Source organism: Mesorhizobium sp. M1D.F.Ca.ET.043.01.1.1 (assembly GCF_003952385.1).
In the GTDB taxonomy this organism is placed as follows: domain Bacteria; phylum Pseudomonadota; class Alphaproteobacteria; order Rhizobiales; family Rhizobiaceae; genus Mesorhizobium.
In genome coordinates, this window is record NZ_CP034444.1 from 5,451,527 (window position 1) to 5,507,189 (window position 55,663).

At 64.3% G+C, this 55,663-nt stretch carries 55 protein-coding genes (2 of these 55 cut by a window edge); 33 read left to right on the plus strand and 22 right to left on the minus strand.

What is annotated here, in order from left to right:
* The 5 genes from EJ067_RS26435 to EJ067_RS26460 all read left to right on the plus strand — a co-directional run.
* Positions 1-1,069, plus strand: the 3' portion of a protein-coding gene (locus EJ067_RS26435) for an ABC transporter substrate-binding protein (RefSeq protein WP_245468046.1). The gene continues 194 nt to the left of window position 1, outside the view; only the last 1,069 of its 1,263 coding nucleotides appear in the window; its start codon lies off the left edge, out of view; it ends in the stop codon at positions 1,067-1,069.
* Positions 1,070-1,191: 122 nt separating this feature from the next.
* Complete coding sequence (locus EJ067_RS26440; RefSeq protein WP_126089751.1) at positions 1,192-2,106, plus strand: sugar ABC transporter permease; 915 nt, start codon at positions 1,192-1,194, stop codon at positions 2,104-2,106.
* Between the two features lies 1 nt (position 2,107).
* Positions 2,108-2,932: a carbohydrate ABC transporter permease gene (locus EJ067_RS26445; RefSeq protein ID WP_126088114.1), complete on the plus strand. Its 825-nt coding sequence runs from the start codon at positions 2,108-2,110 to the stop codon at positions 2,930-2,932.
* Positions 2,933-3,011: 79 nt separating this feature from the next.
* Positions 3,012-3,572 (plus strand): DUF4142 domain-containing protein, encoded by a 561-nt coding sequence (locus EJ067_RS26450; RefSeq protein ID WP_126088115.1) that lies wholly within the window; start codon positions 3,012-3,014, stop codon positions 3,570-3,572.
* A 251-nt stretch (positions 3,573-3,823) separates the two neighbouring features.
* Positions 3,824-4,288 (plus strand): cupin domain-containing protein, encoded by a 465-nt coding sequence (locus EJ067_RS26460; protein WP_126089752.1) that lies wholly within the window; start codon positions 3,824-3,826, stop codon positions 4,286-4,288.
* Between the two features lie 44 nt (positions 4,289-4,332).
* On the opposite strand, the gene carB is transcribed toward EJ067_RS26460, so the two are convergent.
* The 4 genes from carB to EJ067_RS26480 form a co-directional block, all read right to left on the minus strand.
* Positions 4,333-7,836, minus strand: a complete 3,504-nt coding sequence (gene carB, locus EJ067_RS26465; protein ID WP_126088116.1) for a carbamoyl-phosphate synthase large subunit — start codon at positions 7,834-7,836, stop codon at positions 4,333-4,335.
* 236 nt (positions 7,837-8,072) lie between these two features.
* A complete protein-coding gene (locus tag EJ067_RS26470; protein ID WP_126088117.1) occupies positions 8,073-8,876 on the minus strand; it encodes an SH3 domain-containing protein in 804 nt (267 codons plus the stop codon).
* A gap of 2 nt (positions 8,877-8,878) precedes the next feature.
* On the minus strand, positions 8,879-9,637 hold the full coding sequence (locus tag EJ067_RS26475; RefSeq protein ID WP_126088118.1) for a metallophosphoesterase family protein: 759 nt from the start codon (positions 9,635-9,637) through the stop codon (positions 8,879-8,881).
* Positions 9,637-9,993 carry a helix-turn-helix transcriptional regulator gene (locus EJ067_RS26480; protein ID WP_126088119.1) on the minus strand — a complete coding sequence of 119 codons (357 nt, stop codon included), beginning with the start codon at positions 9,991-9,993 and terminating at the stop codon, positions 9,637-9,639. Before EJ067_RS26480 ends, EJ067_RS26475 begins: the two co-directional genes overlap by 1 nt.
* A gap of 195 nt (positions 9,994-10,188) precedes the next feature.
* Here EJ067_RS26480 and EJ067_RS26485 point away from each other — a divergent pair, with 195 nt between their 5' ends.
* Positions 10,189-11,367 carry an MFS transporter gene (locus tag EJ067_RS26485; RefSeq protein ID WP_126088120.1) on the plus strand — a complete coding sequence of 393 codons (1,179 nt, stop codon included), beginning with the start codon at positions 10,189-10,191 and terminating at the stop codon, positions 11,365-11,367.
* A 32-nt stretch (positions 11,368-11,399) separates the two neighbouring features.
* Here the strand turns inward: EJ067_RS26485 and EJ067_RS26490 are convergent, their stop codons facing one another.
* Positions 11,400-11,864, minus strand: coding sequence for a MarR family winged helix-turn-helix transcriptional regulator (locus tag EJ067_RS26490; protein WP_126088121.1), 465 nt, complete (start codon positions 11,862-11,864; stop codon positions 11,400-11,402).
* 192 nt (positions 11,865-12,056) lie between these two features.
* Between EJ067_RS26490 and EJ067_RS26495 the strand changes: the two genes are divergently transcribed.
* Positions 12,057-12,851: an SDR family oxidoreductase gene (locus EJ067_RS26495; RefSeq protein ID WP_126088122.1), complete on the plus strand. Its 795-nt coding sequence runs from the start codon at positions 12,057-12,059 to the stop codon at positions 12,849-12,851.
* 13 nt (positions 12,852-12,864) lie between these two features.
* Here EJ067_RS26495 and EJ067_RS26500 read toward each other — a convergent pair whose 3' ends face one another.
* Complete coding sequence (locus EJ067_RS26500) at positions 12,865-13,464, minus strand: LysE family translocator (RefSeq protein ID WP_126088123.1); 600 nt, start codon at positions 13,462-13,464, stop codon at positions 12,865-12,867.
* 99 nt (positions 13,465-13,563) lie between these two features.
* Between EJ067_RS26500 and EJ067_RS26505 the strand changes: the two genes are divergently transcribed.
* A complete protein-coding gene (locus tag EJ067_RS26505; protein WP_126088124.1) occupies positions 13,564-14,430 on the plus strand; it encodes a LysR substrate-binding domain-containing protein in 867 nt (288 codons plus the stop codon).
* A 56-nt stretch (positions 14,431-14,486) separates the two neighbouring features.
* Here the strand turns inward: EJ067_RS26505 and EJ067_RS26510 are convergent, their stop codons facing one another.
* From EJ067_RS26510 to EJ067_RS26520, 3 genes are all read right to left on the minus strand, one after another.
* Complete coding sequence (locus EJ067_RS26510; RefSeq protein ID WP_126088125.1) at positions 14,487-15,137, minus strand: dihydrofolate reductase family protein; 651 nt, start codon at positions 15,135-15,137, stop codon at positions 14,487-14,489.
* 87 nt (positions 15,138-15,224) lie between these two features.
* Positions 15,225-16,064, minus strand: coding sequence for a methyltransferase domain-containing protein (locus EJ067_RS26515; RefSeq protein WP_126088126.1), 840 nt, complete (start codon positions 16,062-16,064; stop codon positions 15,225-15,227).
* A gap of 45 nt (positions 16,065-16,109) precedes the next feature.
* Complete coding sequence (locus EJ067_RS26520) at positions 16,110-17,471, minus strand: Nramp family divalent metal transporter (protein ID WP_126088127.1); 1,362 nt, start codon at positions 17,469-17,471, stop codon at positions 16,110-16,112.
* A 214-nt stretch (positions 17,472-17,685) separates the two neighbouring features.
* Here EJ067_RS26520 and mntR point away from each other — a divergent pair, with 214 nt between their 5' ends.
* From mntR to EJ067_RS26540, 4 genes are all read left to right on the plus strand, one after another.
* Entirely contained in the window at positions 17,686-18,138 is a 453-nt protein-coding gene (gene mntR, locus EJ067_RS26525; RefSeq protein WP_168247650.1) for a manganese-binding transcriptional regulator MntR, read from the plus strand.
* Between the two features lie 100 nt (positions 18,139-18,238).
* The gene (locus EJ067_RS26530; RefSeq protein ID WP_126088129.1) at positions 18,239-18,427 is read left to right on the plus strand and encodes a hypothetical protein; all 189 of its coding nucleotides are present in this window, start codon (positions 18,239-18,241) and stop codon (positions 18,425-18,427) included.
* Between the two features lie 172 nt (positions 18,428-18,599).
* Positions 18,600-19,499, plus strand: coding sequence for a neutral zinc metallopeptidase (locus EJ067_RS26535; RefSeq protein WP_126088130.1), 900 nt, complete (start codon positions 18,600-18,602; stop codon positions 19,497-19,499).
* A gap of 157 nt (positions 19,500-19,656) precedes the next feature.
* Positions 19,657-20,925 carry a TCR/Tet family MFS transporter gene (locus EJ067_RS26540; RefSeq protein ID WP_126088131.1) on the plus strand — a complete coding sequence of 423 codons (1,269 nt, stop codon included), beginning with the start codon at positions 19,657-19,659 and terminating at the stop codon, positions 20,923-20,925.
* Between the two features lie 15 nt (positions 20,926-20,940).
* Here the strand turns inward: EJ067_RS26540 and carA are convergent, their stop codons facing one another.
* Entirely contained in the window at positions 20,941-22,146 is a 1,206-nt protein-coding gene (gene carA / locus EJ067_RS26545; RefSeq protein ID WP_126088132.1) for a glutamine-hydrolyzing carbamoyl-phosphate synthase small subunit, read from the minus strand.
* A gap of 262 nt (positions 22,147-22,408) precedes the next feature.
* Between carA and EJ067_RS26550 the strand changes: the two genes are divergently transcribed.
* The 7 genes from EJ067_RS26550 to EJ067_RS34745 all read left to right on the plus strand — a co-directional run bounded on the left by EJ067_RS26550 (position 22,409) and on the right by EJ067_RS34745 (position 29,791).
* A complete protein-coding gene (locus tag EJ067_RS26550; protein ID WP_126088133.1) occupies positions 22,409-22,858 on the plus strand; it encodes a GatB/YqeY domain-containing protein in 450 nt (149 codons plus the stop codon).
* Between the two features lie 594 nt (positions 22,859-23,452).
* Positions 23,453-24,208, plus strand: coding sequence for a response regulator (locus EJ067_RS26555; RefSeq protein ID WP_126088134.1), 756 nt, complete (start codon positions 23,453-23,455; stop codon positions 24,206-24,208).
* Entirely contained in the window at positions 24,205-25,596 is a 1,392-nt protein-coding gene (locus EJ067_RS26560; RefSeq protein ID WP_126088135.1) for a HAMP domain-containing sensor histidine kinase, read from the plus strand. Before EJ067_RS26555 ends, EJ067_RS26560 begins: the two co-directional genes overlap by 4 nt.
* Before the next feature lie 382 nt (positions 25,597-25,978).
* Positions 25,979-27,151 carry a patatin-like phospholipase family protein gene (locus tag EJ067_RS26565; protein ID WP_245468047.1) on the plus strand — a complete coding sequence of 391 codons (1,173 nt, stop codon included), beginning with the start codon at positions 25,979-25,981 and terminating at the stop codon, positions 27,149-27,151.
* 189 nt (positions 27,152-27,340) lie between these two features.
* A complete protein-coding gene (locus tag EJ067_RS26570; protein WP_245468048.1) occupies positions 27,341-28,063 on the plus strand; it encodes a DUF3313 domain-containing protein in 723 nt (240 codons plus the stop codon).
* 45 nt (positions 28,064-28,108) lie between these two features.
* Entirely contained in the window at positions 28,109-29,149 is a 1,041-nt protein-coding gene (gene lpxD, locus EJ067_RS26575; RefSeq protein WP_245468049.1) for a UDP-3-O-(3-hydroxymyristoyl)glucosamine N-acyltransferase, read from the plus strand.
* Between the two features lie 501 nt (positions 29,150-29,650).
* Complete coding sequence (locus EJ067_RS34745; RefSeq protein WP_189510113.1) at positions 29,651-29,791, plus strand: hypothetical protein; 141 nt, start codon at positions 29,651-29,653, stop codon at positions 29,789-29,791.
* Positions 29,792-29,817: 26 nt separating this feature from the next.
* Here the strand turns inward: EJ067_RS34745 and EJ067_RS26585 are convergent, their stop codons facing one another.
* Entirely contained in the window at positions 29,818-30,822 is a 1,005-nt protein-coding gene (locus tag EJ067_RS26585) for a hypothetical protein (protein WP_126088139.1), read from the minus strand.
* A 109-nt stretch (positions 30,823-30,931) separates the two neighbouring features.
* On the opposite strand from EJ067_RS26585, the gene EJ067_RS26590 reads away from it, so the two are divergent.
* Positions 30,932-31,489, plus strand: a complete 558-nt coding sequence (locus EJ067_RS26590) for a GNAT family N-acetyltransferase (protein ID WP_126088140.1) — start codon at positions 30,932-30,934, stop codon at positions 31,487-31,489.
* 22 nt (positions 31,490-31,511) lie between these two features.
* Here the strand turns inward: EJ067_RS26590 and EJ067_RS26595 are convergent, their stop codons facing one another.
* Entirely contained in the window at positions 31,512-31,898 is a 387-nt protein-coding gene (locus EJ067_RS26595; RefSeq protein ID WP_126088141.1) for a DUF983 domain-containing protein, read from the minus strand.
* Between the two features lie 109 nt (positions 31,899-32,007).
* Between EJ067_RS26595 and EJ067_RS26600 the strand changes: the two genes are divergently transcribed.
* Positions 32,008-33,384, plus strand: coding sequence for a PLP-dependent aminotransferase family protein (locus EJ067_RS26600; protein ID WP_189510117.1), 1,377 nt, complete (start codon positions 32,008-32,010; stop codon positions 33,382-33,384).
* Between the two features lie 32 nt (positions 33,385-33,416).
* On the opposite strand, the gene EJ067_RS26605 is transcribed toward EJ067_RS26600, so the two are convergent.
* The 3 genes from EJ067_RS26605 to EJ067_RS26620 form a co-directional block, all read right to left on the minus strand.
* Positions 33,417-34,598, minus strand: coding sequence for an MFS transporter (locus tag EJ067_RS26605; RefSeq protein WP_126088143.1), 1,182 nt, complete (start codon positions 34,596-34,598; stop codon positions 33,417-33,419).
* 118 nt (positions 34,599-34,716) lie between these two features.
* Positions 34,717-34,932, minus strand: coding sequence for a DUF2061 domain-containing protein (locus tag EJ067_RS26610; RefSeq protein ID WP_126088144.1), 216 nt, complete (start codon positions 34,930-34,932; stop codon positions 34,717-34,719).
* A 194-nt stretch (positions 34,933-35,126) separates the two neighbouring features.
* A complete protein-coding gene (locus EJ067_RS26620; RefSeq protein ID WP_126088146.1) occupies positions 35,127-36,791 on the minus strand; it encodes a Na/Pi cotransporter family protein in 1,665 nt (554 codons plus the stop codon).
* A gap of 362 nt (positions 36,792-37,153) precedes the next feature.
* On the opposite strand from EJ067_RS26620, the gene EJ067_RS26625 reads away from it, so the two are divergent.
* The 5 genes from EJ067_RS26625 to EJ067_RS26645 all read left to right on the plus strand — a co-directional run bounded on the left by EJ067_RS26625 (position 37,154) and on the right by EJ067_RS26645 (position 42,955).
* A complete protein-coding gene (locus tag EJ067_RS26625) occupies positions 37,154-37,516 on the plus strand; it encodes an RcnB family protein (protein WP_126088147.1) in 363 nt (120 codons plus the stop codon).
* A gap of 139 nt (positions 37,517-37,655) precedes the next feature.
* Positions 37,656-39,611 (plus strand): DNA primase, encoded by a 1,956-nt coding sequence (gene dnaG / locus EJ067_RS26630; protein WP_126088148.1) that lies wholly within the window; start codon positions 37,656-37,658, stop codon positions 39,609-39,611.
* Positions 39,612-39,980: 369 nt separating this feature from the next.
* Positions 39,981-42,011 carry an RNA polymerase sigma factor RpoD gene (gene rpoD / locus EJ067_RS26635; protein ID WP_126088149.1) on the plus strand — a complete coding sequence of 677 codons (2,031 nt, stop codon included), beginning with the start codon at positions 39,981-39,983 and terminating at the stop codon, positions 42,009-42,011.
* 209 nt (positions 42,012-42,220) lie between these two features.
* Positions 42,221-42,514: a GYD domain-containing protein gene (locus EJ067_RS26640; protein ID WP_126088150.1), complete on the plus strand. Its 294-nt coding sequence runs from the start codon at positions 42,221-42,223 to the stop codon at positions 42,512-42,514.
* Between the two features lie 60 nt (positions 42,515-42,574).
* Positions 42,575-42,955: a DCC1-like thiol-disulfide oxidoreductase family protein gene (locus EJ067_RS26645; protein ID WP_126088151.1), complete on the plus strand. Its 381-nt coding sequence runs from the start codon at positions 42,575-42,577 to the stop codon at positions 42,953-42,955.
* Positions 42,956-43,010: 55 nt separating this feature from the next.
* Here the strand turns inward: EJ067_RS26645 and EJ067_RS26650 are convergent, their stop codons facing one another.
* Complete coding sequence (locus tag EJ067_RS26650; protein WP_126088152.1) at positions 43,011-43,268, minus strand: DUF2798 domain-containing protein; 258 nt, start codon at positions 43,266-43,268, stop codon at positions 43,011-43,013.
* Positions 43,269-43,536: 268 nt separating this feature from the next.
* Here EJ067_RS26650 and EJ067_RS26655 point away from each other — a divergent pair, with 268 nt between their 5' ends.
* Positions 43,537-44,193, plus strand: a complete 657-nt coding sequence (locus EJ067_RS26655) for a PadR family transcriptional regulator (protein ID WP_126088153.1) — start codon at positions 43,537-43,539, stop codon at positions 44,191-44,193.
* Positions 44,194-44,302: 109 nt separating this feature from the next.
* Positions 44,303-44,596: an HlyU family transcriptional regulator gene (locus EJ067_RS26660; RefSeq protein ID WP_126088154.1), complete on the plus strand. Its 294-nt coding sequence runs from the start codon at positions 44,303-44,305 to the stop codon at positions 44,594-44,596.
* Between the two features lie 6 nt (positions 44,597-44,602).
* Here the strand turns inward: EJ067_RS26660 and EJ067_RS26665 are convergent, their stop codons facing one another.
* The 4 genes from EJ067_RS26665 to EJ067_RS26680 form a co-directional block, all read right to left on the minus strand.
* Positions 44,603-47,176 (minus strand): polynucleotide kinase-phosphatase, encoded by a 2,574-nt coding sequence (locus tag EJ067_RS26665; protein WP_126088155.1) that lies wholly within the window; start codon positions 47,174-47,176, stop codon positions 44,603-44,605.
* Entirely contained in the window at positions 47,173-48,603 is a 1,431-nt protein-coding gene (locus EJ067_RS26670) for a 3' terminal RNA ribose 2'-O-methyltransferase Hen1 (protein WP_245468050.1), read from the minus strand. The genes EJ067_RS26665 and EJ067_RS26670 overlap by 4 nt, the downstream gene beginning before the upstream one ends.
* Positions 48,604-48,711: 108 nt before the next feature.
* The gene (locus tag EJ067_RS26675) at positions 48,712-49,644 is read right to left on the minus strand and encodes a 3-keto-5-aminohexanoate cleavage protein (RefSeq protein WP_126088156.1); all 933 of its coding nucleotides are present in this window, start codon (positions 49,642-49,644) and stop codon (positions 48,712-48,714) included.
* Between the two features lie 124 nt (positions 49,645-49,768).
* Positions 49,769-50,407, minus strand: a complete 639-nt coding sequence (locus tag EJ067_RS26680) for an FMN-dependent NADH-azoreductase (protein ID WP_126088157.1) — start codon at positions 50,405-50,407, stop codon at positions 49,769-49,771.
* Between the two features lie 111 nt (positions 50,408-50,518).
* On the opposite strand from EJ067_RS26680, the gene EJ067_RS26685 reads away from it, so the two are divergent.
* Positions 50,519-51,466: a LysR family transcriptional regulator gene (locus EJ067_RS26685; protein ID WP_126088158.1), complete on the plus strand. Its 948-nt coding sequence runs from the start codon at positions 50,519-50,521 to the stop codon at positions 51,464-51,466.
* On the opposite strand, the gene EJ067_RS26690 is transcribed toward EJ067_RS26685, so the two are convergent.
* Positions 51,408-52,034, minus strand: coding sequence for a TetR/AcrR family transcriptional regulator (locus EJ067_RS26690; protein WP_126088159.1), 627 nt, complete (start codon positions 52,032-52,034; stop codon positions 51,408-51,410). The two genes, EJ067_RS26685 and EJ067_RS26690, sit on opposite strands and share 59 nt — an antisense overlap.
* Positions 52,035-52,100: 66 nt before the next feature.
* On the opposite strand from EJ067_RS26690, the gene EJ067_RS26695 reads away from it, so the two are divergent.
* A complete protein-coding gene (locus tag EJ067_RS26695; protein WP_126088160.1) occupies positions 52,101-52,526 on the plus strand; it encodes a VOC family protein in 426 nt (141 codons plus the stop codon).
* A gap of 122 nt (positions 52,527-52,648) precedes the next feature.
* On the opposite strand, the gene EJ067_RS26700 is transcribed toward EJ067_RS26695, so the two are convergent.
* The gene (locus EJ067_RS26700) at positions 52,649-53,596 is read right to left on the minus strand and encodes a trypsin-like peptidase domain-containing protein (RefSeq protein WP_126088161.1); all 948 of its coding nucleotides are present in this window, start codon (positions 53,594-53,596) and stop codon (positions 52,649-52,651) included.
* Between the two features lie 168 nt (positions 53,597-53,764).
* Here EJ067_RS26700 and EJ067_RS26705 point away from each other — a divergent pair, with 168 nt between their 5' ends.
* The 3 genes from EJ067_RS26705 to EJ067_RS26715 form a co-directional block, all read left to right on the plus strand.
* Positions 53,765-54,637, plus strand: a complete 873-nt coding sequence (locus EJ067_RS26705; RefSeq protein WP_126088162.1) for a S1C family serine protease — start codon at positions 53,765-53,767, stop codon at positions 54,635-54,637.
* An 8-nt stretch (positions 54,638-54,645) separates the two neighbouring features.
* The gene (locus tag EJ067_RS26710; RefSeq protein WP_126088163.1) at positions 54,646-55,287 is read left to right on the plus strand and encodes a LuxR C-terminal-related transcriptional regulator; all 642 of its coding nucleotides are present in this window, start codon (positions 54,646-54,648) and stop codon (positions 55,285-55,287) included.
* 118 nt (positions 55,288-55,405) lie between these two features.
* Positions 55,406-55,663 carry the start of an NAD(P)-dependent oxidoreductase gene (locus tag EJ067_RS26715; RefSeq protein ID WP_126088164.1) on the plus strand. It continues 609 nt past the right edge of the window, so the window shows 258 of its 867 coding nt (coding positions 1-258); it begins with the start codon at positions 55,406-55,408; its stop codon lies beyond the right edge, outside the window.

Genomic DNA, 55,663 nt, shown 5'->3' on the forward strand with positions numbered 1-55,663 from the left:
CGACCAGTTCGGCCAGTACAAATTGTGGCTCGCCGCCGGAAACACCGACATCGACGTCTATCAGACCGACGTGATCTGGGCGCCGCAGCTCGCCAGCCAGCTCGTCGACCTGACCGCGGCGACCAAGGACATCGTGGCCAAGCACTTCCCCTCGATCATCCAGTCGCAGACGGTCGACGGCAAGCTGGTGGCGATGCCGATCTTCACCGACGCGCCGGCGCTCTATTACCGCAAGGACCTGCTCGACAAGTACGGCGCCAAGGTGCCGACCACCTGGAAGGAACTGGCCGATACCGCCAAGGTGGTCATGGACAAGGAACGGGCCGCCGGCAACAAGGACATGTGGGGCCTCGTTTTCCAGGGCAACGCCTATGAAGGGCTGACCTGCGACGCGCTGGAATGGGTGATGTCGAATGGCGGCGGCCAGATCATCGAGCCGGACGGTACCATCTCTATCAACAATCCGAAGGCAGCGGCGGCGCTCGACATGGTCAAGGGCTGGATCGGCACCATCGCGCCGCCGGGCGTGCTCGCCTATCAGGAGGAGGAATCGCGCGGCGTCTGGCAGACCGGCAATGCGGTCTTCATGCGCAACTGGCCCTATGCCTATGCGCTGGGCAACGGCGCCGACGCGCCGATCAAGGGCAAGTTCGACGTCGCGCCGCTGCCGGCGGGCGAAGGCGCGCGCCCTGTCGCAACGCTCGGCGGCTGGAACCTCGCGGTCTCCAAATATTCCAAGAATCCGGACGCGGCGATCGACATGGTCAAGTTCATCGCTTCGCCCGAGATGCAGAAGTATAGGACGCTGAGAACCTCCAACCTGCCGACCATCCAGGCGCTCTATGACGATGCCGACATCGCCAGGGAGCAGCCGATCATCCCGCGCTGGAAAGAAGTCTTCCTCAACGCGGCGCCGCGGCCCTCGGCGGCGGTGAAGATCAAGTACAACGAGGCGTCGAGCCAGTTCTGGACCGCCGTGCACAAGACCTTGTCCGGCGAAGGCAGCGCCGCCGACAACCTCGCCGATCTCGAAGTGACACTGACCAAGCTGAAGGGCAGCGGCTGGTGAGCGCGGAGCCTGCGGGGGCAGGCTCCGGCGTTCGTGCCAGCAGGGCAGGCTCCGGCGGGTCCGTGCTGACGAAGCCGGGCCCGCCGCGAGCAGCCGCTGCCGGGCGCCCGTCCTCGCGGCTGATGGCGCAGCGTGTGCGCTCGGCCTGGCTGTTCCTCACGCCGATGCTGCTGGTGCTGGCCGCCGTCGCCGGCTGGCCGCTGATCCGCACCGTCTATTTCAGCTTCACCGACGCCTCGCTATCGGACCTCGACGCCCGCCAGTGGGTCGGCTTCGCCAATTATTTCTCGATGCTGTCGATGCCGAGCGGCCGGACGCTCTATGACGGGCTGCTCGTCGACCCGGTGTGGTGGCGCGCCGTGTGGAACACGGTGCGCTTCACCGCGGTCTCGGTGACCTGCGAGACCGTCCTCGGCACGATCGTCGCGCTGGTGCTCAACGCGGAGTTCCCGGGCCGCGGCATCGTCAGGGCGGCGATCCTCATTCCCTGGGCGATCCCGACGATCGTCTCGGCCAAAATGTGGCAGTGGATGCTCAACGACCAGTTCGGCATCATCAATGTCGTGCTCATCAATCTCGGCCTGATCCATGCCAAGATTGCCTGGACCGCCAGCGCCGACACGGCGATGGTCGCCGTGCTGATCGTCGACATCTGGAAGACGACGCCGTTCATGGCGCTGTTGATCCTTGCGGCACTGCAGATGCTGCCGCGCGAGATCATCGAGGTGGCGAGGCTCGACGGCGCCAATCCGTGGCAGATCTTCTGGCGGGTGACCCTGCCGCTGATCCGCCCGGCGGTGATGGTGGCCGTGATCTTCCGCGCGCTTGACGCGCTGCGCATCTTCGACCTGATCTATGTGCTGACGCCCAACAATGTGCAGACCAAGTCGATGTCGGTGTTCGCGCGCGAGAACCTGTTCGAGTTCGACAAGTTCGCCTATGGCTCGGCCGCCTCGACGCTGCTGTTCCTGATCCTCGCGCTGCTCACCATTTCCTACATCCGCATCGCCCGGATAAGGCTGGAGGGAGGCCGCTGAGATGAAGCTCCTGAAGCGCGCGGCCTTCTATCTGCTGGTGGCGTTGATCGTCTTCATCGCCGTCTTCCCGTTCTACTACGCCATCGTCACCAGCCTGAAATCGGGAACGGAGCTCTTCGAGGCGAATCTCTGGCCGCAGACGATCAGCCTCGCCAACTACTCAAATGTGCTCACCGAAGGCACCTTCCTGCGCAACCTTATGAACTCGCTGGTCGTCTCGGGCGCCGTCGTGCTGATCTCGCTGCTGCTCGGCGTCACCGCCGCCTATTCGCTGGCGCGCATTCGTTTTCGCGGCCGCTCGGCGCTGATGCTTGGCATCCTCTCGGTGTCGATGTTCCCGCAGGTGGCGGTGCTGGCCGGCCTGTTCGAGATGATCCGCTGGGCCGGACTCTACAATGCGCTCATCGCGCTGATCTTCTCCTATATGATCTTCACCCTGCCGTTCACCGTCTGGGTGCTCACCACCTTCGTGCGCGACCTGCCGGTCGAGATCGAGGAAGCGGCGATCCTCGACGGCGCGACGCCCTGGATCATCATCACACGTGTCTTCCTGCCGCTGATGTGGCCGGCGCTGGCGACGACGGGGATGCTCGCCTTCATCGGCGCGTGGAACGAGTTCCTGTTCGCGCTGACCTTCACCTCCAACAACGCGCAGCGCACCGTGCCGGTGGCGATCGCGCTGCTTTCCGGCAGCTCGCAGTTCGAGATCCCGTGGGGCAACATCATGGCCGCATCGGTTATCGTCACCGTGCCGCTGGTGGTGCTGGTGCTGATCTTCCAGCGCAAGATCGTTTCGGGGCTCACCGCCGGCGGGGTGAAGGGCTAGGCGCGGACACCGACGCAACCGCGGTGACCCGCACCGCGTTGGAATTGGCAGAGGGGCTGTACCGGATCGGAGATTTCAGATGAGAACGCTTCTGACCCTGGCCGCCGTCGCCCTGCTTGCCGGCGCGGAGGGCGCTTTTGCTCAGTCGGACGACACGGATGCGGTCGGCCCGATGGTGACCGAGAACAAGGTCGACACCCAGACCTTCGTCGCCGCCGTGCCCAACGCCAACGAATTCGAAATCCAGTCGAGCAGGCTGGCCGGGGAGAAATCATCGTCGGACGACGTGAAGGCCTTCGCCAGGCAGATGATTGCCGATCACACCAAGGCCGGCGAAGACTTCAAGGCGGCGCTCAGCCAGGGCCAGACGACCGCCTCGATCAAGCCCGCCGGCCCTGCGCTGCAACCCGAGGAACAGCATTTGCTCGGCGAATTGAAGAACGCGAGCGGCAAGGATTTCGACCAGAAATACATCCGGATGCAACTGGACGCGCACAAGGACGCCGTCGCCCTGTTCAGCACCTATGCCAAGTCGGGCGACGACCCGGCGATGAAGGAATTCGCCAAGAAGACGCTGCCCACGCTGAAGATGCACGAGAAGCATGCGAAGGAACTGGCGGTGGCGCATCAGGAGAACTAAGCAAGCGAGCGAACAATCCAAAGTCGCACTCTACGGCGCCCCCCTCTGTCCTACCGGACATCTCCCCCACAAGGGGGGAGATCAGCCGTCATCGCGGCTTTCGCTAATCGCCAACGTTGCAGGAAGCGCGCCGCCGGCGAAGCTGCCAATCTCCCCCCAAGTGGGGGAGATGTCCGGCAGGACAGAGGGGGGCGCCGTAGAGTGCGATGGCGGCGAACTAGACTGTGGGCACAAATCCAGGAGCAGCAGCCATGCCCAAGATCGACCTATCCGCCGTGCCAATCCGCAAGGGCTCTGGCTACCCCGCGCCCTTCGACCAGCCTTGCGCCGGACGCACGCGGCAGCGCCTTGGCGATGCCGGCGGCCTGCAGGATTTCGGCGTCAACCTGATGACGCTGCCGCCCGGCGGTTGGTCGAGCCAGCGCCACTGGCACAGCCATGAGGACGAACTCGTCTATGTGCTGGAGGGCGAGCTGACGCTGGTCGAGGACGGCGGCGAGACGCTGCTCAAGGCGGGCGACGTCGCCGCCTTCGCCAAGAACAGCGGCGACGGCCACCACATGATCAACCGGTCATCGGTGACGGCGCGCTACCTGGAAGTCGGCTCGCGCAACACGGACGATGTCATCACCTGCTCCGACATCGACATGACGAGCCCGAGTTCGGATGGGCGGTTTTTGCACAAGGATGGGAGGGCTTATCCGGGGCAGGGGTAAGGAAAACTCCCCCTTCTCCCACAAGGGGAGAAGGAAAAGGCGCCTCACCCAAAATACTCCTGCAGCGGTCTCACCTCCAAATTCCCCGCCCGCAGCGCCGCAATCGCCTCGGCTACTGCGGCAGCGCCCGACAGCGTCGTGTAATACGGCACCTTCTGCATCAGCGTTGCACGCCGCAGCGACTTTGAGTCCGACACCGCTTTCTGGCCGTCGGTGGTGTTGAAGACGATCTGGACCTGGCGGTTGCGGATGGCGTCCTCGATGTGGGGGCGGCCTTCGAGCACCTTGTTGATCTTTTCGGCCGTCACGCCGTTCTCGGCGAGGAAGCGGGCGGTGCCGGAGGTGGCGAGAACCTTGAAGCCCTGGCCGGCGAGGCGTTTTACCGCCGGCAGGATGCCCTTCTTGTCCTCGTCGCGGACTGAGACGAACAGCGTGCCCGCGCGGGGGAGATCGACACCTGCTCCCAGCTGGCTCTTGGCGAAGGCCAGCGCAAAGTCGCGGTCGAGGCCCATCACCTCGCCGGTCGAGCGCATTTCCGGCCCGAGCAGGATGTCGACGCCGGGGAAGCGGGCGAAGGGGAAGACGGCTTCCTTAACCGCGATGTGGCCGGGATTGCGCGCGTCGGGCATGGGGCCGTAGTGTGCGAAGGCGTTTTCGAGCGTCTCGCCGGCCATGATGCGGGCGGCGATTTTTGCGATAGGACGCCCGATGGTCTTGGCGACGAAGGGCACGGTGCGCGAGGCGCGGGGGTTGACCTCCAGCACATAGACCGTGCCGTCCTTGATCGCGTATTGCACGTTCATCAGGCCGCCGACATTGAGCGCGCGGGCGAGTGCCGCCGTCTGCCGCTCCAGCTCGTCGACGAGGTCCGGGTGCAGCGAGTGCACCGGCAGCGAACAGGCGCTATCGCCCGAATGGATGCCGGCCTCCTCGATATGCTCCAGGATGCCGGAGACAAAGGTCTCCTTGCCGTCGCAGAGGCAGTCGACGTCAACCTCGGTCGCGCCGGTGAGATAGGTGTCGAACAGAAGCGGGTTCTTGCCGAGCAGCGTGTTGATCTGGCCGGTCTTGTCGGCGGGGTATTTCTGCTTGATGTCCTCCGGCACCAGGCCGGGCACGGTGTCGAGCAGATAGGTCTGCAGCATGCCTTCGTTGTAGATGATCTGCATGGCGCGGCCGCCGAGCACGTAGGACGGACGCACCACCAGCGGGAAGCCGAGCTCGGCGGCGACGAGGCGCGCCTGCTCGACCGAATAGGCGATGCCGTTCTTCGGCTGGGTGAGGCCGAGCTTGTGCAAGAGCTTCTGAAAGCGATCGCGGTCCTCCGCCAGATCGATCATGTCGGGCGAGGTGCCGAGGATCGGGATGCCGGCCTTCTCCAGCGCGTCCGCCAGCTTCAGCGGCGTCTGGCCGCCGAACTGGACGATGACGCCGACGAGCTCGCCCGAGGCCTGCTCGGCGCGCAGGATCTCCAGCACGTCCTCGGCCGTCAGCGGATCGAAATAGAGGCGGTCGGAAGTGTCGTAGTCGGTCGAGACGGTCTCCGGGTTGCAGTTGACCATGATCGCCTCGAAGCCGGCGTCGCGCAGCGCGAAGGCCGCGTGGCAGCAGCAATAGTCGAACTCGATGCCCTGGCCGATGCGGTTCGGGCCGCCGCCGAGAATGACGACCTTTTTCCGCGCTGATACCCGCGCCTCGTTGGCGGGCTCGCCGACGAAGGGCGTCTCATAGGTCGAGTACATATAGGCGGTCGGCGAGGCGAACTCGGCGGCACAGGTGTCGATGCGCTTGTAGACCGGATGAACGTCGAGCTTTTCGCGCGCGTTCTGAACGTGCTCGGCGTCGGTCTTGGTCAGCGAGGCGAGGCGGGCATCGGAGAAACCCATCGCCTTCAGCATGCGCAGATTCTCTGCGTCCTGCGGCAAGCCGTGCTCGCGGATGCGCTCTTCCATGGCGATGATGCCGGCGATCTGCTCGAGGAACCACGGGTCGATCTTGCACATGGCATGCACGTCCTCGAGCGAGGTTCCCATGCGGATCGCCTGCGCCACCATGCGCAGCCGGTCGGGCGTCGGCGTGCCGAGGGCTGCGCGGATGGCGTTGCGATCGTCGACGTGATTGGCGGCGGTAGGCCCGTGGCCGATGCCGGGGATCTCGATCTCGTCCAGGCCGGTGAGGCCGGTTTCCAGTCCGCGCAGCGCCTTCTGCAGCGATTCCTGGAAGCTGCGGCCGATCGCCATCACTTCGCCGACAGACTTCATGGCGGTGGTCAGCACCGGCTCGGCGCCGGGGAATTTCTCGAAGGCAAAGCGCGGGATCTTCGTCACCACATAGTCGATCGACGGCTCGAACGAGGCCGGCGTCGCGCCGCCGGTGATGTCGTTCTCCAGCTCGTCCAGCGTGTAGCCGACGGCAAGCTTCGCGGCGACCTTGGCGATCGGGAAGCCGGTGGCCTTCGACGCCAAGGCGGAGGAGCGCGAGACGCGCGGGTTCATCTCGATCACCACCAGGCGGCCGTCGGCCGGGTTGACGGCGAACTGCACGTTGGAGCCGCCGGTCTCGACGCCGATCTCGCGCAGCACCGCGATCGAGGCGTTGCGCATCATCTGATATTCCTTGTCGGTCAAGGTCAGCGCCGGCGCGACGGTGATGCTATCGCCAGTGTGCACGCCCATCGGGTCGAGGTTCTCGATCGAGCAGATGATGATGCAGTTGTCCGCCTTGTCGCGGACGACCTCCATCTCATACTCCTTCCAGCCGAGCACGCTCTCCTCGATCAGCACCTCGGTGGTCGGCGAGGCGTCGAGGCCGGACTGGACGATGTCGTAGAATTCGGCGCGGTTGTAGGCGATGCCGCCGCCGGTGCCGCCCATGGTGAAGGAGGGCCGGATGATGGCCGGCAGGCCGACATGGTCGAGCGCCTGGGCGGCGACCGCCATGGCATGGCTGATATAGCGCTGCTTGCGGTCGCCTTCACCGAGGTTCCAGCGCGTCTCCAGCGCATCGAGCGCGGCGTCGAGGTTCTCGGGGTGTTCCGCCTTCAGCGCGGCGCGCTCGGCCTCGTGGATCTTGCGGTCGGCGTCCTTGACCTCGGTGGCGTTGGCCAGCATCGAGCGCGGCGTCTCCAGGCCGATCTTGCTCATCGCCTGGCGGAACAGCGCGCGGTCCTCGGCCTTGTCGATGGCGTGCGCATCGGCGCCGATCATCTCGACTTGATAGCGCTCCAGCACGCCCATGCGGCGCAGCGAAAGCGCGGTGTTCAGCGCGGTCTGGCCGCCCATGGTCGGCAGCAGGGCGTCCGGGCGCTCCTTGGCGATGATCTTGGCCACCACTTCGGGCGTGATCGGCTCGATATAGGTAGCGTCGGCCAGCTCCGGATCGGTCATGATGGTGGCCGGATTGGAGTTGACCAGGATGACGCGGAAACCCTCTTCCTTCAGCGCCTTGCAGGCCTGGGTGCCGGAATAGTCGAACTCGCATGCCTGGCCGATGACGATGGGGCCGGCCCCGATGATCAGGATCGACTTGATGTCGGTGCGTCTTGGCATAGGCGATTGGTTCCGTTCGGCGAGCGGCTTGCACGAAAAACCGGGCGGGGAGGACCCGGCCGGTTGTGCTTGCGATTCTGGTATCAGGCTAGGAGGGCCTTATAGGGAAGAGTTTTGGCGGATGTAACCCCGAAAATGAGGGGATAGGGCCGTGGGGGAGCAGGGCAGTACGGGAATATAAGGGAGTAGGGGAAAGTTCGATCGTGCTGCAAACCTATTCCCCTACTCCCTGACGCCTACTCCCCCAACGCCAGCGCGTCGGTGATCTCGAACCGCTCGGAAACGCCGACGCGGATCATGTTCAGGCTGCCCTCGCGGGTAAAGCGGAACTCGTCGGGCGAGTCCGAGCCGGCCGGCTTGCCGTCGCGGAAGGTGATGACGCGCGAGCCGCCGTCCGGCCAGGTCACGGTCACGGCGCTGTCGCCACCCTCATGCGCGACGCTGATTTCGCAACGGGTCATCGGCTGGCCGACATGGCGCGCGCAGGGAATGCCGCCCTCGGCATCGGGGGTGTCGAATGCAGCCGTTGCCTGGGCCGCGAAGGCGAGGCCATAGGCATCCTGCATGGCGGTCACGCTGATATCGGCGGCGGATGGCGGCTCGGCCGGCTCGGCGCCGCCCACGCGCGCCGCGATGTCCGGCGGTTCTTCGGAGGGCGCGTCGGCGTCCCGGGGCAGGCTGGCGTCGGTCGCCGGCGCGGCGGCATCTTCCGGCGCCGGCGCCGGATTGTTGGGGCTGAGATAGCGGGCGGGCACCCAACCGATGACGTGCGCGCCCTGCGTATCCTCGACCTTGCACCAGGGGTAGTTGTCGACGTCCTTGCAGCCGTAATTCTTCACGGCCGCGCCGTTCGGCAGGCGCGCCGCGATCTTGCCGCTCGGCGAAGCGGTAGCGCGGATGTTGAGGAGATCGTCCGGCGCCAGGCCGCCGATGATCGAAATGATCGTGCCCGGCGCTTCCTCGGCCAAGGCCGGCATGGCGGCCGTGAGCAAAGGAGCGGCGATCAGCAATGTCGATCGGAGCGCAACTTTGCGCCTCATTCTCAATCCTTCATAAAACCGGTCCGCAGCGCGTGCGCCCATTCCGGCCGGCCCGCTTGTTCGGCCTGCTTTGCGGCGGCTTCATGGTCGTAGTCGACGGCGATCGCCTCGAAGCGATCGGGACGGTAAGCCGCATCCAACTCGACGATGCCATAGCGCGCATGCGGGCTGCCCTGCTCGGAGACATGCGCGGGCGGCGTATCGTCGGAATAGGCAGGGCAGCCGACGCTGCCAGGGTTGAAGACGACCGGGCCGCCCGGAATGCGGACGAGCTCGCTGCGATGGCTGTGGCCGCACAACGCGACCCGACAGGCCGGGTCGAGCGACTTCAGCCGCCGCTTGATCACGGCGAGCGGCGCGCGCACCAGCTGGCCCTCGACGATCGCATCGGCGAGGTACTTTTCGTCATGGTCGGGCCTGGCGTGGAAGGCCACGATGCCCGGCGCGATCTCGAGCGTGAGCGGCAAGGCAAACAGCGCATCGCGCTGCGCGGCGGTCAGCCGCTCCTGCGCATAGCGGTCGGAAGGCCACATTTTCTCGTCGGCCGGGTCCTCGGCGACACGGCGGTCGTGGTTGCCGCGCACCGTCGGCAGGCCGAGCGCTTCCAGCCGTTCCATCGTTTCGCGCGGCCACAGAGGCCCGGAGACCAAATCGCCGAGATTGACGATGAGGTCGGCGCCGCCGCGCCGCTCGAGATCGGCGAGCACGGCGTCCAGGGCGAGCACGTTGCCGTGGATGTCGGCGAGAACGGCAATGCGCATCAGGCGTCGATTTCGCTGTCGACGGTGCCGACCATCGGCAGCGCCTTGTCCTCGCCGGCGGCCGCGATCACGCTGTCGAGCAGGCCGGGGAAGCGCTTGTCGAGGTCGTCGCGGCGCAGCGTGATCAGACGGCTGGTGCCGGCCGCCTCGGTGCGGGTCACGCCCGCCTCGCGCAGCTTGGCGAGGTGGTAGCTGAGGTTGGTCTTGGAGGCGAGGTCGAGGAACTTGCCGCAGTTCATCGGCACGCCTTCCTTGCTGGCGAGGAAGCGCACGATTGCCAGCCTTGTCGGGTCGCCGAGCACGGCAAGCACGATCGGCAGGCTGATCTGGTCGGCGGTTGGATGGGGCAGGGTCATGGGCCAGAATTAAGCGCAAACGGGACCAACTTCAACGCGTCTCCTCCTCTTGGCGGTTTACACAGCTTCTCGATCTTTGCCCCGTCCTGACACAGTGCTGTCAGCAGGGTTCAGCTATTTTTGCTTTGCTGCGTTGACATCATGGCCCTTCATGTCCAATTGTTCAATAACTTTTGAACTAAGGACACGTGACCCATGGACAAGCGGATCTTCTGGCTTGCGCTCGGATCGTTTGCGATCTCGACCGAGGGCTTCGTCATCTCCAGCCTTCTTCCCGATATCGCCGCCGATGCCGGCATCTCCGTTCCGCTCGCCGGCTCGCTGATCACCGCCTTCGCGCTCGCTTATGCGATCGGGGCGCCGGTGCTCGCCACGCTGACCGGCGAGTGGGACCGGCGGCGCGTCATCCTGTGGACGCTGGTCTTCTTCGTCATCGGCAATCTGGTCGCGGCGGTAAGCTCGTCCTTCGAATTGCTGCTGATCGCGCGCATCGTGATGGCGCTCTCGTCCGGCCTGTTCGCGGCGACCGCGCAAGGAACGGCGGTGGCGCTGGTCGATGATCATCACCGGGCGCGCGCCATCGCCGTCGTCGTCGGCGGCACCACGGTGGCGGTGGCGGTCGGCGCGCCGCTCGGCGCGCTGGTGGCGGCGATCGCCGGCTGGCGCGGCACATTCTTCGCCATCGCCGGGCTCGGCGCGCTTGCCGGCGCGATCCTGTGGTGGCGGCTGCCGCGCGGCATTATCGGCACCAGGCTGCCGCTGAAACGCCGGCTGGCGGCGGCGGTCCGTCCCGGCGTGTTGCCGATCCTGGTCACGACCGTGCTGGCGCTCGTCGGCGCCTTCACCGTCTTCGCCTTCATTGCGCCTTTGGCGATCGAGGGCGGCGGCCTCAGCCCGCTTGCGCTGCCAGGCATGCTGCTTGCCTTCGGCGTCGGCGCCGTCATCGGCAACATCGCCGGTGGCCAGGCGGCCGACCGTTTCGGCGCGACGCGCACCGTCGCCTGGTCGCTGGCGCTCTCGGCTGGGATGCTGATCACCTTCTCGCTGATCCCGACCTTCCTGCCGCATTCGATCGCCGGGCCGGCGCTGATAGGCATGATGGTGCCGTGGGGCATCGTCGGCTGGGCGTTCCCGCCGGCACAGGCGAGCCGCATCATCAAGATAGCCCCCGACGCCGCTCCCATCGTGCTCTCGCTCAATGCCTCGGCGCTCTATTTCGGCGTCGCGCTCGGCGCTGTGGTCGGGGGTGCCGTGCTGCGCCTCGGCGCCCCCGCCGATCTCGGCGTGATCGCCGCCATGTTCCCGATCGTGGGGCTGGGTGTCGTGCTGGCTGGGCGGATGCTGGCGCGCCCGGTCGCCATGCCGGCCGAATAGAGTTGCCGCAGACTTGAACGGCGGCCGCTTCTTCAGATGGAAGGAGCGGCCGCCGTAATTTCCAAATCCAGCGCGGCTACCGCGTCCAGCGCCGCGCGCAGCTTCGCGGCCTGCTCCGCGCCCACCTTGTCCTCGAATTGCCGCTGGGCGGCGCTCCACAGCTTGACCGCCTCGTCGAGCTTAACCTCTCCCTGCGGCGTCAGCCGCACGCGCTTGATGCGGCGATCCTCCTTGTCGGCAAAAGTCTCGACATAGCCGTCGCGGATCAGCGGCTTCAGCGTGTGGCCGAGCGCCGACAGGTCCATGATCAGCGCTTCGGCGATGGCGCCCATCGCCGGCTCGCTGCTGACATGGATCTGGTAGAGCAGGCCGAACTGCGTGCCCTTGAGGCCGGAAGGCGCCAGCGCGTCGTCATAGAAGCGGCCGAGCCTGCGCGCGGCGCGCCGCAAGGTGGCGTTGTTGCAACGGCTGAATCCAAGGTGCTGAGCTTCGGTCATATCCACTCCTTGCCGGCGAAACGTGCGCCACCCTGCCGCAGAAATAGTTTTCGCCGACGCCGTTGACAAGATAGTGGCATATACCTACTTCGAGAAAGTGGCATATGCCACTAATTGAAAATTGGACAGGCGCGGCAGCTAGATGTCGCCGACGCCTGGCAAGTGCGGACAGGACGAAAAGGAACAAGGACTATGAGCACGAAGGACAACAAGGGCACGGCCGTGATCACCGGCGCGTCCTCGGGCATCGGCGCGGTCTATGCCGACCGACTGGCCGGGCAGGGCTACGATCTGGTGCTGGTGGCGCGGCGCGCCGACCGACTGGAGGAAGTGGCGGACAGGCTGGCCTATGCCTATGGCCGCAAGGTCAAGACGATCGTCGCCGATCTCTCCATCGACGCCGATCTGCGCCGGGTCGAGCAGGCGGTCGCGACGGACGAGAGCGTGACGCTGCTGATCAACAATGCCGGCATGGGCGGCATCGAGACGGTGGCCGACGCCGACGCTGACGCTGCCGAACAGATGATCAAGGTCAATGTCGTTGCCTTGACGCGGCTGACCCGCGCGGTGCTGCCGGGGCTGCTGGCGCGCAACCGCGGCGCCATCATCAACATCGCCTCGGTGGTCGCCTATGGCATCGCCGTCGGCGGCATCTACAGCGGCACCAAGGCCTATGTGGTCAACTTCACCGAAGCGCTGCAGAAGGAGGTCGCCGGCACCAAGGTGAGGGCGCAGGTCGTTCTGCCCGGGCCGATCCGCACCGAGTTCTGGGACGTCTCCGGGATCAGTCTCGACAGGATCAACCAGGACTGGGTGATGAGCGCCGACGACCTGGTCGACGCGGCGCTTGCCGGGTTCGGCCAGGGCGAGACCGTCACCGCGCCCGGTCTGGCCGATGCGGCCGGGCTGGAGGCCTATCTCGGCGCGCGGGACCAGTTCTACGGCAGCCTTTTCGCCGGCAAGCCGGCGGCGCGCTACGCGGTATAGTTCTCCGCCTTTCTCAGGCTGGCCGCCACATCTGCAGGATCGAGGCGGCCAGCAGCAGGCCAAGCACGATGTTGAGCGCGCGCCACTGCCGCTCGGTGCTGAGCAGCCGCGCAAGCAGCGTGCCGGCCACGCACCACAGCGACAGCGAGAATGCCGCCGCAAGGCCGAACACGGCGCCGAGCAGCAGCGCCAGCTGCAAGGGACCGTCGGCGAGCGCCGCGAAGGATGCGGCGGCGCCCAGTCCCATCGCCCAGCCTTTCGGGTTCACCCACTGGATGCCGGCGCCGCCGAGGAAGCTGTTGGGGCTGGCCATGCTCACGTCGAGATTGGGCGGACCGCTGCGGCCGATCCTGATCGCCAGCCAGATCAGATAGAGCGAGCCGGCGATCTTCATGGCGAGCTGCAGGGAAGGGACGGCGGCCAGCAGCCCGGCAAGCCCGGCCGCGCCCGCCGCGGCCACCGAGGCCAGTCCCGCGGCGCTGCCGGCCATCAGCGGCACGGAGCGGCGAAAGCCGAACTGCGCGCCGGACGCCGTCGACAGCGTTGTGGCGATGCCGGGCGTCGAAGTCGAGATTAGCGCGAACAGCACGAGGGGGATAATGGTTTCGGACATCCAGGCTTTCCGGGTCGAAGGAACCGGCATGCTAGGCGTTCTATGACATCAGTAAATGCAATGTTTGATATAGCCAGCATTAGCATCTATAATGGAGAAATGATCCGTGATCTCGACACCACGCTCGTGCGCACCTTCGTCGCGGCAGCCGACAAGGCGAGCATGACGGGCGCTGCCAATGCCCTCAATCTGACCCAAGGCGCCGTCAGCCAGCAGATCAAGCGGCTGGAGGAGGTTCTCGGCCAGACACTGTTCGGGCGCGACCGGCGCGGCTTGAAGCTGACGCGTTCCGGCGAACGGCTGCTCGACAAGGGGAGGCGCTTTCTGCAGCTCAATGACGAGATCCTGGCGGAGATAAGCGGCAAGGCGGTTGCCGGCCGGGTGCGCATCGGCGTGCCTTACGACCTTGTCGGCACATTGCTGCAACCCGTGCTCAAGACTTACGCCGAAGCCCACCCGCAGGTGGAGATATCGCTGGTCTGCGCCTCCTCGCCGGAACTTGCGGCGGCACTGGCGGCAGGGACGATCGATCTCGCCGTCATCGAGGAGCGGTCCGGTCCGACGGCAGGCGAATGCCTGCTGGTCGACCGCCTGGTCTGGGTCGGGGCGAGGGGCGGCTCAGCGCGCCTGAAGCGGCCGCTGCCGGTGTCGATGGTTGCGGACAGCTGCGCCTTCCGTCCGGCGGTGCTGGCAGCGCTCGGCGCGCATGGGCTCGACTGGCGCACAGTGTTCGAGAACGGCAATATCGACGCCACGACAGCAACGGTGCGCGCCGATCTTGCGGTGACCACCTGGCTCGCCTCGACAGTTCCGGCCGATCTCGACATCCTGTCCGATGCCGGCCTTCCGGCCCTGCCGAATTTTTCCGTCAACCTGCATGTGCCGAAGCATGCCATCGCGCCGGCGGCAGAGGCGTTCGCGGCGCATATCCGCAAGGGGCTGGCGCGCCATCGCCAGGCGGCGTGAAGGCCTTTCCTTCCTCTCCCCCGCTTTGGCGGGGGAGAGGAAACAAGCCTCGGCACCTACTTCCAGTTCTTGCGCCGCTCGAGTTCGGCCTCGGAAGGCTCCTGATGAGCGAAGGAACCCGTGCGGATCTCGCCGCCACGCTCATAGGTCGCCATGACGACGCCGGTGCTGGTGGCCTGCGACCTGACAAGCTTGAAGGCGGCCGGCATCGCATCATCGCCGAACAGCCGCTTGCCCTTGCCCAGCAGCAGCGGGAAGGTCATCAACCGGATCTCGTCGATCAGCCCGTTGGCGAGCAGGGTCTGGATCAGATTGCCAGACCCCTGGATGAGCAGGTCAGGTCCGTCTTCCTGTTTGAGTTCCCTAAGTCTTGCAACGACGTCCGGCCCGAGCGACTGGGTGTTCTGCCAGGTGAGCGAATCCGGACGATGCGTCGCCACATATTTGGTCGCAGGGTTGAAGGCATCCGCGATCGGATCTTTCTGATACGGCCAGTATGCGGCGAAGATGTCGTAGGTTCTGCGGCCAAGCAGCAGGGCGAAGGGTTTGGAGAACAGTTCATCCAAACCCGCACCCGCCACCTCGTCAAAGTAATGGAAGGTCCAGCCTCCGAACTTGAAGCCGCCGACCGGATCCTCTTCCGGTCCGCCGGGCGCCTGCATGACGCCGTCGAGGCTGACGAAGGTGGCGGCTATGATTTTTCGCATGGTCTTCTCCTTTCCGCTGCGCACTTTCCTGGAATTGGTCAAAGGACGAATGACGAGCCTCCATTTCGACAGCCGCCGGCAAGGTTTTCAGCGTTTGCCGCCGCGAATGATGCGCGACGAGAACCAGACATCGCCGAACACGGCGGTGGCGGTGCGGTCGGGTGCTTTGTCTTCGCTCAGCCAGATCGAGCGCGTGCGGGCGGCGCGCTCGCGGGTCGGCACTTTTGCCTCGGGGCCGGCGACGGAAGCGCCGACGCACGGGATGAACCACGAGCCCATGAAGGGCTGGCAGGCGAAACCCGCCTGCATGCGGGTGACCAGCACGGCGAGGCCGATGCGGTCCGCCGGCCGCCAGGGGAAGATCAGGCGGCCGCCGGGTCTGAGCGCTTTCAACCATGCCGCGGGAGGGGCAACGACCGCGGCATTGACATAGATGACATCGGAGGGCGGCACCGGGCTGGCGACGGCGTCGCCGGGAACGACCTCGACATTGCCATAGGCTGCGAGGTTGATCCTGGCTTGCCGGGCGAGGTCGGCTTCAATCTCGAAGGCGGTGACGCTGCCGCCGGGCTCGACCAGCTTCGCCAGCAGCGCCGTGTAGTAGCCGGTGCCGGCGCCGATATGGGTGACGGCCTCGCCGGGCTTCGGTCCCACCTTGCCGATCCACATGGCGTGCAGAACCGGCTCGCCGTTGTTGATGCCCTTGTCGGCATCGAGCACCACCAGCACGTTCTGATAGATGTAGCTCGGATCGGCGGTCGGCGTCTTGAACCCGCCGTCGCCGGCAAAGACGGTCCACGGCCCAGGCCCGAGAAAGGCCTCGCGCGGCACCGAGGTGAACACCTCCTCGATGCGCGGATCGGCTGACCGCGCATGCGCGGCCATCAGCTTGGCGTAGAATCTTCGGGCGTCGTCCGATCCGGTCATGCTTCCAGAAGATAGCGCGGCCGGCCCGGATGTCGCGGCCTGATCTCAGCCGGCGAAAGTGTCGAAGAGCAGCTTGAAGTTGAGCACCAGGATGATGGCCGCGACCACCCAGGCGAGCGCTGCGACGCCGCGCGGGATGGCGAAATTGCCCATCTTCTTCTTGTCCGACACGAACTGCACCAGCGGCACCACGGCGAAGGGCAACTGCATCGACAGGATCACCTGGCTGAAGACCAGAAGCTGGGCGGTGCCCTTTTCGCCGTAGAGCGCGGTGACGATCACGACGGGGACGATGGCGATACCGCGCGTCAGCAGGCGCCGCGCCCATTGCGGGATGCGCAGGCGCAGGAAGCCTTCCATCACGATCTGGCCGGCGAGCGTCGCGGTGACCGTCGAGTTGAGTCCGGAGGCGAGCAGCGCAATCGCGAACAGGATCGAGGCGATGCTCAGGCCCAAGAGCGGCGACAGCAATTCAAATGCTTGGCCGATCTCGGCGACATCCTTGTGCCCGGTGCCGTGGAAGGCCACGGCAGCGACGATCAGGATGGAGGCGTTGACGAACAGCGCCAGGATCAGAGCGATGGTCGAATCCGTCGTCGCCCACTTGATGGCGTCGCGCTTGCCCGCATCGGTACGCTGATAGGCGCGGGTCTGCACGATCGAGGAATGCAGGTAGAGATTATGCGGCATCACGGTGGCGCCGATGATGCCGATGGCGATGTAGAGCATCGTCGGGTTGGTGACGATCTGCGACGACGGCACGAACATCGAGTGCAGGATCGAACCGGCCGGCGGCGCGGCGACGAAGATCTGGATGGCGAAGCAGCCGAAGATGATGATCAGCAGCGCGACCACGAAAGCTTCGAGGTAGCGGAAGCCCTTGTTCATGAGCAGCAGCACAAGGAAGGCGTCGAGCGCGGTGAGCACCGCGCCGCCGATCAGCGGAATGCCGAACAAGAGCTGCAGCGCGATCGCCGTGCCGATCACCTCGGCGAGATCGCAGGCGATGATCGCCAGTTCGCAGGCGATCCAGAGCAGGAAATTGACCGAGCGCGGATAATAGGCGCGGCAGGCCTGCGCGAGGTCGCGGCCGGTGGCGATGCCGAGACGCGCGGCCAGCGCCTGCAAAAGGATCGCCATCAGGTTCGACAGCATGATGACGAAAAGCAGCGTGTAGCCAAACTGCGCGCCGCCGGCGAGGTCGGTCGCCCAGTTGCCCGGGTCCATATAGCCGACCGACACCATGTAGCCCGGGCCCATGAAGGCGAACAGCCGGCGGAACCAGACGCCGGCCCGCGGCACCGCGATCGTGGCGTTGACCTCGCGCAGGCTGGGCTGCTCGCCCGCATCGGCCCGGGCAAATTGCCACGAGGAACTGGATACGGCGGCTGCTTCGGCGTCGGACATGGAGGATTCCGCGGAAATGGATGACTACGCCCCTATCTATGCCATGGCTCAACATTATGCAATAGGCTATATTTCATTGTTTGTGCTTTTGTCCGATCGTGCCGCAGAGCCGGTTGCATGTGAGAGGGAATGCAAATAAACGGCCGGGTCGCCGGGGTTCGTGTTATGAATGCGATCCCGATTCAGCCTTCGGCCAGCCAAGAAGGAGCGCGTATTGGCGCTGAGGAACAGACCGGTTCGACGTGAAGAGCCGCTTCCCGATGCCGAAATCCATTCGGAAGGGTTCCGGCACACGCGCGAAGCGCGCCGCGGCGCGCTCGTCGAGGACTATGTCGAGTTGATCGCCGACCTGATCGAGGACGGCAACGAGGCGCGCCAGGTCGATATCGCTGCCAGGCTTGGCGTCGCGCAACCCACCGTGGCCAAGATGCTGACCAGGCTGTGCGCCGACGGGCTGGTTTCCAGAAAGCCCTATCGCGGGGTGTTCCTGACCGAAGCCGGACGGAAGGTCGCCGAGGAGAGCCGCATCCGCCACCAGACGGTGGAAGCCTTCCTGCGCTCGCTCGGCGTCAGCGCCGAGACGGCGCGCATCGACGCCGAGGGCATCGAGCACCATGTCAGCGCCGAGACGCTGGAAGCGTTTCGGCGGGCGATGATAACCCGCTAAGCCAACTCGGCTCCCTTCGAGTGACCCTGGAACCGCCACGCATCCAGTGCGTTCGTTTCCCAGGTCCGCAATCCTTGGCGGACCCAGGGAGGAGCAAGCGATGGGCGTGGAACAGGCACCGACCAAAAAGGGCAAGGAATCAGCGAAGGGCTTGAGGCAGGCCTCGGCGCGAGACGAACGCAAGACCGAGGCCGAAACCGGACGTCCGCTGAAGAAGGGCGGCGCCCGTTTCGAAGAACGCTCCAAGAGTTCAGACGGCAAAAGCGCGGGCTCGAAACAGAAGAGCTGAAATTCCCGGCCCGTCTGGGGTCTGACGCGGTCGCAAAGTCGCGCCGTGCCGCCCTTTTGGGCTCGTATTTCGGTTGAAAAATGCTGTGACTTGACCTGACATTGGGATAATTGTTTGTGGAGGGGCGGTCGCGAGCCGGGCCTTGCAGATATTCGCAGCACGAGGAATTGCCATGCTTTGGAGAGGCCGTCGTCAGAGCGACAACATCGAAGACCAGCGCGGCGATAGCGGCGGCGGATTCGGTGGCGGCAGCCCAGGCCAGTTCCGGGTTCCGATCGGCGGGCGCGCCGGCGGCGGCGGCAGCATCATCTTCGTCATCCTGGTCGTTCTCGCCGGATGGTATTTCGGCTTCGATCCGTCGCAGATTCTGGGTGACGGCGGTGGTGGCCAGATCACCGAAGACGGCAGTTCGCCGGATGGCGGCGCCCCGGCTTCCGACGAGATGAAGCAGTTCGTGGCGACGGTGCTCGCCGAAACCGAGGAAACCTGGACCGGCATCTTCAAATCCGAAGGCCTAACCTATGAGGACCCCAAGCTGGTGCTGTTCAGCAGCCAGATCCGCTCGGCGTGCGGATTTGCTTCCTCGGCGGCCGGCCCGTTCTATTGCCCGGGCGACCACAAGGTCTATCTCGACATGACCTTCTTCCAGCAGCTCGACCAGCAGTTCGGCGCCTCGGGCGAGTTTGCCCGCGCCTATGTGATCGCGCATGAGGTTGGCCACCACGTGCAGAACCTCACTGGCATCATGTCCAAGTTCAACCAGATGCGGCAAGGCATGGGCGAGGCGGAGGCCAACCAGATGTCGGTGCGGGTCGAGCTCCAGGCCGACTGTTTCGCGGGTGTCTGGGCGCACTACACCGCGCAGAAGGGCATATTGGAGCAGGGCGACATGGAAAGCGCGCTCAACGCGGCCAAGCAGATCGGCGACGATACGCTGCAGAAGAAGATGCAGGGCTATGTCGTCCCGGAAAGCTTCAACCACGGCACGTCGGCGCAGCGGCAGACCTGGCTGGCGCGCGGCTACAAGAGCGGCAAGCTTTCGGACTGCGATACTTTCAACAACCCGGTCTGAGGCGGCGGCGTAGCGCTGCCGTCTTTCCGCATCGTTGCCAGCAACTGATGTCAGGATGAGGCAGTTGCAGCCGTTCGCTTATTGTTCCGGGCGACAAGCTCGCCTATAAAGTGCATCCCGTCCTTGCCCCTGGGCGGCCGAGGAGCTTGACACCATCATGATCGACCCCAAGACCGCCAAGCGGGGCCTTGCGCTCGTTTTCACGACGCTTCTGCTCGATGTCATCGGCTTCGGCATCATCATGCCGGTGCTGCCGGCCTATCTGCAGGAACTGACCGGCGTCGGCGTCAGCGAGGCGGCGATCGAGGGCGGCTGGCTGTTCTTCGTCTATGCGGCGATGCAGTTCTTCTTCGCGCCGATCATCGGCGGCTTGAGCGACCGCTTCGGCCGGCGGCCGATCCTGCTCGCCTCGGTGCTCACCTTTTCGATCGACAACCTGATCTGCGCCATCGCCTGGTCCTACCCGATGCTGTTCATCGGCCGCGTGCTCGCCGGCATTTCCGGCGCCAGCTATTCGACGACTTCGGCCTTCATCGCCGACGTATCGAACGACGAGAACCGGGCCAAGAATTTCGGCCTGCTCGGCATCGCATTCGGCGTCGGCTTCGTCATCGGGCCGGTGCTCGGCGGGCTGCTCGGCACGTTCGGACCGCGGGTGCCGTTCTATTTCGCCGCGGGACTCGCCTTCGTGAATTTCCTCATCGCGATGTTCCTGCTGCCGGAGACGCTCGACCAGCAGCACCGCCGCCGCTTCGAATGGAAGCGCGCCAATCCGGTCGGCACGCTCATCCAGATGCGCAGCTATCCCGGCATCGGCTGGATCGGGCTCGTCTTCTTCCTGATGACGCTCGGCCACATGATGTATCCGGCGGTGTGGTCCTTCGTCTCGAACTACCGCTACGGCTGGAACGAACAGCAGATCGGCTTCTCGCTCGGCGCCTTCGGCCTGTGTGGCGCGATCGTCATGGCGACGGTGCTGCCGCGTGTCATCCCGAAACTCGGAGAGTGGAAGACGGCGGCGATCGGCCTTACCTTCACCGCGCTCAGCGCCTTCGGCTATGCGTTCGCGACGCAGGGCTGGATGATCTACGCGGTGATCGTCGCCGGTTGCCTGGAAGCGCTTGCCGATCCGCCGCTGAGAAGCCTCGCGGCCGCCAAGGTGCCGCCTTCGGCGCAAGGCGAGCTGCAGGGCGCGATGACCTCGATCTTCTCGATCACCTCGATCATCACGCCGCTGCTTTATACGGCGATCTTTTCCTGGTTCACCGGCGCGCGCGCGCCGGTTGCGTTCGGCGGCGCGCCTTATGTACTCGGCGCGGTTTTCCTCACGCTGGCAGTGGTCGTCTTCGTGACCAAGGTGGCAAAGCCGACGCCGAAGGAAGTCGAGCGCATGCACGCGCAGGAGGCCGTGACCGACGCTGCTTGAGCCGCGTCGCCCTGGTCAGGCGCGCTCGGCCAGCGCCGGCTCGCCGCGCCGTTCGCGGATGAGGTTGACGAAGCGGCGGAAGAGATAGTGCGAATCCTGCGGGCCGGGCGAGGCCTCGGGATGGTGCTGGACCGAGAACACCGGCCGGCCGGTCAGCGCAATGCCGCAATTCGAGCCGTCGAACAGCGAGACATGCGTTTCTTCGACGCCTTCAGGCAGCGAGTCGGCGTCGACCGCGAAACCATGGTTCATCGAGACGATCTCGACCTTGCCGGTCGTGTGGTCCTTCACCGGGTGGTTGGCGCCGTGGTGGCCCTGATGCATCTTCTCGGTCCTGCCGCCGAGCGCCAGCGCCAGCATCTGGTGACCGAGACAGATGCCGAACACCGGGATGTCGGTCTTCAGCAGATCCTGGATCACCGGCACGGCATATTCGCCGGTCGCTTCCGGATCGCCCGGACCGTTGGAGAGGAAGATGCCGTCCGGCTGCATGGCCAGGATCTCTTCCGCGCCGGCCTTGGCCGGAACGACGGTGACCTTGGCGCCGAGACCGGCGAGCAGGCGCAGGATGTTGCGCTTGACGCCATAGTCAATCGCCACGACGTGCAGCGACGGCGCGTCCTGCTCGCCAAAACCCTTGTTCCAGGCCCAGGACGTCTCGCGCCAGACCGAGGACTGGCCCGAGGTGACTTCCTTGGCGAGGTCGAGCCCGATCAGGCCCGACCAGGCGGCGGCGCGGCGCTTCAGGTCGTCGAGGTCGAAGACGCCATCGGGCGCGTGGGCAATGACGGCGTTGGGCATGCCTTTCTCGCGGATCAGCACGGTGAGAGCGCGCGTGTCGATTCCCGAAAGCGCGACGATCCCGCGCTTCTTCAGCCACTGATCGAGATGACCGGCTGCCCGGTAGTTGGACGGGTCGGTGACATTGGCCTTGAAGATGGCTCCGACGGCGCCTGCGCGCGCCGCAGGATTGAGGTCTTCGATATCCTCGCTGTTGGTGCCGACATTGCCGATATGCGGGAAGGTGAAGGTGACGATCTGGCCGGCATAGGAGGGGTCGGTGAGGATCTCCTCGTAGCCGGTGAGCGCGGTGTTGAAGCAGACTTCGGCGACCGCCGATCCGGTGGCGCCGAGGCCGCGACCCTCGATCACCGTGCCGTCGGCGAGCACCAGAAGGGCGGTCGGCTTTTCGGTGGCCCAAGGGGCGGTGGTCGTCGCCATAGCGGCACTCCTGTCAGGCGCTTCAACCGGTCATCGGGACCGTTTGCGCGGCAAGACGCGCGAGCTGGATATTTTCAGCTCCGTTGCGTCAACTCATTGTCTCATGCAAGACCGAGTACATAGGCGAAGGCAGCGGAGCGGTCAATGAGGTGGCCGCCAGCCAGGTTCGGTTTGCTTTCGTCCAGCGATATCAGTGGCTTGCCGGGATTTGCCTTAGGTTACCAGCAAAGCTATTGTCCGCCGCATTCGAAGGAGAAGCACGATGCGCGAGAAAATCGCCGAATCCATGAAGAGCGCGATGAAGGCGCAGGACAAGCACCGCCTGCCGACGCTCAGGCTGATCCAGGCCGCCATCCAGGACCGCGACATCGCCAATCGCGGCGCCGGCAAGCCGGCGGCGAGCGAGGAGGAGATCCTGCAGATCCTCGCCAAGATGGTGAAGCAGCGAGAGGAATCGGCCAAGGCTTTCGAGGATGGCAAGCGGCCGGAACTGGCCGCGCAGGAACGCGGCGAGATGGAGATCATCCGCGAGTTCCTGCCGACGCAGCTCGGCGACGCGGAAATCATGGCGGCGGCGCGCGAGGCGATCGCCGCGACAGGCGCGGCCAGCCAGAAGGACATGGGCAAGGTCATCGGCGCGCTCAAGCAGAAATATGCCGGCCAGATGGACTTCGCCAAGGCAAGCGCCATCGTCAAGGGCCTGCTGCAGTAGAGGACTGCAGCAGGCATTCTTGCCGCACCCGAAGCGAGACCCATGCAAGGCTGGCACCCAAGCCCGCTTCAAGCCGCGTTGCGGCATTTCCCTGCCATGACGGAGGACACGATTTTCTGATGGCCGAAGGCGCCGAGACCGTCATGACACGCCAACCGTATCTATTTCACCGATCAAGGCGTTATCCTGGTGCACGGCTCGCCGCAGGATATATTGATCACCCGCGGGAGGCGCGGACGAAGGCTTTTCTCGAGCAGATGCTGTAGTCGCGCTGTGGCGGTCACAGGCAATTCCGCAGGCGACCGACATTGATACTCGATCGTCGAGTCTCAGCGGGACACCATCCCGAAGCGCGCGTCGAAACGGATAGCTGGGGTCTGTGGAGTGTCGCAGGGACGCCATCGGAGGCTGCACTGTAACTGGCGGCGGCTTTCTCCCTCATCGAGTAGGATTAAGTGTTGTTGAGGTCTGCTCGGATTTTTTGCGTCTAGAAAAGCCATCGTGCTTCCGAGCCGCGGGGCAACAAAAATAAACATAATTATTGCTGACAGGCGGGGAGCGAGAGGTTTATTGCGTCGTGCAGAGGCGACCCGAATGGCTGGACCTATGGACAATATCGCATACACCGTTCCTCTTCAGGTTTCGGCTCGCATTCTTGTCGTCGAGGACGATCGCGATATTGCCGGAATGCTTATCGATTTGATGAAAGAGGCGGGCTATGTCGCCGAGGCCGTTGGTTCGGCAACGGAAATGGATCGCCTGCTCAAAAAGAAGGAATTCAACCTTATCGTGCTCGACGGGATGCTGCCGGGCGAAGACGGTTTCAGCATTTGCAGAAGGATCAGATCGTCCGACACGACGCCCATCCTTATGCTCACGGCGTTGACCAAGGAGGTGGACAGGGTCGTTGGGCTGGAGCTAGGGGCTGACGACTACGTGACGAAACCGTTCAGCTCCAGGGAACTTCTGGCGCGGATAAAGGCGCTTCTGCGGCGATCGTCCTATCAGAGCCAGTCCAAGCCAAGCCAGGAGCCGTTGACCTTTGCGGGGTGGCGGATAGACCCGGTCGCGCGCGAGCTCACCGACAGCGACGGTGTCCATGTGCCACTCACGACAGCGGAGTTTGATGTGCTGCTCGTATTCTGCCAGAATCCAAGGCAGGTGATGAACCGGCACGAAATTCTCGCCTGCACGCATGCCGGGTCTGCGGGGCCTGTCGATCGCAGCATTGATGTACATGTCAGCCGTATCCGTCAAAAGATAGAGCCGAACTATAGGGAACCCACTTTCATCAAGACGGTGCGGCTGGGCGGATATATTTTCACCCCGGAGGTTGCGGTAGCCGTATGATCGGCCGGTTTAGACGGGCGCCAATTCGCCTCCAGTTCATCGTGCTCGCCGCGATACCTATCCCGGCGGTGCTCCTGAGCATTATCGCGCTCTTGCCCGAGCCATACATCTTCAAGAACGGCCCAGCTCAGACGCTGGTGACCGTCAGACGCACACAAATCGAATTGATCGTAGGACAAGTCAGAAACAGCGCCAGCGATGCCGACGCTGAGAAGGTGCTACGAGCGAGCGCTCCGGTCGGCCTCGACATGCGACTCCTCCCTTGGGGTGATGTCAACGTCGCGAGCAGCCGCCGAGAGCATTTGCAATTCGTTGCCGACGAGTTGCGCAATGTGTTGCCTGCTGACTTCGAGGCAGTGGTTCTCCCGCAAGACGCAGAGCACAATGCCTTGGCAGTACGCGTCGATGCTAAGCGCGGCCTTCTGGTCCGCTTCTCCGATGCTGACACCTATCCGGCCTTCTTCGGCGTGATTGTCGAGCTCGTCGCCAAGATTCTTATTTTGATCCTGCCTATGCTTCTGCTGGTGCTGTACATCGGAGGCGTGATCACGTCGCCCCTTGTCCGGTTTGCTGAAGCGGCAAAGAGCCTGCGACTCGACAGCAACGAGGAGGAATTGTTCACCGTCGCCGGCGCCAAGGAACTTCGCACCCTCGCTACGGCGCTCAACGAGATGCGGCACCGAATTCGCAAAATGCTTGACGACCGCACGCGCATGCTGACGGCCGTGAGCCATGACCTCAGGACACCGCTGACTAGGCTGAGAATGCGCGTGGAGCGATCGAAGGAGATTCCGTCCAGGCAATTGATGCTTGACGACATCGCCACCTTGACGGCGATGATCGAGGACAGCCTTCAATATCTGAGCAGCACTGCCCGCGACGAGGCGCTTCGCAAGGTTGATATCGCGGCCTTGCTAAAGACGATCGTCGCGGGATTCTGCGATCTCGGCCACACGGTCATCTATGTCGGGCCTGAGAGATTTGGGTATTCCTGCAAGCAGAAAGGGCTGACGCGGGCGATAACCAATATCGTCGAAAATGCAGTCAGGTTCGGGACGATCGTTCACGTCCAATTGTCCAATTATCCGCCGGGCGAAGTGGCCATTGTTGTGCGCGATAACGGTCCCGGTCTGGCTCAGGGCCTTCACGAGAAGGCCTTGGAGCCATTTTTCAAGGCAGACGAGGCCCGAGCGTCGAATTCCAACAGCGGTTTCGGACTTGGGTTGTCGATTGCGGACGAGATCGTGAAAGGGCATGGCGGCTCGCTAAACTTGGAGAACGTCGTGCCCCATGGTTTACGAGTAAAGTTCCTGCTGCCGCAGGCACAAATTGTCTTGAATCCCGCTGCAAAGGCGGTGGAAGCGCAGACAACCGCTTTGGCAGGTTGATCGTTTGCGGCACCACCCCGGCTGCTGAGCTCTCCGGGATTAGGGGGTCGCATTTCACGGCGACGCCTGAGCGATGCTGGCTTTCGCACGCCGTTCCGTGTTGTTGTCGTGAGCTTCAAGTGTGCCTTCGTGGCTCGCACGCGGGTTCAAAGCAACCGGATCGCCGTCTCCAATACACCGCAGCAACACACCGGATTGGCGCCGCCGAAAGCATGCGATTTGGCGCCTATGACGCAACAATTCTTAACAAGACAAAACCCAAGGCAACGATGAATCTGAGCTAATTCCGCCCAACACGATCCTCGACGGGTCGTGGAACGTGCTGATGGGTCGGAAGGAACCTCGTGTTGCCCCCGCCTACAGCTCTGTACAGGCGGTAGACGTGCATAGATTGACGGCCATTTTGTCGCTGGCATTTCTGGCCGGCTGTCTGGCACCGGACCGTATCGCCTACGGGCCGAAGGTCGCGACAGTGGCTGGCATCGATGGATTTCGCGATATCCGTACTTATGCGGATGTGGCCAGGGAGCAGGCCGACCAGCGCCCATGGCTACCCATCACCAAGAACAAGGAAATCAATTACCTGGCGTTGTCCAGCGGTGGCGGCGCAGGCGCCTTCAGCGTCGGAGCGTTGAAGGCTTGGTCCGCTGCGGGAACACGTCCTCAATTCGATATCGTCAGCGGCGTCAGCACGGGCGCCCTGATTGCGCCTTACGCCTTCCTGGGTTCGGCCTACGACAAGACGCTCACCGATCTCTACACAAGCGGCGTTGCCGAAACGCTGGTCGATGCTGATTTCCTGCCGAAGGGTCTGTTCGGGGCAAGTTTGCTGAAGCAGCAGCCTCTTCGGACGATGGTCGAACGGTATTTGACCCGCGACGTACTGGCCAAAATCGCTGCGGAACACCGTAAGGGACGGCGGCTGCACATCCTGACGTCGAACCTCGATTCCCAAAGAGCGGTCATCTGGAATATGGGCGCTATCGCCGACAGCGGCAGGCCGGACGCGCTCAAGCTGTTCCAGGATGTCATCATTGCGTCGGCAAGCATCCCGGGCGTTTATCCAGCCGTGCTCATCAAGGCCAGGTCTGGCGAGCGAGCATTTGAAGAAATGCACTCCGACGGTGGGGCAGTCTCCCAGATACTGACGATCCCAGAAGGCTGGATGGCGGGTCCTGACAAGGATGAGTGGCGCGAGGGCCGCCGCTTCAACATGTATATCCTGATCAACAACGCGCTCATGCCCGAATTCTCGACAACTACGAACAACACCTTCGTTGTCATGGCCAGGGCGAACTCCACGCTTATCAAGTCACAGACCCGGAGCGCTTTGCTGGCGACTTATCTCTACGCCCAGAAGAACGGCATCCGCTTCCATGTCGGGTCGATCGATATGCAGGTTCCCTACAAGATGGCCGACCCGTTCAACACCCACTACATGCGCGTCCTCTACAGCCTCGGCTACGCCAAAATGGCGAGCGGCCACCTTTGGCAAGACAAGCCTCTATTCACCGAGAACCTCGCGGCCGCCCAGCCGTCCGGACAAGAACAATAGCGTCTCGCCTACCTCCCACCATCTCAACAGGAGAACGATGTGCCAGATTTTCGTCTAGACCGAGCAACCAGTCGGCCGTTACCTCGACAGATTGGCCACGTGCTTATCCCTTCTCTGCTCGTATCGGCTATTGCCGGCTGCACCTCGGTTCCCCTTCAGCCCGGCTATTCCCTGGTATCGTATGACGGCATGACCAAAGTCGACGGTCGCATCAGGAAAGCCGAATACAAGGCCGTGCCCCAAGATCTCAATCAGACCAAAACAGTGTACATCGAGCCAACCATGGTCTCGGCTTTTGCCGCGCGCTCCGTCAAAGAGCCGTCCGATGGCGCCCTGGTGGCAAATGCGATTAACCGCGCGCTCTGTGTGGGGGTCAGCGATCGTTTCCAGGTGGTGGACAGTATGCAGGATGCCGATCTCGTCGTTCATGCCACTGTGACGCGCATCGTGCCGACAAATGCGACGATGGCCGGCGTGTCGACGGCGACATCGCTTGGGGCCTCTTTCGTATCTCCCGTTCCCGTTCCGAGACTGCCGCTGGGGTTGGGCGGCCTCGCGGTCGAGGCCGAGGCGACCACGAAAGCGGGAGAACAGGCCGCTGCCATGGTGTGGTCCAAGGGCGCGAATTTCGTGACCACAAGCGCGAGAATGTCACAGGTCGGCGACGCCTATTCGCTGGCATCGAGTTTCGGAAACGACTTCTCCAAAATGCTCGTGACGGGCAAGACTCCGTTCAAAGGACTGCCCAAGTTTCCATCCTACCAGAAGCTGAAATCGAACCTAGGTGGCAAGCCGAAATATCACGCTTGCGAACGGTTCGGCCGGGATCCCGGGCTGATGGATTTTGCAGCCTCTCAAGTCGGTCTCCCACCCTCTTGGACGGACAAATCCGGACCAAAGACAAGCTACTGAAGCATCCGGCCATTTGAGCCCTGTCACAAAATGAGAGTGACGGCATTGTCCAATCTCAACGGAATAGCTTTGGCCGAACTTGCGGCTGAAGCGGGACTATCGATCCCAGCGTCTGCCGATCCCAACTTGCGGCTGCAAAGCGGAGCCAATCTGGAAACGGCCGAGTGCTGGCAAATCGCCTATATCGATCACATGCGCTACGCCGACGCCTTGCGCGCAACCCGCGCTGGCGCATGCTTCGTGACCGAGCGTTTTGCTCATATGGTTCCTTCGGGAACTGTTCCTATCATTGTAGGAAACCCCCGCCTGGCTTACGCCAGCGTTCTTGCGCGACTGCATCCTGAGGCTCTGAGGCCGGAACCTTTTTGGGGGCGCACGGGCATCGCGCCACATAGCTTTGTGCATCCGTCCGCGCAGATTGGAGCAGGCGTTTCGCTCGATCCCGGCGTTATTATCGGCGAGCGGGTCGTCGTCGGCGCCGGCACCACGATAGGCGCCCATACGGCCTTAGGCCCGGATGTGGTGATCGGTTGGGACTGCTGTATCGGCGCCAATGTGACCATGATCCGATGCAATGTCGGCGATCGAGCGATCATTCAATCGGGAGTACGAATCGGCCAGGAAGGTTTTGGCTTTGCACTCGGCGCATCGGGGCATGTGAAAGTCGTCCATCTTGGTCGGGTCATCGTCGGCAACGATGTCGAGATCGGGGCCAACAGCACCATCGACCGCGGCGGCGGCCGCGACACCGTGCTGGGCGACGGGACGAAGATCGACAATCTTGTGCAAGTTGCTCACAACGTGCTGATCGGACGGCACTGCGTCATTGCTGCCCAAGTTGGGATTGCTGGCTCGACGGTCCTGGAGGATTACGTTGCGGTGGGAGGTCAAAGCGCCATTGCCGGCCACCTGCGCATAGGCCGCGGTGCTCAACTTGCCGCGGCGTCCCGGCTCATGAGAGATGTCCCTGCCGGCGAACGCTGGGGCGGGATGCCGGCCAAACCCCTGCGAGAATGGTTCCGCGAAGTGACCACCGTCAAGAACCTGGTAAAACGTCGCGGCGCGATGGGAGCTTCCGGGCAATAAGGTCAAGGGCACATGAGGCCCGCTTTTCGGCGTGGCTGCGGGCCGTGTTCGCCGCGTGGCTGAAACCAGCTGACTCAGAGCGTCCAGGCCACGAGATGGGTTTCGCGCGAGCGATCGCCAACCGTATCTATTTCACCGATCAAGGCGTTATCGTGGAGCACGGCTCGCCGGAGGAAATATCGGATCACCCGCGAGAGGCGCGCACGAAAGGCATTTCTGGAGCAGGTGCCGTAGATCGTCGTTGCCCGTTCTTTCGCCGACGATGATGCCCGTCCGATCCGTACAAGGTGGCAGAGGGTCGGGTGAGTGTCTAGTTGAAGAGGGGGAGATCAGCCGATCAAAGCGCGGAGGCGCACATGCGGATCAAGGTCGAAACCCGGCAGGACGGCGATGTCCACGTGCCCCGGCGGTTCAGCCTCAACGGCGACCAGGTGGATGTTTTCGAGATGGTCGCCCAGTGGATTGGCGCCGACTACCGCTATTGCAAGGTCAAAGGCAGCGATGGCGCTCTACATCCTGCGGCACGACGAACTCCGGTCGGAATGGTGCCTGACGATGTTTGCGAGCGAACGGGCGCAGGCCGTGACAGTTGGATGGACCTCGCCGGGCCAAGGCGCCATCGCCAAGGGTTTGCTTCAGTAGGGATTGTGGCCCGACGGCGGGAAATCTCACGGATCCTTGCATATCGGCACCGGTTGCGGCGGCGGCAACGGGTGATCATTCTTATATTGCGCGATGACTGGCTCCAGCATCTTCTTCGGCCAGAATTTCGGGGCGCCGATCTCCTTCAGGCAGGATGCATTCCAGTACGGTCCGGCACCTGACGTCGATTGCCTGGCCGCTCCGGAACGCGCCACGGCGGCAATGTCGCGCGACTCCGGATAGATATAGAGCGTCGTCGGATTGTCCTTAACCATCGGGATGATCTGCTCGGCATCCGCGGGCGACCAGCTGGTGCAGCCATTGCTGCGGCCACCGGCATAGTTCACCAGCTTGCCGAAGGGCACATAGCCATCGTGGTCGGCATAAGAGCTGTTCGGGCTTTTGCGAAGGCACATTCCCCTCAGCAGCGCTGCCGGGTGCCCGCCGATCACGCGCTGCCTGGCGTTGGCGGTTTCGCCTTCGCCGTCGAACTGCACGAAGGTGCGCATGAAAACCGTATTCTGCTTCGCGCCGACGCGGTAATAACCCTTGAACGAGGTTTTGGCCTCGGCGGTCATATAGGGGCCGCCGGCCGTCAGTTCAGAGTCCATCGCATTGCCGAAATTCTTCGCGCAGCGCCTGCCATTGGAAAAATCCGCGACGCCCTTCAGGTTGCGGCCGCCGCCGTGGCCGGCCGAGACCGCGCGGAACGACTGCTCGGCCTCGCAGATGATGTAGTAGCGGCGCCCCAACACGCTGTTGCCCAGATCGCCGGGACGCGTCGCGTCCATGGCGAAGTAGCAGGGATTTTTCACGGAACCTTCGCTCACCTTCTTCAGGTAAAGCGCACGCGCCCGTTCCAGGACCACCTGAGCGATCTGACCGTCGCCTTCGCCGACATGGGCCTGCAGCCAGGTCGGAATGCTCGAGGACCGCAACGCCGCGAAAGATCGGGCCGACATCGTCAGCGCGACGGCAAAGGCGAGGAGGCAGGGGACAGCGACATCAAGCGGAACAGATCTCAACCGCACCGGATTATTTCCCCTCTCCAGCCGTTATCGCTTGTGGTGAATCACCTGCGCCAATCATAAAAGGCCCGCGCCAATCGGCGAAACACTTCTTGTTCAACCGGAATACGTCGTGGTCGAAATCGTCAAGCCCGCGCTCCAACATCTGCCCTCCTACAAGGCGGCGCTGGAGCGCGGCTGGTCGCCGGACAATGTCCGGCTCCTGGAAGCGACACGCGAGCAGCTCGCGGCCATCGAGGAAGATCCTGTCGCCTTTCTCGCCAGCCTTGACGATCCCGAAGCCAAGGGGCCGCGCATCGCCTTGCCGGACGGCACGACGGTGCCGCGCCTGCCTGGGTTCCGGCGCTGGATCTGGGATGGCGAGGTCGCCGGCTCGATCGGGCTTCGCTGGCAAAAGGGCACGTCGGCGCTGCCGCCGCACGTGCTCGGCCATATCGGCTATGCCGTTGTGCCGTGGAAGGAGCGGCGCGGCTACGCCACCGAGGCGCTGCGGCTGATGCTCGACGAGGCGAGGGCGGTGGGCCTCGACTATGTCGAGATCACCACCGATCTCGACAATCTTGCCTCCCAGAAGGTGATCCTCGCCAATGGCGGCATTCTCGCCGGGCGGTTCGCCAAGATCGCCGCCTATGGCGGCGCGGAGAGCCTCAGATACCGGATCGACCTTTAGACCTGTCCACGAGCAAAACTGCCTATTCGCCGGGCTTGGCCAGCCTTCCTTCTTCGGCCTTGTAGTAGAACTGGCTCGCGACAAGCCAGCCTTTGAGCGGCCTGAGCGGCGGAATGCAGGTCGCCAGAATGATTGGCACCGAAACGAAGGCGTGGAACCACATGGACGGCTCGAAAGCCACCTGTGCCCAGACGGCGAACAGCACGGAGGGCACGCAGGCAAAGCAGATGACGAAGAAGGCGGGGCCGTCCGCCGGGTCGGCAAAGGAATAGTCAAGCCCGCAGACATCGCATTTCGGCGCCAGTTTCAGGAATCCCTCGAACAGCCGGCCCTCTCCGCAGCGTGGACAGCGGCCACGGATACCGATCCGCCAGGGTTCGAGATCGGGATAGTGCGCGTGATCTTGCATGGTTGTCGCTCCAGGGACCTCGCATGGCATTCGATCGGCCTTGAGGTTACCCATGCATACTAGTATCATGATTGTATGCATACAATGCGACAAAATGTATGGAGAAGGCATGAACAGCGAGAACGACCTCGGCTGGCTGTCTCCCCTGGGCGAGGACCCTCAGCCGATCTATCTCAGAATTGTCGATGCGCTTGCGGCTGCCCGCTCGAGCGGCCGGCTGCAGCCGGGGGACAGGCTGCCGCCGCAGCGCGAGCTTGCCCGTTTCCTTGGCGTGGATCTGACCACGGTTACCAGGGCCTTCACCGAAGCCCGCCGCAGGAACCTGATCGACGCAACGGCCGGTCGCGGCACCTTCGTCATGCCCGGCGAGCCAGAAGAGCCGATCCTCGATCTGAGCATGAACATTCCGCCAGCGCCCTCGGGCCTCAGCCTGCCGGCACTGATCCGGAGCGGTATCGAGGGACTGCTCAAACGTTCCAGCGCGGAAGCGCTGCTTTCCTACCATCCCGGCTCGGGTTCGCCCGCCGAACGCGCCGCTGGTTCGTCATGGCTCGCGGCAACCGGCGACAGGCCGCCGGTCGAGCGCGTGGCTGTCGGCTCCGGGGCGCAGGCGCTGCTTGCGGCGGTGCTGCTGTCGCAAACCCGCGAGGGCGACACGATCCTCACCGATGCGCTGACCTATCCCGGGCTGATCGCGCTGGCGCAGGCTACGGGGCGGAAACTGGCCGGCGTCGGCCGCGACGATGACGGCATGCGTCCCGACCGTCTGGAGGAAGCGGCGCGACGGCACGGCGCCGGCGTCCTCTATCTCAACCCGACGCTCCACAATCCCACCGCGCTCACCATGCCGGAGGGCCGGCGCCGCGATCTGGCGCGGATGGCGGGCAAGCTCGGCCTGATGATTGTCGAAGACGATCCCTACAGTCCGCTGCAGACCTCTTCTCCGCCGGCCTTCCTCGGCCTCGCGCCGGAGCGGACCTTTCATGTCGCGACATTGGCGAAATGCGTCTCGCCCTTCCTGCGCACCGCCTTCCTGGTCGCGCCGAACGCGGAAGTCGTCGAGCGGATCGCGGCGGCGATCCGGGGCACCACGATGATGGCGCCGCCGCTGATGACGGGGCTCGCCTGCGAATGGGTGCGAGGCGGCCTGGCCGGCGAGATCACAGCCGCGGTGCGTGCCGAAGCGGAGGCCCGGCAGGAGCTCGCGCGCAAGATCCTGCCGGCAGGTTTCGCCTCGGCGCAATCGAGCCTGCATCTGTGGTATCCGCTTGGCGAGCGGCCGCGCTCTTCAGAGCTTGCCGATGTGGCCCGGCGCCGCGGATTGGCCATCAGTCCGGCGGAGGAGTTTGCCGTCGCGCCCGGCGTTGCCGACGGCCTGCGCCTGGCGTTGGGCGCGGCGTCCAGCCGGGAAAGACTGGAGGAGGGCCTGCGCAGTTTGCTGGCGATCCTTGCCGGCGGCCTGGTATCTGCGCGCCCTCAGGTGTGAGGCGCGAACCGACGGCGCGGGTGCGCGGCTTCCTATTCGGCCGCCGCCGGCAGCGGCGGCGTCGCGCGGCTGCGCCATTCCCTGGCCTGCGAGGCGAGTGCCACGACCACCGCCACCAGCATGGCGAGCACGCCTGCAAGCGGCAGGCTGCGATAGCCCAAGCCGGCATTGAGCATCGCCGCGCCCAGCGATGCGGCGAGCGCGATGCCGACATTGAAGCCCGACGGGATGAGCGAGGAGGCCAGGTTCGAGGCGTCCGCCGTCCAGGCCAGGATGCGGGTCTGGATCGGTGCGCCGATGGCGAAGTTGAGGCCGCCCCAGAGGACGATCGCGACGATCATCGGCACCGGGTAGGGGCTGACGGCGTAGATGACGGCCAGCATCACCGCCTGCAGGAACAGCATGGTGATCAGCGACGGCATCAGCCTCCAGTCGGCAAGCTTGCCGCCGACAAGCACGCCGATCGTGGCGCCGACGCCATTGAGCAGCAGCACCCATGGGATCAGGCTCTCGTCGAGGCCGGTGACTTCGAGCAGCGTCGGCGTGATGTAGGTGAACAGGCCGAACTGGCCGATCATCAGCATCAGCATCAGGATGAGCGAGGTCCAGACCTGCTGTCGCCCCAGCACGCGCACTTCGCGCGCCAGGCCGGCGGGCCGGTCGGCGGCGCCTGCCGCGCGCGGCAGCAGCGCGAGCATGGCGACGATCGCGACGACGCCCAGCGCGCCCATCACCCAGAAGGTCGCCCGCCAGCCCCAGAGGCCGCCGATCGCGGTGCCGGCCGGCACGCCGATGACGTTGGAGACGGTGAGCCCCGAGAGGATGACCGCAACGGCCCGACCGCGCTGGTCCTCGCGCACCAGGCCGACCGCGACCACCATGGCGACGCCGAAATAGCAACCATGCGCCACGGCAGTCGCAACGCGCAGCAGGAGCATCGCGGCGAAATCGGGCGCCAGCGCGCAGGCGGCCTGGCCAAGGGTGAAGGCTATCGTCAGCCCGATGAGCAGCGCCTTGCGCGAGACCTTGCTGGTGGCAAGCGCCAGGAGAGGACCACCGACGGCGATGCCGCAGGCGTAACCGGAGACGAGATAACCGGCGGTAGGCACGGAGACGCCGAGACCCTCCGCCACCTCCGGCAGCACGCCGGCGATGACGAATTCAGTCGTGCCGAAAGCGAAAGCGGCAATGAAGAGGGCGATAAGAGGCAGCATGGCGCAAAGACTGAAATGAATGCAGGGCGTCAAACCACGGATGGATGCTGCCGGCAATGCAGAAATTGTCGACACCGCTTTAGCTTTTCTTGACCGGACCCGATCGGGTCTGCCCGTCTCAAGGATTTTTGTCTGTTCGGCGACCGTAAGGAATTTTCAGCCAGGCGCGCTCATGCAGATAGTAGAGCAGCGACTTGGTGGCGACTTCGGTCAAGCCGATGGCTGCCGCGAGCTTGACGCTTCCGGTTACGACCAGCGAGATGATCATCGTGTCGATCGTGCCGGTTGCACGCCAGGAAAGCGCCTTGGCGAAGCTGCGCGAATGGGTGTCCATCGACTAAGTCGTCCTTCCGTTGGCCTCAGCTATTCCTTAGCCGACGGATGCGAGCATGAGCAAAGACTAAATTTTGCCCGGGCCGATCGATGCTAGAACGCTTCAGCGATTCACAGAATCGCCGAACCGCTCTAAGCATTTGTTTTTACGCAGTTCCGGACGGAAAATCGTTACACACTTTTCCTGGAATTGCTCTAGCTCGCCTTCAGCCGCGAGCCGCCGAGCAGGCCGCGCTCCTCCAGCACCGGATAGGCCATGGAAGCAAGCAGCGAATTGATCTGCTTGAGATCGCGGATGGTGTCGAGGTGGATCGAACTGGTCTCGACGCTCTTGGCGGCGCCGTCGCGCAGCCGCACGAAATGGCTGGCGCTGGTCTCCTTCTCGCGCTCGCGCAGCAGATCCTTCTCCAGCACGAGCTGGCGGGCGGTCTCGGGGTCGCGCGAGACGAGCACGTTGAAGGCAAGCCGGGCGTTGGCCAGCACCGAGGCATGGAAGGCGCTGAGCTCGCGCCAGCCCTCGGGCGTGAACTCCAGGCCGCGCTCCAGCTTCTTCCTGACATGCACCAGCATGTTGCGCACGATGATGTCGCCGACCTGCTCCAGCTTGACGCAGGCGCCGATCAATTCCTGGCAGCGCAGCGCCTCGTCCTCGCTCAAGGGGTTCTTGGTGACCTTGGCCAGATAGAGCTTGATCGCCGCGTGCTTCTGGTCGACCCGGTCGTCGAGCGCGGCCAGCGCCTTGATCTTGCCGGCGTCGGCGCTCTCATAGAGCTCGATGATGCGCTTCAGCATGATCTCGACCGTCTCGCAGACCCGCACCACTTCGCGCGTGGCATTGGCCAGCGCCTGGCTCGGCGTGTCGAGCGCGCTCTCGTTCAGCGCTGAAAGCTCGACGACATCGAGCGTCGCGGCCGGCGCGGGCTTGACGCCCAAGGCGACTATCTTCTCGGAAGCGCGGTAGACGAGGCCGGCGAGCGGCAGCCCGGCAAGCAGGATGACCACGTTGAACAAGATGTGGGCGTTGACGATCTGGTCCGCCCCGGTCGTGCCGAGAAAACCGACCGGCGGCTTCAGCGTCATGAACAGGATCAGCATGATCAGCGAGCCCATGCCGCGCATCAGGAGGTTGCCGATCGGCACCACGCGGACGCCCGGATCGGCGTTGCGGGTGAGCAGCGGCGCGATGATCGAGGAGCCGAGATTGACGCCGAGCACCAGCACGATGCCGAGTTCCGGCGGGATGAAACCGCGGCCGGCGAGCGTGACCAGCAGAAGCACTGCGGCGATCGAGGAATGGAACAGCCAGGTGACGAGTGCGGCCAGCAGATAGGCGGTGACCGGATCGCCGGAGAAATAGTTGACGATCATCGGCATCAGCGTGCTCTGGCGCAACGGTTCCGAGGCCTGGCCGATCATCTCCAGCGACAGAAGAAGCAGGCCGATGCCGACCAGGATGCGGCCGAATTGGCGCCAGTCGCGCCGTTCCGTGGCCATGAACATGACCGTTCCTGCGACGAGGCAGACCGGGACCAGAAGCGACAGGTCGAAGGTCAGCAGCTTGACGACCAGCGCCGAGCCGATCTCGGCGCCGCGCACCGCAAGCTGCCCGGCGGCGCCCGACACGATGCCGGCGCCGGCGAAGGAGCCGACCAGGAGCGTGACGGCGGTGGAGCTTTGCAAGGCGATCGCGAGGCCGCAGCCGACCAGCACCGCCATCAGCGGATTGCGCATGGTGGCGCGCAGCCTGTGGCGCAGCACATCGCCATAGGCGCGTTCGACGCCGGTCTTCACCATGCGGGTGGCAAAAAGCATCAGCGCCACCGCGCCGGCCAGGTGCAGAAAGACGACGGAACCGCTCATGTTTGGCCTCGCGACCAGGCGGCAGAGAAGCGGAGGATGGCGCGAATCATAGGCATTTGGACGGCTGAAAATACTCCAAAAATTTTAGCCGGATAATAATTTTCGACCGGCGCGACGGACTTGTCGTCACGCGACGGCGCGTGTCGGAAATGGATGGAAGGCATATTGGTTGCATGCCGCCTATGAATCGCACGGCGGACATCAAAGCGCATGCCGGCCGACCACTGACCTGATCTCTGCAGGTTGTTGAAGCGGATTATATAAGTATTGGAAATCATTACATAATTGTAATCCAGGCGGTCAGTTTCGGTTCATATGGCCCCGACTATCTCCTTGCCTATCGACAACCAAGGAGCACGACCATGAAGCGTGTCATACTTTCCGCCGTCACGGCCTCGATGCTGGCCGCCTCGGCCTTTTCGGGCCAGGCCGCGCCGCTCGTTCTGCCGAGCGCGCCGCAGCCGAACTTGACCCAGGTCGACTGGCAGGAGCCGGGCCGGCACGTCGAGAAGCGCGTCGTGAGGAAGAAGGTCGTGGTGAAGCGCAGCCATTGGCGCAACGGCCAGAGATACTCGAACTGGAAGCGCCATCAGGCGGTGCGCGACTGGCACCGCTATGGCCTGCGCCGTCCGGGTCCCGGCCAGGAATGGATCCGCGTCGGCAACGACTACCTTTTGGTCAGCATCGTCTCCGGCATCGTCTTCGGCGCGATCGCCGCGCACTGATCCGACGACAATTCGCGCACAACGGATGGGCGGCCGGACGGCCGCCTTCTTTTTGTCTGTGAAAAGCGGGTACGATCCGCTTTAGGAGTCGTCGCGCCCGGGCGGCCTGATTATATGAAGGGCAAACGAGCCTTTCCCGATGCGCTTTCCGCCCGCCTTCCTCGACGAGATCCGCGACCGCGTGCCGATTTCCTCGGTGATCGGCCAACGCGTCGCATGGGACAGGAAGAAGACGAATGCACCGCGCGGCGACTATTGGGCCTGCTGCCCGTTCCATGGCGAGAAGAGCCCGTCTTTCCACTGCGAGGACAAGAAGGGGCGCTATCATTGTTTCGGCTGCTCGGTTTCGGGCGATCATTTCAAGTTCCTGACCGAGCTCGACGGCATGAGCTTTCCCGAAGCGGTCGAAAAGATCGCCGAGATGGCCGGCGTGCCGATGCCGGTGCGCGATGCCGCCGAGGAGCGGCGCGAGAAGGAACGCGCCAGCCTGACCGATGTCATGGAGATGGCGACCGTCTTCTTCCAGGAGCGGCTGCAGGGACCGGAAGGCGCCAAGGCCCGCGCCTATCTGCGCGACCGCGGCCTGACGCCGGCGACGCAGCAGTCGTTCCGGCTCGGCTATGCGCCGGACAGCCGCAACGCGCTGAAGGAATACCTCGCCGCCAAGGGCGTGCCGAAGGCCGATATCGAGGCTTGCGGACTGGTGCGGCATGGCGACGACATTCCGGTCTCCTATGACTGGTTCCGCGACCGCATCATGTTTCCCATACCGGACTCGCGCGGCAAGATCATCGCCTTCGGCGGCCGGGCGCTGGCGCCGGACGCTTTGGCCAAATACATGAACTCGCCGGAGACCGAGCTCTTCCACAAGGGCAATGTGCTCTACAATTTCGCCCGCGCCCGGAAAGCGCTGGCGAAGGGCGGCACGGTGATCGCCGTCGAAGGCTACATGGACGTGATCGCGCTGGCGCAGGCCGGCTTCGAGAATGCCGTAGCGCCGCTCGGCACCGCGCTCACCGAAAACCAGCTCGAGCTTCTGTGGCGCATGGCCGGCGAGCCGGTGCTTTGCTTCGACGGCGACCAGGCCGGGCTGAAGGCCGCCTGGCGCGCCGCGGACCTGGCGCTGCCGGCGATCCAGCCAGGCCGCTCGGCGCGCTTCGCGCTGCTGCCGGAAGGCAAGGATCCGGACGACCTGGTCAAGGCGGACGGACCGGACGCTTTCCGCGCGGTGCTTTCGGAGGCCAGGCCGCTTGCCGACCTTCTCTGGATGCGCGAGACGGCCGGCGGCGTCTTCGACACGCCCGAGCGGCGGGCGGAGCTTGAAAAGACGCTGCGCGAGATCACCGGCCGCATCCGCGACGAGAGCCTGCGCTACCACTATCAGCAGGAGATGCGCGAAAGGGTGCTGAGCTTCTTCGGCTCGCAGCGCGGCGCACGGCAAGGTCATCAGGGGGGACGCCAGGACGGCCGACCGGGCGAGCGCGGCAGGAGTTCGGCGCCCGGCGGAGCGTTCGGGCGGGGTGCGGCGGCCGGCGGACGCGCCGCCATCACCGAAAGCCTCGGCCGCTCGGCGCTGGTCAAGCGCGCAGGCGAGGGCATGTCGGTGCGCGAGGCGACGATCATCGTGGCGCTGATCAACCACCCGGCGCTGATCGACGAGAATTTCGCCCATGTCGAATTCCTCGATCTCGCCAATTTGGATTTGCGGCGGCTGCATGCGGCCATCCTCGATGCGATGGCGCATGACGCGGCCGACGACCGCGACGCCGTGATCGCCACGATCGAGCGCGCCGGCTGCGGCGGCATCTGGGAGCGCGCGGTGGCGCTGATCAAGCGGGCGCGGCAATGGCCGGCGCTCGAAACCGCCGGACTTGACGATGCCCGCGACGCGTTCAACCAGGCGATGCACTTGCAGCGCAGCGCGCGCACCTTACATAGAGAGCTGAAACAGGCGCAGGCGGCGCTCGATGCAGACCCTTCGGATGAAAACTTCCGGCATCTCGTCGAGATTCAAGCGCAATTCAACGATGTACAGGCAACGGAAGCGCTGATCGAAGGGTTCGGCGTTTCATCGGGCAGGGCTGGACGCGTTTAGGTCCGGACCTACCCCAAAATGAAGTGGAAATGCTCAAGGCGCGTCGAAACGACGCCCCTAAGTCGGGTAATTGATTCGCTTTTTTCATGCGAATCATGCCAGAGGCGCTTGACCTTCTGGCAGATTGGCGGAATCAGGACGATTCGAAACGTTAACCGTGCCCCGGCGGCGGCGGGAAATTTTGAGCGATGTAAGGTGCTGGTGACTGGACAGGCAAAAGGCCTGCCACAGATACCAGGGTTAATCTGGACTTAACAAGAGATGCGGTTACTGGCCCGGTAAAGAAGCGTTCTGGTGCGAGCGCATCCGGTATGACCGGTCGGGCAGCTTACGCGGCTTCGATATTCGGCCGCTTGGAGACGACAAAGAATGGCGACAAAGGAAAAGGAAGAGGTCGAGACCGAACGTGAAGGCGCCACCGATGGCCCTCTGCTCGACCTTTCCGATGATGCTGTCAAGAAGATGATCAAGGCCGCCAAGAAGCGCGGCTATGTGACCATGGACGAACTGAACTCGGTGCTGCCTTCGGAGGAAGTGACCTCCGAACAGATCGAGGACACGATGGCCATGCTCTCCGACATGGGTATCAACGTCGTCGAGGACGACGAGCAGGGCGAGGAGGCCGAGGCCACCGACGCCGGCGGCGATTCGGAAGAGGACGCCAACGAGCTTGCCGAGCAGACCGGCACCGCCGTCGCCACCACGACCACCAAGAAAGAGCCGACCGACCGCACCGACGATCCGGTGCGCATGTATCTGCGCGAGATGGGCTCGGTCGAGCTTCTGTCGCGCGAGGGCGAAATCGCGATCGCCAAGCGCATCGAGGCCGGCCGCGAGACGATGATCGCGGGCCTGTGCGAAAGCCCGCTGACCTTCCAGGCCATCATCATCTGGCGCGACGAGCTCAACGAATCGAAAATCCTGCTGCGCGAGATCATCGACCTCGAGGCAACCTATGCCGGCCCCGAGGCCAAGCAGGCACCGGTCGTCGAACGCGTCGAGGAAGCGCCCAAGCCCGAGGAAAAGCCGCGCGGCCGCGCGGCAGCGCGCGACGAAGAAGACGACATCACCAATGTCGGCGCAGACACGCGCGGGCTGGAGGAAGAAGAAGACGACGAGGACGAGGCAAGCCTGTCGCTCGCCGCGATGGAAGCGGAACTGCGCCCGCAGGTGATGGAGACGCTCGACGTCATCGCCGACACCTATAAGAAGCTGCGCAAGCTGCAGGACCAGCAGGTCGAGAACCGGCTGGCGGCTGCCGGCACGCTTTCGCCCAGCCAGGACCGCCGGCTGAAGGAGCTGAAGGACCAGCTCATCAAGGCGGTGAAGTCGCTGTCGCTCAACACCGCGCGCATCGAGGCGCTTGTCGAGCAGCTCTACGACATCAACAAGCGGCTGGTGCAGAACGAAGGCAGGCTGCTTCGGCTCGCCGAAAGCTACGGCGTGCGCCGCGAGGAATTCCTCAAGGAGTACCAGGGCTCGGAGCTCGATCCGAACTGGACACGCTCGATCGCCAACCTGACGTCGCGCGGCTGGAAGGAATTCACCAAGAACGAGAAGGACGCGATCAAGGAGCTGCGCGCCGAGATCCAGAGCCTCGCCACCGAGACGGCGATCTCGATCCTGGAATTCCGCAAGATCGTCAACCAGGTGCAGAAGGGCGAGCGCGAGGCGGCTATCGCCAAGAAGGAAATGGTCGAGGCGAACCTGCGCCTCGTCATCTCGATCGCCAAGAAATACACCAACCGCGGCCTGCAGTTCCTCGACCTGATCCAGGAAGGCAATATCGGCCTGATGAAGGCGGTCGACAAATTCGAGTATCGCCGCGGCTACAAGTTCTCGACCTACGCGACGTGGTGGATCCGGCAGGCGATCACCCGTTCGATCGCCGACCAGGCGCGCACCATCCGCATCCCGGTGCACATGATCGAGACGATCAACAAGATCGTGCGCACTTCGCGCCAGATGCTGCACGAGATCGGCCGCGAGCCGACGCCGGAGGAATTGGCCGAGAAGCTTGCCATGCCGCTGGAAAAGGTGCGCAAGGTGCTGAAGATCGCCAAGGAGCCGATCTCGCTCGAAACGCCGGTCGGCGACGAGGAGGATTCGCATCTCGGCGACTTCATCGAGGACAAGATGGCGATCCTGCCGATCGACGCGGCGATCCAGGCCAATCTGCGCGAGACGACGACCCGCGTGCTTGCTTCCCTGACGCCGCGCGAGGAGCGCGTGCTCAGAATGCGCTTCGGTATCGGCATGAACACCGACCATACGCTGGAAGAGGTCGGCCAGCAGTTCTCGGTCACCCGCGAGCGCATCCGCCAGATCGAGGCCAAGGCGCTGCGCAAGCTCAAGCATCCGAGCCGGTCGCGGAAGCTCAGAAGCTTCCTCGACAGCTGATCGGCAAGATCAGTCCAGCAATTTGAAAGGGCGCCTCCGGGCGCCCTTTTTGCGTTCCAGCCCATCGCAATGCCGCCTTGCCGGGGCCGACCGACAGGAGGATAATTTCAAGGTCGGATGCATTTGTGGGCGACAAGCCGATGGGCGCCCCGGCGCCGGCCGCAACGGCCAGGCGCCTGCTCCGTGGACCCGGTAGGAGGTGTGTTGCCATGACGACCTACATCATGCTCATCAACTGGACCGAGCAAGGTGCCAAGAATGTGCGCGAGTCGCCGAAGCGGCTCGACGCCGCCAAGAAGCAGCTGAGCGAGATGGGCGGCTCGTTCAAGGCCTTCTATCTGACCATGGGCGAGTGCGACATGGTGGCCGTGGTTGAGGCGCCCGACGATGCGGTGCTCGCCCGTTTCGCGCTGATGCTGTCGTCGGGCGGCAGCGTTCGAACGCGCACGCTCAAGGCCTTTCCGGAGTTCGCCTATCGCGAGATCATCAGCTCGCTAGGATAGGGCGCTGTTATCCGCACCGGCGGAGTTGCGGAGCGCGGCGGCGCGTCCGATAGTCCTGCCATGCCCGTGCCGCTCCTGACAGTCTGGTACAACACACGCTGCCCTGTCTGCGACGCCGGCATCAGCCGCCAGAAGCGGCGGCTGATCGAGGCGGTCAAGGCGGGCCGCATCGAATTCCGCGACATCAATTTCGAACCGTCCGCCCTTTCCGCATTCGGCGCTTCGCTGGAGGACATCCGCCGTCGGCTGCATGCCACCGATGCCGGGGGCAGGCTGCTGGTCGGCGCGGATGTGGCGATCGCGGTCTGGCGCATGACGCCGGGCGAAAGCTGGCTGGCGGCGCTCCTGGGCAACTCGATCGCGCTGCCGCTGACGCGCTTTGCCTATGATCGCTTCGCCGACCTTCTCTACGCCTGGAACCGCCGCAAGGGCCGCTGGTAGCGGGACGGGTACCACCGGCAAAGGTCCGAAGCGCGTCCGGGCATTACCGGCATCGTTATCTGGCCGCCGGCTCGCACAGCCAGCCGACGATGCGGCGCACCACGGGCAGCACCAGCAGCAGGGTCGGAAACGCCACCAGCCAGGACAGACCCCACGCAGTCAGCCAGATTGCGGGCAGGTTGGAGTGAAGGCCGAGGCTCTTCAGCGTGGAGATGAAGGAGACGATGAAGGTCATCAAAAGCGACAGCACCAGCGGGCTGACGACAGAGGCATAGCGCGCAGGCAGCTTCCTGCGCCGATTTCTTCCAGTCATTGGGGATTTTCCCGAAACGTCGGTCCGTCGCATTGGCATCCTCTTGCCGGTTTTTCGGCACATGCCCGGAGGGACCGGGGTGGATGCGTTGCTTGACGTCAGACGCTTACGGAGCGGTCGGCGACCCTCGATGGCGTTCTAGCGGCTGGCTCTCGTGAAATCAATCCGGCTGGCGGCACTTTCAGATACATCGTAAGATATATCTTGACTCGGTGAGGGTTGCGACCTAATTAAGATATATCGTAAGACATAACTCAAGGAGCAATCCATGCACAAACACAGTCATTTCGGCGAGCGCATGTTCATGCACATGGCGGGCCGTTTCGGCGGCCGCGGCGGCGGCTTCGGGCCGTTCGGGCACGGCATGCGCGGCGGCGGGCGGGGCGGGCCGGGCGACATGTTCCGCGCCGGCCGCATGCTGGCCGACGGCGATCTCAAGCTGATCACGCTGTCGCTTCTGGCCGAGGCGCCGCGGCACGGCTACGACATCATCAAGGCGCTGGAGGAACGCACCAGCGGCATCTACAGCCCGAGCCCGGGCGTGGTCTATCCGACGCTGACTTTCCTCGAGGAGGCGGGCTACGCCGTCTCGTCCAGCGAGGGCAACAAGAAGGTGTTCTCGATCACCGAGGCGGGCAGGGCGCATCTCGAGGAAAACCGCGAGATGATCGATCACGTGCTCGACCACCTCGAGCGCTTCGGCCGCAAGATGGCCAAGGCGCGCGACTGGTTCGGCTGGAGTGACGACAGCGAGGATGGCGGCCGGCGCGGCCGGCATGAAAAGCGCGACCGGTTCCGCGCGCTGCGCCACCGGCTGCGCGCCGCGCTCAGCGATATCGTCGACGCGCCGGAAGACAAACAGGCCGAGGCGATCAGCATCCTGGAAGACGCCGCCGCGGCGCTCGAGGCCTTGTCGCACCGCTGAGCCGAGCCGGCTCGGGGCGTCTATTGCCCGCCAAGCCAACGACCGCTACTGAAAATCGTCCTGCAACACGCTATGTGATGCAGGACGATTGCCGTTGGAGGATACTGAAATGTCTTTTCTGAAACGTCTTTTCGGCGGCGGTGGCGGCGAGGCGACGGAGCCCGGAGCCGCGAAGCCGGCAAAGCAGGTCGAGCACAAGGGATTCCTGATCAGCGCCACGCCCTACAAGGCCGACGGCCAATACCAGACCTGCGGCGTCGTCTCGAAGGAAGTGGACGGCGTGATGAAGGAGCACCGCTTCATCCGAGCCGACCGTTTCGCCGGGTTGGACGATGCCGTCGACATCTCGATCAAGAAGGGCATCCAGCTCGTCGACGAGCAGGGCGAGAGGATGTTCGGCTGACTGTGGTCAAAGCCGCGGATCGATCGGCTCACTCTCCAGCGCCAGCACGGCGAAAACACATTCGTGGACCCGGCGGAGCGGCTGTTTGGCGACAAATCGCTTCAAAGCCTCGTGGCCTAGCGCAAACTCGTTGAGCGCTAGGTTGCGCTTGCCACCCAGATGTCGTTCCCGCAGCCGGGCAAGGTTATCCGGCGCGTCATACTCGGGGCCGTAGATGATGCGCAGATATTCGCGGCCGCGCACTTTCAGCGCCGGCTGGATGAGACCTTTCTTGCCACGGCTGATGAAGTCACGCGCCTTGACCACCATGCCTTCGCCACCCGAGCCGATCAGGTCTTCCCACCATGCGGCAGCCTCGGCGCAGGCGGTGGCGTCGGCCAAGTCAACCATGCGCCATCTCGTGCGCGCGACCACACCTTGTCTGGGCACAAGGCGGTCGGCCTGCGCCATGTGCCATACATGGTCCTGATCGAACCAAACGCGTCCCTCGCTGGCCAGCAAGTGGAACGGCGCGACCTGCAGGTCTTCGACGCCCAAAACCGGCCATGCGTAGGGTGCCCAGGCGGTGGCGTATTTGGCCACGCGCGCGGCTCGATCGTCAAATCGCGTCCGAAGCGCTGCCGCGTCGACACCACGCGCCGTTGCTCTTGCCAGGGCTTCGCGGCTGAGCCGCAGCCCGGCTGCGGACGAGGTTGCCACCGGCGCGTACTGGCTCTCGATCAAACTGCCTGCCTTGGCCGACCAAGGCATGATTTCGGCGTCGAGCAACAGCCAGTCGGTCTGCAACTCCTCCCAGAGACCGGCCGTGTCGACGCTTGACCGAAGGCGATCGAGCAGGCCTTCGGTCATGGCCGCATCGCCGAAAAAGGAACGCCCTGTCCGGGTCCATATTGCGCCTGTCCCGTCGCCCGAAACGCCGAAGCGGCTGCGCGCTGCCTGCGCATTCCGGCATAGTGCTACGATTGCTCGCGAACCCATATGCTTCTCTTCGCATATGACCTGGGGAATGCCGCGCTCGCGAAAATAAGCGAAAGCCTCCTCAGGACGTTCCAGCCAGTCGGCGCTGCTGGTCTCGGACGGCGACATTGTCGGCGGCAGGTACACCAGCCACTGCGGCGCCAGTGCGAAACGGCTCATGACCTCCAAGGCGGCTGAAGCATTTTCCTCGGCTACAACAACACGGCCTTTCAACTCCGTCTCTATCCAGCGTCGGCCGGAAACGTCCTGGATGTCGAGCACGTCGTCGGCATCGGCCTGTGCCGATTTTTCCGGATTTGAAGCGCTAAGCGGGCGGATGGGTTCCGACCAGATGCGGGTTGCCGGGACCTCCACCAGCTGGCGTTCCGGCCAGCGCAGCGCCGTCAGCTTGCCGCCGAACACACAGCCGGTGTCGATGCACAGGGTATTGTTGACCCATTCGGCAGACGGCATCGGCGTGTGGCCATAAACAACGGCGGTCTTGCCGCGGTAGGCTGTTGCCCAGTCGGAGCGCACTGGCAGCCCAAACTCGTCGATCTCGCCGGTGGTCTCGCCGTAGAGCGCGAATTCGCGCACGGCACCCGAGCCACGCCCGATCATCTCTTCCTTGAGACCGGCGTGGGCGACGGCCAGGCGTCCGCCGTCCAGCCAGACATGGCTACGCAGATTGTCAAGAAAGGCCGGCAGCGCCTCGCGCAACCCGCGATCCTGTGTGTCCAACTGATCGATGGTGTCCCGAAGGCCATGGGCGATCGTGACCTTGCGGCCTTCCAGCCAGCGGCTGAGCTTGCGTTCGTGGTTGCCCTGGACGCAGTAGGCGGTACCCGCGGCGACCATGCTCATGGCAATGCGCAAAACGTCGGGCGTATTGGGGCCGCGATCAACAAGATCACCGACAAAGACGACCTTGCGGTCCTTTGGAGGAGAAACGAGAACAGTTCTTTCGTTGCGATCCTGCGACCAGGCAAGGCTGTATCCTAGCTTGTCGAATAAGGTCTCAAGCTCGTCGGCGCAGCCGTGCACGTCGCCAATGATATCGAAGGGACCGGTATCGTGGCGCTTGTCGGTCCAAAGCGGCTGGCGCGAGACCTTGGCCGCTCCGACGCTGGCTTCGCTGGTAAGCTTCCAGACCTGGCGAAAGCCCTCGCGCTGCAGCCCGCTCAGGCCCTTGCGGATCTCGCTCGTCATGCGTTGGGCCACTCCAGCGCCAAAAGGACGATCGGGACGACCCGCATTGCGTGCAACGCAGACGTCGACGCCCGGATCGAGGACCACGGCGATCGGCAGGGCGTGCCACTTCCGCGCTAGTTCGACCCAGGCCTTGCGGTCAGCGGCGCGCACATGGGTGGCGTCGACAACGGCGAGCTTGCGATGCTTGAGACGCTTGCCGACAATCTCGCGCATCAACTCGAACGCGTCGGCTGAAACGTCCTGGTTGGTTTCATCGTCGGAAACAAGCGCGCGGCACCGATCCGAGGAGACGATCTCCGTCGGCAGGAAATGCTTTGCGGCAAAGGTCGACTTTCCAGAACCGGTCGAGCCGATAAGCACCACCAGGGAGAAGTCAGGTATATCGAGGTCGGTCTTGTCAGGCTCTCTCATCGGCTGAAGACCGCCATCTGCGTCGGTGCGCCCAAAGCGGCATCCTCGATCCCTATGCCGCTGATTTCGGCGACATAGCCGTATCTCTTTTCGATTTTGGCCGCCCAGGCTTGGAGCTCGGCACGGCTCCACTCGAAGCGGTGGTCCGGATGCCGGAAAGAGCCTGCGGCAAGGTTGGGAAACAGCGCGTTGTAGTCGGCGTTGGGGGTCGTCACGATCACGGCTCTCGGTGCGGCTTCGCCGAAAACAATCTGCTCGATCAGCGGCAACCTGTCCTGGTCGAGATGTTCGATGACTTCGACCAGAACTGCAACGTCGGCTTCGGCCCAACGGCTATCTCGATAAGTCAGCGAACCATGCAGCAGAGTCACGCGCCCTTCGGGTGGTCCGCCCGCCTCGTTGAGCTTGAGACGTCTCGCTGCCCACCCCAATTCGCGTGCCGCGGGATCCAGTCCGAACAGCTTGTGCACCCATCGTTCGCGAACAAGCCGATCGAGCAGCTTGCCCTCGCCGCACCCCAGGTCCGCGATAACCGTTCCGCCGATGGCCCGAATGGCACTCACGACCGCATCCATGCGCAGGTCATGCAGTCGAACAGGGGCCTCGAGAGCTTCCTCCGGCGTGTTCCGGGGTTCGATAGGCGCTGCTTCGCCTGTATCTTCCGGAGCCAGTCGCGCCAGGGCGGCGCGAGCCAGTACCGACCGATTGCGAAGGTACCGGCGGGCAATCAGCTCCCTGGCCGGGTGGGACTCCAGCCACCCCGCGCCCTTCGACAGCAGCTTGTCGACCTCGTCTTCGCCGACCCAATAATGCTTGGCATCGTCCATCACCGGGATGAGCACATAGAGGTGGTTCAGCAAATTGCTCAACCGGCCCAAGCCGGACAATTTCAGATGGCCATAGCGGAGCTCTCCCGTGCTGGTGCCTGCGGCTTCGATCGGCGTCAACTCGACAGTCCAACCCAGCGGTTCGAACAGTTGCCGCACCATCGCCTCGCCGCCGCGCATCGGCAAAGGCGCCACGACAGCCTCCAGCGGCAGGTTGCTGTCGGCCAGTTGCTGGCGTTCCTTCGAAATGCCGGTCATCGCCGTCCGAAGCACTTTGTTGAGTGCCACGGATAGGAAGGACGACGCAGCGTAGGGCCTGTCGTTCACATACTGATCCAGCAACCCGTCCGCCTGACCCTTACCCCTTACCAATCCAATCGGATCGACGTCGAGCAGAAGTGCAGCTTCGCAGCGCTCCTCACTGGCCTCGGGATAGAACAACCACGCCTTGCCGAAGGACAAGTCGGTCTCGTGCAGGCGATCGGGATGCTTGTGCAGCAAGAAGCCGAGATCGGTAGCCGGATAAAGCGTAGTGGCGATCGAAAGAAACATGGGCGAGCGATAACCCAGCCGAGCGAAATAACCAATGGCAGGAGCCACGTTATTTCCACCTCTTTGCAAAACGCGCGAAAGAAAGAGTTGCGACCCGGTAAGCCAGCGTTCAGAACCAAAGCCGGCGTCAAATCATGGCGCCGGCATTGGTCCGGTTCAAAAAGATACTTTGTCTCCGCCCTTGAGCTGCAGGATCTGGCGCGCCTCGGCGGGCGTGGCGATCGACGCGCCGAGGCCTTCGATGATCTGGCGGACCTTGGTCACCTGTTCGGCGCTCGAGCGGGCGAGCTTGCCCTTGGCGATCCATAGCGAGTCCTCCAGGCCGACCCGCACATTGCCGCCGAGCGCGATCGCCTGCGTGGCGATCGGCAACTGATGGCGGCCGGCGCCTAGCACCGACCAGTGATAGTCGTTGCCGAACAGGCGGTCGGCGGTGCGCTTCATATGGGCGACGTCTTCCGGGTGGGTGCCGATGCCGCCTAAGATGCCGAACACGCTCTGGACGAAGAACGGCGCCTTCACCAGCCCGCGGTCGACGAAATGCGCCAGCGTGTAGAGATGGCCGATATCGTAGCACTCGATCTCGAAGCGCGTGCCGTTGTCGGCGCAGGTGCGCAATATGTGCTCGATGTCGCCGAAGGTGTTGCGGAAGATCCGGTCGCGCGAGCTTTCGAGATAGGGCCGCTCCCAGTCGTGCTCGAAGGTCTTGAACCGCTCAAGCATCGGAAACAGCGCGAAATTCATCGACCCCATGTTGAGCGACGCGACCTCGGGCGCGAAAACCTTCGCCGGCCTGACCCGTTCTTCCACGCTCATGGTCGCGGCACCGCCGGTGGTGATGTTGATGACGCAGTTGGAGCGCTGCTTGATGACCTGCAGGAAAGGCGCGAACGTCTCCGTCGACTGGTCGGGACGCCCGTCGACCGGATTGCGGGCATGAAGGTGGACGATCGCAGCGCCGGCCTCGGCCGCCTCGATTGCGGCGGTCGCGATCTGCTCGGCCGTCACCGGCAGATGCGGCGACATCGACGGGGTGTGGATCGATCCCGTGACCGCGCAGGTGATTATGATCTTGTTCTGGTTCGCCACGTTTCCGATGCCCTGCTTCGATAGCAAAGCAGCGTAGTCGGCAGCGTCGCTAGTGTCAGCCCCGTTGAACAGCAAAAAGGCAGGCCCCCGTGGGTGCCTGCCTTTTTGATTTCCGAGAGGAATGCTACGCGGCGGCGGCCTGGTTCGCATTGGCCGCGGCGGCGATCGCGTCGACCTTGGCGGTTGCCTTGGCGAGCGCGGCGGCAACCGCGTCAGCGCCCATGCCGACGCCTTCGACACGGATGACTTCCACATCGGTCATGCCCAGGAAGCCGAGCACGCCGCGCAGATAGGGGATGGCGTGGTCCATCTGGACCGCGGCGCCTTCGGAATAGATGCCGCCTGAAGCGAGCACGATATAGACCTTCTTGCCGCTGACGAGACCCTTCGGGCCGCCTTCGCCATAGGAGAAGGTCTTGCCGGAGCGGGCAATATGGTCGACCCACGACTTCAGCGTCGAGGAGATACCGAAATTGATGAAGCCGGTGGCGAGGATGACAGTGTCTGCGGCGAACAACTCGTCCAGCGCGGCGTCGGATACGCTGACGACCTCGGCCTGGCGCGCGGTGCGCGCCTCGACGGGCGTATAGATGCCGGTCGAGTAGTCGGGATCGATGTGCGGCAGCGGGTTGGCAACGAGGTCGCGCACGACCAGCCTAGCCGATGGATCGGCGGCAAGCAGTTTTTGCGCGAGATCGGTGGCGACGTGAGTGGAATGCGAAGCGGCGCCGCGCGGGCTGGAGGTAACAAGCAGAATAGACATGGCGGTGTCCCCTTGGGGTTGGATTGAACTTTCCCCGCCAATATGGGATTGCCGATCCATCAGCAAAACTGCTATAATTTGTATAGTATCCATCTATAAAATGGATTGATAATGCAGCCAAATCCGACGCTCGACCAGCTTCAGATCCTGGTGGCGGTGGCCGAAACGGGCAGTTTCTCGGCTGCCGGGCGCAAGCTCAACCGTGCGCAATCGGTGATCAGCTACGGTATCGCCAATCTCGAAGCGCAGCTTGGGCTGAAGCTGTTCGAACGCGAAGGCACGCGCGAACCGCAACTGACCGAGATCGGCCGCGCGATGCTGGAGGATGCGCGGCGCATGATCGGCGTGCTGCAGCGCATCCGTTCGCGGGTCGACGGGCACCATCAGGGGTTGGAGGCCGAAGTCGCGCTCTCGGTCGATGCAACGCTGCCCTCGCCGGTGCTGGTTCGGGTGCTGAAGGCGTTCGAGGCGCAGTTTCCGGCCGTGATGCTGCGCCTGCATATCGGCTCGCTCGGCGTGATCCCCGATCATGTCGTCAGCGGGCAGGCCGATCTCGGCATAGGCGGGCTGCTGGGCGAGGTCGACGTCCGCCTCGTGCGCATCGGCTTCATGTCGATAGTGCTGGCTGCTGCGCCCAGTCACCCGTTGGCGCTATTGCCAAAGCCGGTGGCGATCGAGGATGTGCGCGAACATACCCAGCTGGTCGTCAGCGACCAGTCCGAGCGCACCAAGGGGCGCGACTTTGGCGTCTTCGCCTACCGCACCTGGCGGCTGACGGATCCGCGTACCAAGCATACGTTGATGCGCGAAGGGCTGGGCTGGGGCGGGCTGCCGCGTTGGTTGATTGCCGATGATCTAGCCAGCGGCCGGCTGGTGGAACTCGACCTTGAGCCCTTCAGAGAGGTGCGCACGTCGCTTTATGCCATGCACCGCAACGATCGTAGCCCGAAGCCGGTGGCTGCCTGGCTGATCGACCAGTTCAAACGGCAGCTCGGCTGCTTCAACGAGATGGAGCCGGGCGCGTGGACGGAGGAGGAGCCGGAGACAGGCCGTCCATGAGCGCCAGCAGAACGGTCCGATAGTCCTTCGCCGATGCGCCGGCCTCAATGGCCAAAGCCGCCCGATCGAAGGCGGCGGCCAGCAGGGCGGTCAGCGCTTCGGCCGGCAGCTTGATCACCGACTGCGCGCGCATTGCCGCGACCAGACCCTCGCGTAGCGAGCGGTTGCCGTGGCGGTTGTCGATCTCGTCCATGGCGGCGCGACCGAGCACGGCCGGTCCATCGATCAGCAACATCCGGGTGCGGCCGGGCTCGCGCATGGCAGCAAGATAGGCATCGGAGCCGGCGATTAGCGCCTCGCGCGCGGACAGAGAGTCCGGGGATGCGTGATCGACTTCGGCGGCGACCATCGCGGCCTCCTGCTCGACCACGGCGGCGAACAGCGCCTGCTTGTCGGCAAAGTGATGGTAGAGCGCCCCGCGCGTGACGCCTGCGGCGGCGACGATCTCCGGCGTGCCGGTCTCGGCATAGGATTTTTCGGTGAACAGCTTTCGTGCCGCCCGGATCAGGTCGGCGCGTGTCGCCTCGGTGCGATCGCGGTTGGAGCGGCGCGCGGTTTCTTGTTGCATACATACAGCCTGTATGTTAATTGCATTTACATGCAGACTGTATGTTATGTAGCAGGAGAAGAAAAGATGAGGACGACGAGCTATTATCCGGTGCTGATGACGGGCGATGTCGCCGGCACGGCGGCCTTTTACGTCGGGCATTTTCGCTTCAAGCCGCTGTTTGCGAGCGATTGGTATGTCCATCTCCAATCGGCAGAGGATCGTCGCGTCAATCTCGGCATCGTCCAGGGCGACCACGAGACGATCCCGGAGGAGGGACGGGGACGCACGTCCGGCCTGCTGATCAATTTCGAGGTCCGCAATCCCGACGCGGTCTATGAGCGTGTCGTCGCCGCCGGCCTGCCGATCCTGTCCCCGCTGCGCGACGAGCCTTTCGGTCAGCGCCACTTCATCACCAAGGATCCGAACGGCGTGCTGATCGACGTCATCAAGCCGATCCCGCTCAGCCCCGAATTTCGGGCGCAATTTGTCGAAGGATCGTCCGCCAGTTAGAACGTTTCAGCGATTCATAGTTTCGCCGAACCGCTCTAAGTATCTGTTTTTACGCAATTCCGGACGAAAAACCGTTACACACTTTTCCTGGAATTGCTCTAGGGAATGGCGATGACGGCCGCCTAGCTGTTCCGCGCCACCGGCGTTACGACCACCTGGCTGACGCCGCTGCGGCGCACGACGGTGCAGAGCGTCTCGCGGCCGATGCGTTCGGCATCGAGCATGCGCACCAGGTCATCGACGCCGGTGACGGGCCGGCCGTCGATGGCCGCGATGATGTCGCCCTCCTTCAGCCCGGCCTTGGCGGCGGGACCGTTCCTCTCGACGCTGCGCAGGCGCACCGCGGTGTTGGTGGTCACCTGCGACAAGAGTGCCGCACGGCGCGGCAGGTTGGTCGTATCGGCGGAGACGCCGATGAAGGCGCGGCGCACGCGGCCGAAGCGGATGATCTCGGAGATGACGAAGTTGGCGGTGTTGGAGGCGACCGCGAAGGCAATGCCCTGCGCGCCGTGGATCATGGCGGTGTTGACGCCGATCACCTCGCCGGCCGAGGACACCAGCGGCCCGCCGGAATTGCCGGCGTTCAGGGCGGCATCCGTCTGGATGACGTCGTCGATCAGCCGGCCGGTCGAGGCGCGCATCGAGCGGCCGAGCGCCGAGACGACGCCGGCGGTGACCGTCCATTCGAAGCCCAGCGGATTGCCGATCGCGATCGCGATCTGGCCGCGTCTGAGGCGTTTGGAATCACCGAGCGGCGCGACGTCGGCGAAGCTGCCGTCGGCGCGCACCAGCGCAATGTCGGTGTCGGGGTCGCGGCCAAGCACGTGACCCTCGCGGGCGGCGCCATCCGGCATCGTGACGCGCACGGCGCGCGCGTCGCCGACGACATGGAAGTTGGTGACGACAAGCCCGTCCTGCGCGATCACGAAGCCGGAACCGTGGCCGCCGGCGCCGATGCGCTCGATGCGGCAGACGGCCGGGCCGATACGATCGACCGCGTCGGCGACGGATGACGAATAGGCATCGAGCAAGGTGTCGTCGGATGGAATTTTTTCGGCCGCTAACGCCATCGGTGTGTTCCCATGTGATCTTGCGGAATGATGACTATATGTGCGGAGCGGGCACGACCGCCGCGACCTGACCATGTGGCCAGTCAGGCCGGCCACTAGCCGTCAGGCGAGTACCCCCGACGGCGCTGCGGAGCGATATTTGGGTTACCGAACCCAGGAGATATTCTTATGAGCATCAATCTCAGTGCCTTTTCCGATGCGATCGCCGATGTCGCGGCCGCCGCCGCTCCGGCAGTGGCGAGTTTCGTCACGCATCACCACCGCACCGCGAGCGCCTTCCATTGGCGCGACGGCTTCTTTATCGCCGCCGAGGAAGCGGTCGAGGCCGGCGAGGAGGTCGAGCTGACGCTGGCCTCGGGTGAAAACGTCAAGGCCGAGCTCGTCGGCCGTGATCCGTCGACGGGCGTTGCCCTGCTGAAGCCAGCATCCGCCGCTGCCAGTCTGCCGCAACTGCCTCAAGGTGCCGCAGTGCGCCCCGGCCATGTGGCGATCGCCGTCGGCAACAGCGAGGGAGCAGCGCTTGCCGTGTTGGGCACGGTCGGCGAAGTCGGGCCGGCATGGCGCTCGATGCGCGGCGGCACGATCGACCGACGCATCAACCTCGCCATCAACACCGGGGGCCGCTTCGAGGGCGGTCCGGTGCTCGACGCCAAGGGCGGTCTGATCGGCATGCTGCTGTTCGGGCCGCGCCGGCGGGCGCTCGTCATGCCCTACGAGACAATCGAGCGCGCGGTGGCGACGCTGCGCGAGAAAGGCCATGTCGTGCGCGGCTATCTCGGCGCCGGGCTGCATCCGATCCGCAACGGCGACACGCGGGGCGCCATGGTGATGAGCCTCGACGACAGCGGCCCGGCGAAAGCCGCCGGCCTGCATGTCGGCGACATCATCGTCGCCTGGAACGGCGAGGCGGTGCAGGGACCGCGCGAGCTGATCCGCAGGCTCGGGCCGGACAGCGCCGGCACGGCCGTGACGCTCGGCATCCTGAGCGGCGGCGTTCAGCACGACGTTTCGATCACCATCGGCGAAAAACCGCTGAGCTGAGAGGGGCTATGGCAACCAGCGCAGCGCAGACGATCGCGAGACCGGAGCCGGCGACCCACCGGCTGACGGCGCTGATCGCGCTCGGCGACGCCGGGCGCGCCGAGCAGCTGGCCGACGCGCTTGCGGCGAGCGACGACCTGCTGCCGGTGATTGCCGGAAGCAGCATGGGTCAAACGGCGGATGTCGCCTTGGTCGACGAGGCTGCCTTGGAAAGCCGCGCCGTGAGCCCGGCAACGCCCAGCGTGCTGCTCTCGCGGCGCGCCGGCCACGAACGGTCGGCCGGCAATGTGTTTGCGACGCTGCCTGCCTCTGCCGACAGCCTGCTGATTGCAGCCGCTTTGCGCCTGGCGGCGTCCGGCTATCGCATCAGCAGGGCAGGGCAGTCAGAGGCACATGGCGATTTCCATGGCGAACTTTCCGAGGACGAGGCGACCGACGACAACCAGGTCCGCGCGGCGTTGTCGCCGCGCGAGGCGGAAGTCCTGGCGCTGCTGGCGGAAGGCGCGCCCAACAAGGTGATCGCCCGGCGGCTCAACATTTCCGTCCATACGGCGAAGTTCCATGTCGCCGCGATCCTGATCAAGCTTGGCGCCGCCAACCGCACCGATGCCATCGCCACAGCGATGCGACAAGGACTGGTGCTGGTATAGACTTCGCCGGCGCCGCCTTTCAGGACGACGCAGCGTAATCTCGTTCAGGCGCCTGGGGCCTTGCGCCAGGGCTATCCGCCGCGCAAGTTGCCTCCTTCGTTGAAGAGGGAGGCAAAGGATGTCGCTCAAGGGTAAGACGCTGTTCATCTCGGGCGGGTCGCGCGGCATTGGGCTGGCGATCGCGCTGCGCGCGGCGCGCGACGGCGCCAATGTGACGATCGCGGCCAAGACCGCCGAGCCGCATCCGAAGCTGCCGGGCACGATCTACAGCGCGGCCGAAGAGATCGAGCAGGCCGGCGGCAAGGCGCTGGCGGTGCTGTGCGACATCCGCGAGGAGGCGCAGGTGGCCGACGCGGTGGCGAAAACCGTGGAGCGG

Excerpts from the sequence above, each read along its gene's own strand:
- EJ067_RS26685 (WP_126088158.1), top strand. The coding sequence starts at position 50,519 with ATGCAGCCAAATCCGACGCTCGACCAGCTTCAGATCCTGGTGGCGGTG.
- EJ067_RS26440 (WP_126089751.1), top strand. The coding sequence starts at position 1,192 with ATGGCGCAGCGTGTGCGCTCGGCCTGGCTGTTCCTCACGCCGATGCTG.
- EJ067_RS26460 (WP_126089752.1), top strand. The coding sequence starts at position 3,824 with ATGCCCAAGATCGACCTATCCGCCGTGCCAATCCGCAAGGGCTCTGGC.
- EJ067_RS26610 (WP_126088144.1), bottom strand. The coding sequence starts at position 34,932 with ATGGACACCCATTCGCGCAGCTTCGCCAAGGCGCTTTCCTGGCGTGCA.
- EJ067_RS26680 (WP_126088157.1), bottom strand. The coding sequence starts at position 50,407 with ATGTCTATTCTGCTTGTTACCTCCAGCCCGCGCGGCGCCGCTTCGCAT.
- EJ067_RS26485 (WP_126088120.1), top strand. The coding sequence starts at position 10,189 with ATGGACAAGCGGATCTTCTGGCTTGCGCTCGGATCGTTTGCGATCTCG.
- carB (WP_126088116.1), bottom strand. The coding sequence starts at position 7,836 with ATGCCAAGACGCACCGACATCAAGTCGATCCTGATCATCGGGGCCGGC.
- dnaG (WP_126088148.1), top strand. The coding sequence starts at position 37,656 with ATGCGCTTTCCGCCCGCCTTCCTCGACGAGATCCGCGACCGCGTGCCG.
- EJ067_RS26665 (WP_126088155.1), bottom strand. The coding sequence starts at position 47,176 with ATGAGAGAGCCTGACAAGACCGACCTCGATATACCTGACTTCTCCCTG.
- EJ067_RS26550 (WP_126088133.1), top strand. The coding sequence starts at position 22,409 with ATGCGCGAGAAAATCGCCGAATCCATGAAGAGCGCGATGAAGGCGCAG.
- rpoD (WP_126088149.1), top strand. The coding sequence starts at position 39,981 with ATGGCGACAAAGGAAAAGGAAGAGGTCGAGACCGAACGTGAAGGCGCC.
- EJ067_RS26695 (WP_126088160.1), top strand. The coding sequence starts at position 52,101 with ATGAGGACGACGAGCTATTATCCGGTGCTGATGACGGGCGATGTCGCC.
- EJ067_RS26690 (WP_126088159.1), bottom strand. The coding sequence starts at position 52,034 with ATGCAACAAGAAACCGCGCGCCGCTCCAACCGCGATCGCACCGAGGCG.
- EJ067_RS26555 (WP_126088134.1), top strand. The coding sequence starts at position 23,453 with ATGGCTGGACCTATGGACAATATCGCATACACCGTTCCTCTTCAGGTT.
- EJ067_RS26470 (WP_126088117.1), bottom strand. The coding sequence starts at position 8,876 with ATGAGGCGCAAAGTTGCGCTCCGATCGACATTGCTGATCGCCGCTCCT.
- EJ067_RS26620 (WP_126088146.1), bottom strand. The coding sequence starts at position 36,791 with ATGAGCGGTTCCGTCGTCTTTCTGCACCTGGCCGGCGCGGTGGCGCTG.
- EJ067_RS26700 (WP_126088161.1), bottom strand. The coding sequence starts at position 53,596 with ATGGCGTTAGCGGCCGAAAAAATTCCATCCGACGACACCTTGCTCGAT.
- EJ067_RS26495 (WP_126088122.1), top strand. The coding sequence starts at position 12,057 with ATGAGCACGAAGGACAACAAGGGCACGGCCGTGATCACCGGCGCGTCC.
- EJ067_RS26595 (WP_126088141.1), bottom strand. The coding sequence starts at position 31,898 with ATGCAAGATCACGCGCACTATCCCGATCTCGAACCCTGGCGGATCGGT.
- EJ067_RS26560 (WP_126088135.1), top strand. The coding sequence starts at position 24,205 with ATGATCGGCCGGTTTAGACGGGCGCCAATTCGCCTCCAGTTCATCGTG.
- EJ067_RS26710 (WP_126088163.1), top strand. The coding sequence starts at position 54,646 with ATGGCAACCAGCGCAGCGCAGACGATCGCGAGACCGGAGCCGGCGACC.
- EJ067_RS34745 (WP_189510113.1), top strand. The coding sequence starts at position 29,651 with ATGGCGCTCTACATCCTGCGGCACGACGAACTCCGGTCGGAATGGTGC.
- EJ067_RS26645 (WP_126088151.1), top strand. The coding sequence starts at position 42,575 with ATGCCCGTGCCGCTCCTGACAGTCTGGTACAACACACGCTGCCCTGTC.
- EJ067_RS26510 (WP_126088125.1), bottom strand. The coding sequence starts at position 15,137 with ATGCGAAAAATCATAGCCGCCACCTTCGTCAGCCTCGACGGCGTCATG.
- EJ067_RS26450 (WP_126088115.1), top strand. The coding sequence starts at position 3,012 with ATGAGAACGCTTCTGACCCTGGCCGCCGTCGCCCTGCTTGCCGGCGCG.
- EJ067_RS26660 (WP_126088154.1), top strand. The coding sequence starts at position 44,303 with ATGTCTTTTCTGAAACGTCTTTTCGGCGGCGGTGGCGGCGAGGCGACG.
- EJ067_RS26535 (WP_126088130.1), top strand. The coding sequence starts at position 18,600 with ATGCTTTGGAGAGGCCGTCGTCAGAGCGACAACATCGAAGACCAGCGC.
- EJ067_RS26505 (WP_126088124.1), top strand. The coding sequence starts at position 13,564 with ATGATCCGTGATCTCGACACCACGCTCGTGCGCACCTTCGTCGCGGCA.
- EJ067_RS26475 (WP_126088118.1), bottom strand. The coding sequence starts at position 9,637 with ATGCGCATTGCCGTTCTCGCCGACATCCACGGCAACGTGCTCGCCCTG.
- EJ067_RS26625 (WP_126088147.1), top strand. The coding sequence starts at position 37,154 with ATGAAGCGTGTCATACTTTCCGCCGTCACGGCCTCGATGCTGGCCGCC.
- EJ067_RS26605 (WP_126088143.1), bottom strand. The coding sequence starts at position 34,598 with ATGCTGCCTCTTATCGCCCTCTTCATTGCCGCTTTCGCTTTCGGCACG.
- EJ067_RS26640 (WP_126088150.1), top strand. The coding sequence starts at position 42,221 with ATGACGACCTACATCATGCTCATCAACTGGACCGAGCAAGGTGCCAAG.
- EJ067_RS26650 (WP_126088152.1), bottom strand. The coding sequence starts at position 43,268 with ATGACTGGAAGAAATCGGCGCAGGAAGCTGCCTGCGCGCTATGCCTCT.
- EJ067_RS26500 (WP_126088123.1), bottom strand. The coding sequence starts at position 13,464 with ATGTCCGAAACCATTATCCCCCTCGTGCTGTTCGCGCTAATCTCGACT.
- EJ067_RS26445 (WP_126088114.1), top strand. The coding sequence starts at position 2,108 with ATGAAGCTCCTGAAGCGCGCGGCCTTCTATCTGCTGGTGGCGTTGATC.
- EJ067_RS26490 (WP_126088121.1), bottom strand. The coding sequence starts at position 11,864 with ATGACCGAAGCTCAGCACCTTGGATTCAGCCGTTGCAACAACGCCACC.
- EJ067_RS26530 (WP_126088129.1), top strand. The coding sequence starts at position 18,239 with ATGGGCGTGGAACAGGCACCGACCAAAAAGGGCAAGGAATCAGCGAAG.
- EJ067_RS26600 (WP_189510117.1), top strand. The coding sequence starts at position 32,008 with ATGAACAGCGAGAACGACCTCGGCTGGCTGTCTCCCCTGGGCGAGGAC.
- EJ067_RS26705 (WP_126088162.1), top strand. The coding sequence starts at position 53,765 with ATGAGCATCAATCTCAGTGCCTTTTCCGATGCGATCGCCGATGTCGCG.
- EJ067_RS26655 (WP_126088153.1), top strand. The coding sequence starts at position 43,537 with ATGCACAAACACAGTCATTTCGGCGAGCGCATGTTCATGCACATGGCG.
- EJ067_RS26540 (WP_126088131.1), top strand. The coding sequence starts at position 19,657 with ATGATCGACCCCAAGACCGCCAAGCGGGGCCTTGCGCTCGTTTTCACG.
- EJ067_RS26480 (WP_126088119.1), bottom strand. The coding sequence starts at position 9,993 with ATGACCCTGCCCCATCCAACCGCCGACCAGATCAGCCTGCCGATCGTG.
- EJ067_RS26570 (WP_245468048.1), top strand. The coding sequence starts at position 27,341 with ATGACCAAAGTCGACGGTCGCATCAGGAAAGCCGAATACAAGGCCGTG.
- EJ067_RS26520 (WP_126088127.1), bottom strand. The coding sequence starts at position 17,471 with ATGTCCGACGCCGAAGCAGCCGCCGTATCCAGTTCCTCGTGGCAATTT.
- EJ067_RS26515 (WP_126088126.1), bottom strand. The coding sequence starts at position 16,064 with ATGACCGGATCGGACGACGCCCGAAGATTCTACGCCAAGCTGATGGCC.
- carA (WP_126088132.1), bottom strand. The coding sequence starts at position 22,146 with ATGGCGACGACCACCGCCCCTTGGGCCACCGAAAAGCCGACCGCCCTT.